Origin of the sequence: Microcoleus sp. MON2_D5 (genome assembly GCF_036701905.1) — a bacterium.
GTDB lineage: Bacteria > Cyanobacteriota > Cyanobacteriia > Cyanobacteriales > Microcoleaceae > Microcoleus.
In genome coordinates, this window is sequence record NZ_JAUBRM010000064.1 from 1 (window position 1) to 43,292 (window position 43,292).

At 44.1% G+C, this 43,292-nt stretch carries 28 protein-coding genes and 2 pseudogenes; 10 read left to right on the forward strand and 20 right to left on the reverse strand.

All coding sequences use genetic code 11. The features are described 5' to 3' along the window. Positions 1–76: 76 nt before the first annotated feature. The 3 genes from QUA47_RS21780 to QUA47_RS21790 all read right to left on the reverse strand — a co-directional run bounded on the left by QUA47_RS21780 (position 77) and on the right by QUA47_RS21790 (position 2,281). A complete protein-coding gene (locus QUA47_RS21780) occupies positions 77–754 on the reverse strand; it encodes a response regulator transcription factor (RefSeq protein WP_333432290.1) in 678 nt (225 codons plus the stop codon). Positions 755–1,025: 271 nt separating this feature from the next. After that, positions 1,026–1,721 carry a hypothetical protein gene (locus tag QUA47_RS21785; protein WP_333432291.1) on the reverse strand — a complete coding sequence of 232 codons (696 nt, stop codon included), beginning with the start codon at positions 1,719–1,721 and terminating at the stop codon, positions 1,026–1,028. Positions 1,722–1,849: 128 nt separating this feature from the next. Further along, positions 1,850–2,281, reverse strand: coding sequence for a helix-turn-helix transcriptional regulator (locus QUA47_RS21790; RefSeq protein WP_333205516.1), 432 nt, complete (start codon positions 2,279–2,281; stop codon positions 1,850–1,852). Between the two features lie 354 nt (positions 2,282–2,635). Here QUA47_RS21790 and QUA47_RS21795 point away from each other — a divergent pair, with 354 nt between their 5' ends. Continuing rightward, entirely contained in the window at positions 2,636–3,703 is a 1,068-nt protein-coding gene (locus tag QUA47_RS21795; RefSeq protein ID WP_333078168.1) for a hypothetical protein, read from the forward strand. A 12-nt stretch (positions 3,704–3,715) separates the two neighbouring features. On the opposite strand, the gene QUA47_RS21800 is transcribed toward QUA47_RS21795, so the two are convergent. Both QUA47_RS21800 and QUA47_RS21805 read right to left on the reverse strand, forming a co-directional pair. Then, complete coding sequence (locus tag QUA47_RS21800) at positions 3,716–4,897, reverse strand: hypothetical protein (RefSeq protein ID WP_333432292.1); 1,182 nt, start codon at positions 4,895–4,897, stop codon at positions 3,716–3,718. Between the two features lie 216 nt (positions 4,898–5,113). Beyond that, the gene (locus QUA47_RS21805; protein ID WP_333432293.1) at positions 5,114–7,759 is read right to left on the reverse strand and encodes a DEAD/DEAH box helicase; all 2,646 of its coding nucleotides are present in this window, start codon (positions 7,757–7,759) and stop codon (positions 5,114–5,116) included. 530 nt (positions 7,760–8,289) lie between these two features. Between QUA47_RS21805 and QUA47_RS21810 the strand changes: the two genes are divergently transcribed. Then, positions 8,290–8,892 carry a hypothetical protein gene (locus tag QUA47_RS21810; protein ID WP_333432294.1) on the forward strand — a complete coding sequence of 201 codons (603 nt, stop codon included), beginning with the start codon at positions 8,290–8,292 and terminating at the stop codon, positions 8,890–8,892. A 233-nt stretch (positions 8,893–9,125) separates the two neighbouring features. On the opposite strand, the gene holA is transcribed toward QUA47_RS21810, so the two are convergent. From holA to QUA47_RS21830, 4 genes are all read right to left on the reverse strand, one after another. After that, entirely contained in the window at positions 9,126–10,082 is a 957-nt protein-coding gene (gene holA, locus QUA47_RS21815) for a DNA polymerase III subunit delta (RefSeq protein ID WP_333432295.1), read from the reverse strand. Continuing rightward, positions 10,079–11,488 (reverse strand): DNA polymerase III subunit gamma/tau, encoded by a 1,410-nt coding sequence (gene dnaX / locus QUA47_RS21820; RefSeq protein WP_333432296.1) that lies wholly within the window; start codon positions 11,486–11,488, stop codon positions 10,079–10,081. Before dnaX ends, holA begins: the two co-directional genes overlap by 4 nt. An 880-nt stretch (positions 11,489–12,368) precedes the next feature. Further along, positions 12,369–13,871 (reverse strand): DNA polymerase III subunit beta, encoded by a 1,503-nt coding sequence (dnaN, locus tag QUA47_RS21825; protein ID WP_333432297.1) that lies wholly within the window; start codon positions 13,869–13,871, stop codon positions 12,369–12,371. Between the two features lie 279 nt (positions 13,872–14,150). Further along, positions 14,151–19,541 carry an AAA family ATPase gene (locus QUA47_RS21830; RefSeq protein WP_333432298.1) on the reverse strand — a complete coding sequence of 1,797 codons (5,391 nt, stop codon included), beginning with the start codon at positions 19,539–19,541 and terminating at the stop codon, positions 14,151–14,153. Positions 19,542–19,915: 374 nt separating this feature from the next. Here QUA47_RS21830 and QUA47_RS21835 point away from each other — a divergent pair, with 374 nt between their 5' ends. The 5 genes from QUA47_RS21835 to QUA47_RS21855 all read left to right on the forward strand — a co-directional run bounded on the left by QUA47_RS21835 (position 19,916) and on the right by QUA47_RS21855 (position 27,713). Next, positions 19,916–21,538, forward strand: coding sequence for a hypothetical protein (locus QUA47_RS21835; protein ID WP_333432299.1), 1,623 nt, complete (start codon positions 19,916–19,918; stop codon positions 21,536–21,538). Between the two features lie 32 nt (positions 21,539–21,570). Further along, on the forward strand, positions 21,571–23,340 hold the full coding sequence (locus QUA47_RS21840; RefSeq protein ID WP_333432300.1) for a ferritin-like domain-containing protein: 1,770 nt from the start codon (positions 21,571–21,573) through the stop codon (positions 23,338–23,340). Between the two features lie 36 nt (positions 23,341–23,376). Further along, entirely contained in the window at positions 23,377–24,717 is a 1,341-nt protein-coding gene (locus QUA47_RS21845) for a radical SAM/SPASM domain-containing protein (RefSeq protein ID WP_333432301.1), read from the forward strand. Between the two features lie 168 nt (positions 24,718–24,885). Continuing rightward, on the forward strand, positions 24,886–26,307 hold the full coding sequence (gene qhpG, locus QUA47_RS21850; protein WP_333432302.1) for a flavin-dependent monooxygenase QhpG: 1,422 nt from the start codon (positions 24,886–24,888) through the stop codon (positions 26,305–26,307). Between the two features lie 26 nt (positions 26,308–26,333). Continuing rightward, complete coding sequence (locus QUA47_RS21855; RefSeq protein ID WP_333432303.1) at positions 26,334–27,713, forward strand: C45 family autoproteolytic acyltransferase/hydolase; 1,380 nt, start codon at positions 26,334–26,336, stop codon at positions 27,711–27,713. Between the two features lie 440 nt (positions 27,714–28,153). Here the strand turns inward: QUA47_RS21855 and QUA47_RS21860 are convergent, their stop codons facing one another. From QUA47_RS21860 to QUA47_RS21875, 4 genes are all read right to left on the reverse strand, one after another. Continuing rightward, positions 28,154–29,581, reverse strand: coding sequence for a DEAD/DEAH box helicase (locus tag QUA47_RS21860; RefSeq protein WP_333432304.1), 1,428 nt, complete (start codon positions 29,579–29,581; stop codon positions 28,154–28,156). A gap of 198 nt (positions 29,582–29,779) precedes the next feature. Next, positions 29,780–31,072, reverse strand: a complete 1,293-nt coding sequence (locus QUA47_RS21865) for a hypothetical protein (protein WP_333432305.1) — start codon at positions 31,070–31,072, stop codon at positions 29,780–29,782. A gap of 917 nt (positions 31,073–31,989) precedes the next feature. After that, positions 31,990–32,307 (reverse strand): helix-turn-helix domain-containing protein, encoded by a 318-nt coding sequence (locus QUA47_RS21870; RefSeq protein WP_333134157.1) that lies wholly within the window; start codon positions 32,305–32,307, stop codon positions 31,990–31,992. Next, positions 32,276–32,626 carry a hypothetical protein gene (locus QUA47_RS21875; RefSeq protein WP_333432306.1) on the reverse strand — a complete coding sequence of 117 codons (351 nt, stop codon included), beginning with the start codon at positions 32,624–32,626 and terminating at the stop codon, positions 32,276–32,278. Before QUA47_RS21875 ends, QUA47_RS21870 begins: the two co-directional genes overlap by 32 nt. Before the next feature lie 425 nt (positions 32,627–33,051). Here QUA47_RS21875 and QUA47_RS21880 point away from each other — a divergent pair, with 425 nt between their 5' ends. Together QUA47_RS21880 and QUA47_RS21885 are read left to right on the forward strand one after the other, a co-directional pair. Beyond that, positions 33,052–33,234, forward strand: a complete 183-nt coding sequence (locus tag QUA47_RS21880) for a hypothetical protein (protein WP_333183564.1) — start codon at positions 33,052–33,054, stop codon at positions 33,232–33,234. A gap of 43 nt (positions 33,235–33,277) precedes the next feature. Further along, positions 33,278–33,853, forward strand: a complete 576-nt coding sequence (locus QUA47_RS21885; protein WP_333432307.1) for a site-specific integrase — start codon at positions 33,278–33,280, stop codon at positions 33,851–33,853. Positions 33,854–33,888: 35 nt separating this feature from the next. On the opposite strand, the gene dnaB is transcribed toward QUA47_RS21885, so the two are convergent. The 3 genes from dnaB to QUA47_RS21900 form a co-directional block, all read right to left on the reverse strand. Next, the gene (gene dnaB / locus QUA47_RS21890) at positions 33,889–35,244 is read right to left on the reverse strand and encodes a replicative DNA helicase (protein WP_333432308.1); all 1,356 of its coding nucleotides are present in this window, start codon (positions 35,242–35,244) and stop codon (positions 33,889–33,891) included. A 116-nt stretch (positions 35,245–35,360) separates the two neighbouring features. Then, positions 35,361–37,106, reverse strand: a complete 1,746-nt coding sequence (locus QUA47_RS21895) for a hypothetical protein (protein ID WP_333432309.1) — start codon at positions 37,104–37,106, stop codon at positions 35,361–35,363. Positions 37,107–37,815: 709 nt separating this feature from the next. Beyond that, positions 37,816–38,727: a transposase gene (locus QUA47_RS21900; RefSeq protein ID WP_333432310.1), complete on the reverse strand. Its 912-nt coding sequence runs from the start codon at positions 38,725–38,727 to the stop codon at positions 37,816–37,818. A 133-nt stretch (positions 38,728–38,860) separates the two neighbouring features. Here QUA47_RS21900 and QUA47_RS21905 point away from each other — a divergent pair. Then, positions 38,861–40,127: pseudogene (locus QUA47_RS21905) on the forward strand (IS701 family transposase). A 7-nt stretch (positions 40,128–40,134) separates the two neighbouring features. Here the strand turns inward: QUA47_RS21905 and QUA47_RS21910 are convergent. From QUA47_RS21910 to QUA47_RS21925, 4 genes and pseudogenes are all read right to left on the reverse strand, one after another. After that, the gene (locus QUA47_RS21910; protein ID WP_333432311.1) at positions 40,135–40,431 is read right to left on the reverse strand and encodes a hypothetical protein; all 297 of its coding nucleotides are present in this window, start codon (positions 40,429–40,431) and stop codon (positions 40,135–40,137) included. 202 nt (positions 40,432–40,633) lie between these two features. Continuing rightward, on the reverse strand, positions 40,634–41,989 hold the full coding sequence (locus QUA47_RS21915) for a helix-turn-helix transcriptional regulator (RefSeq protein ID WP_333432312.1): 1,356 nt from the start codon (positions 41,987–41,989) through the stop codon (positions 40,634–40,636). A gap of 63 nt (positions 41,990–42,052) precedes the next feature. Continuing rightward, positions 42,053–42,658: a Uma2 family endonuclease gene (locus tag QUA47_RS21920; protein ID WP_333432313.1), complete on the reverse strand. Its 606-nt coding sequence runs from the start codon at positions 42,656–42,658 to the stop codon at positions 42,053–42,055. 262 nt (positions 42,659–42,920) lie between these two features. Then, positions 42,921–43,193 (reverse strand): annotated as a pseudogene (locus QUA47_RS21925) (ISKra4-like element ISMiva1 family transposase); the annotation flags it as partial. Between the last annotated feature and the right edge of the window lie 99 nt (positions 43,194–43,292).

Genomic DNA, 43,292 nt, shown 5'->3' on the forward strand with positions numbered 1-43,292 from the left:
CTATCCTTTCTCTGCGCTGTGCTTATCTCAATGGTCAACTTTCCACTTGATATATGTGCAAAACTGAGATGCACCCCTAAACCAGCCCCAAACGCAGTGCTTTAACGGCAGCCTGGGTGCGATCGCTCGCTTCAAATTTAGCTATAATCATCTCTACATGACCTTTGGCGGTGTGGACGCTCATTCCTAGTTGAGCGACGATTTGTTTATTGCTTTTACCCTCAACTAGCTGCTGCAAAACCTGCATTTCCCGTTCTGTCAGCTTAATGTCGTCCTTCGCATAGCTATCGGGCAGTGGCGTTTTGAGATTTTGCAGCACGCAGTCGGCAATTTTAGGGTCTAAGTAGCTGCCACCTTCTTGCACAGCCGTAATCGCTGCTAGAAGTTGTTCTGCGTTAGTGCCTTTAACGCAGTAACCGTGAGCGCCACTGGACAAAGCCGCCATTACCTGAGTTGGATTGCTGTGGTGGGTGAGCATCAGGATGCGAGTATTGGGCAGTGCGGCTCTGATTTGCTGCGCGGCTGCAATACCGTCGATTCCGGGCAAGTCAATGTCCATCAGCACAATGTCTGGTTGGTGTTGCAGTGTGGCACTGACGGCTTCGTTACCGTTAATAGCTTGTGCGACTACTGTTAAATGGGGTTGGTGATTGAGGATATGCTGTAGACCGAGCTGCATCATCGGGTCATCTTCAACTATGAGGATGGTTTTTAGTTGGCTTGTTTTTGGTTGGGTGGGGGTAATTGCAGTCACGGCTAAGATTCCTACTACATTTTATCCATTATATATTATTTTTCCTCATATTAAAGAGTGTCATCCTCCTATGGAGAGAAGAAAAGTATTAATTCTTGGGCAATTTCGTCGGAAGGTGGATGTCTCTCGATAGGAGGATGGTAATAAAGTCGGTTCTCCTGAGTTTTAGGTGAGCATAAAAATTCTAGTGATGCGGTCCGGAAAGCCCGGGTGAAAGGCTCACAATACCGTTTCCACCACAAATCCAGGAGAGTCATAAAGTCTGAACAAATTAGATCGACACTTCGTTGACTTCATCCAAATTGATTTCATCCAAATTGATAGCTGTTGCTACTTCCTTTGGTTGAGCTGCTAGATAACCATTGAGCTTGAAAACAGTTTGTTCTGTCTCTCGTTCAATGGTAGTCAAAAGCCAATTTTGAGTTTTTCGGTGTTGTTTGCTATCCCAAGCAAACTGAACTTTTTTTGCTGGTTGAGTCGGGTGAAGTGCCAAAACAATCAGTTGTAGCTTGTGAGGCTCGATATCAAAGAATTCGGCAGCTACCCATAACTTAACTCGGTCTTGCCAAGTCAGTACAGGATGGCGAATCGCCCACTCAAATAGTCTGGGTGTTCCTTTGACTAAACCCACATTTGTACGGACTTGTATCACTTTGAATGGAGGAGAAGGGGAAGAGTTTTCTTCTGCCACTTCCCTTTTTGTTGGGTCTAGTTTTGTTTGAATTGGAATGTCAACAAACAGTTTTCGCTGCGGTAAAAATAGTGATGGGGATAGTTCTTTGAGCTGAAAAACCCACTGCTGGAACTGGGGGTGACTGTTGAGAATTGGCTCGACAGGTAATCCCATTAAAATTTGCTTGACAAGCAGTTGCAAGCGTTCTTGCAGATAGGAAGGAACAAGAGGTGGCTCTTGTAGTGGGCTAGTATGAATAGTTTGATTGAGGTCGGATAGAGTAAGGAGGTACATTGCTCAGATTATAAAAGGCTGAGCAATAGCGGCGATCGCCAGAAGTCAGGGGGGAATGGAGAATGAGACGCTGACTTTTCCGGCTTCTCAACCGAAAACCGTGAGGGTGTAGGCTGCTTGTTACCTAATTATACAAGTTTGGCTAAAAATGCTACTGAGGAAGAAATGATATCGGCAATATCATCTGGATCGAGGGAATAAATCTTTGCTAAAACTTCTTTTTTAATCTTTTCAGAGCCTACCCTCTTGCTGCCACTCACTTGACCGATCGCCACCTCATCCAAACCGCGTTGATAAACTGATAGGGATATTTCTCCATCCAAATAAAGTTGCAGAGTCTTGGTACTGCCACCGCTTAACTTTGCCAGTTGCCGAAAGTTCTTAGAATCGGATTCGGGTATCGTTTTCCCTTTTAACCACCGATATACGGTTGAAAAATCTACTCCGATAGCGGACGCTAAAGCGCTTTGAGTCCAGCCTTCTTTCAGCAGCAGCTCGATCAACTGAGTCAGCCGCTTTTGGCGATCGAGTATAAGAGAAGATACAGAGCTAACAGTCACAATTGCTTACCGAAAATTTAGGTTTAAAGTCCTGGGGCACACGGGAACTAACGCCCTTGCGAGACACCGACAAGAGTTTGGCTGAGGAGACTCCTCCGAGTGTAAGCCGAGTAGTGGAAAGAGGAAGCCCAAAGAGTGGTCTTGGGAATCCCCGCGCGCGAACGCACCCGGAGGATGTCAACTAACGCTTTTACCGTACACTATTTTACTTTCTGCTGCGTTGAAGCCGATACTTTTTCGCTATTTTACGCCCTTTCTACAAAATTTGAGCAATCACAGCCTTAATCGATTACGCAACTACCATTGCATTATGCAATACTTAATCTTGCACCGCGCAAGACGGACGGAACATCAATGTCATCCTCCAACACAGTTCGCGGTTCTGATGCACATAACTTCTCTGTTGTTCCCAGCGCTGAACTCACTGCGAGAGTTGCACAGGACTGCCACCTAAACAAAGCCGACGCTAAAGATTTGTCTGCCCACAGCAGTACGCTCACTGATGCTGAAGCATTAGAATTAAGCAGCTTGGAAGCTACAGTCGAACGGAGCTTGAAAGCTTTCTGGGAAATAGGGCAAGCTTTGCGCCAGATCCGGGATCGCCGCCTCTACCGACAAGACTTCTCGACTTTTGAAGACTATTGCACTAATCGGTGGGAAATGTCTCGTCGCTGGGCCTACCAACTGATTGAAGCGGCAACCGTCTATGAAAATGTGCGCCATGGCGCACAAATCCTTCCCGCCAATGAGCGCCAAGTTCGCCCTCTAACAGCACTACCCTCCCAAGAGCAGCCTAGGGCTTGGGCCCAAGCCGTTTCTACTGCTCCTAACGGCAAACTTACGGCTTTTCACGTTGCCCGAGTTGTTGAAGAACACCAGAAAAAAAATTCGAGGAATAAGTCTAACAACGAGAACAGTTCCAAAAACCAACGAACTCTTTGGGCCAATCATCCATCGTCAAACCGTGAGATTTCAGCAGCCACTCAAGAGAATGCTGAGGGATTGGGAGCAACATCCAGTCAGACAGAAACTCAATGCCGAAGCTGCTGGAATTGCTATCATTGCAGTTTTGAGCCTGTTCAAGACGACCCTCACAGTTTTTATTGTCAAAAGCTAGGCAAACTAAGCTTTATTGAGAAAGATGGTAACGAACGAGGATCTAAATGTAAATTGTGGCTCGATCGATGGATCGAGCCAGAGTTAGTCAAAAAGGCAAGACGAGCCCAACGAGATACTTTTACCTTAACTCTACAGCTCCCGATACACCTGCAAGCCCAGATGCAAGATGCGGCTAAAACTCAAGGGCTGGCTGTAGCAGATTGGGCGGAACAACTCCTCAAAGCAGCAGTTTCTACAATCAGTTTCGCTTCAGAAGTCCAGCCTACTCATAACATTACGCCCGCCGCCACAAGTGAGAATTAGGTACGTATTGGGCTAGAAATCATCCAAATTAAACAGCGTAAATTGGTGAGGAGATGTTGTCGTTTTTCTGGATCGGCGTTTGCCCTTAACAACTTCTTGAATTACTGGATTTGAGTGAATTGATGTCTTCTCATTCAAATCAATAACTTCTGAGCTTTCTCCTGAACTTATTTCATGTTCGACTGGACAATCAGTATGATTTTTAGCCTGAGACTCGACAGGCTCAAACCACTCATTGTACCAATAAGTGGCGTTCATTGATTGGGGTCGATCGCTACTTAAAGTATTGCCAAGGAGCAAATCAGTTTGACCCAACCACCAAATCGGAACAGCCAGCCAAGGTGAAAACAGATAAAACTGAAACAAAGCGCATTTTAACAGAGTAGGGTCTATATCTTGACCGATACCGCTCAGACAGTAATTCGACTGTGTTAACATTAAAGCACCCGTACCGCACGCAGGTTCATTGAAGCTGGAAATTCGCTCTGTTTTATCACCACTGACTAACTTAGATATGAACTGACACAAAGCTAAGGGTGTCGGATAAAACCCTGAACTTTTTTGAGCAGTCTTTCCGCAAATTTGGGGTAGCAGTCTGCCCATATAATCTTCAGGATATAGCATGAGAATTGATAGGTCAAACATCTGATAGAGACGCATTGATGCACCTTCACAGCCGGCGGGTTCTTTGGGTAACATTTTATAAGCTGGATGTCCGAATGCGAACAAAACCCAGTCCAAGAAAAACTCCAAATAGTCCCAAGCTGACCAAGTTTTCCATTCTCCATGTTGAGGAATGCAATTGAGGCTATTATCTAACATGGCTTCTGCGGCAGGAGAATGCTGCCATTCAATTTGGGGAATCGGTTCTGCTGGCAAAGTTTCCTCAATTACAAATTTGGGTAAGCTTTCGGGTTTTCTGTTTTCCAGAATGGCTAGCATTGGCTCCATCTTCCACCGCATCCAGGCATGAGCGGGGACAGCTTGACACAAAGCCCAATAATCCCACCTTCCCCATAAACATCGGTCTATTTGTGCGAGAATTGTTAAAAGCCAGCCATGCTTTAAATCTCGTGTGAGGTTGGGGATTAAAGCTTGCTTTTTCTTTTGTTTATAGGGTTGATTTCTGAAATGTAACAGCGTTGACTCTCTAATTTGGGAGTCAATGATTGGCAAGACAAGCTTGTTTTTCATGAGTACAAGTCTGAAAAATGCACCCCTAAAAACCGCAGTAGCGGTTCGCACAATTTTATGTTGATGCAAGCAGCGTCTTGTTTAATGAAAACAGTAAAAACAAATTGGGAATAGAGCGTAGCTTTTTTGTTTGAAAAAAGCTACACTCTATTCCCCACTCCCATTTTCCCTATTTCTCTCTCCCCATTCCCATTTCTCAGCCGTCTATTCCACCAATTATTTTGATATTTGAGGAGTAGAAAATGCTTCGCACAGCAGCAGCCCCACCTGCTTGAGTAAAGCTTTGTTACCATCAGGGCATCCCGACTGAATCAAACATTTAGGACAGCCAGAACTGCAAGAACAACTGCGGGCTAACTCAGCAGCCGCATGAGCTAATTGAGGGAGAGAACGAAAAATAGCTTCCGAGGTTCCCGAACCTCCTTCTGCTAAATCGTAAAAGAGTCCTGCATAGTCATTTGCACCTCTCTTCTCTACTAGAAAATTCACATCATTAGGTGAAGCCAAAATAGTCAGAGGTAAAGCTGCTAAAATTTGATGGCAGAAACTGTGAATAGCCAACAAATTCGCGGGGTACTCCCACAACTGCTGATATCCGGGCGGAATCTCCTGTTGAGATTGAAGCAATTCCTGGCGAGTAGCTGTTACTACCTGTTGCAGATAACATTCAACCGGGGAATTAAAACTAATTTGCAGTACAGGAGTCGCAAATTTTATTTCGTAAGGTTGCTCAAAGTTTACCTCATTAAGAACCGATGTTAGCTCAGCAGAGCGAGTTCTCTTGCCACAAACAGGACAGGCAGTACATTTTGGTAAATGCTCTTTGTAATTGACACACTTTCTATTGAGACAAGTTAACTCGTAATTGCGAGTTAATAATTGATAACCAGTGACGAGTTGGCTAATTTCTCCCCAGACCAGTTCCAGAATAGCTTGAGCTGGAATTGCCTTACTATCCGTTGAATTGGTTTGAACATTTCCTTCAACTTCTGGAATGATCAACGGGATTTGTTGAGGCAAACTCAAATTCTGCTTGAGGCTGGTATCAGTGTGGCTAATCGCTACAGTAAACAGTCGAGTTTCAGGGGTGTTTTGCAAAATAGCTTTGCCATTCAAGAGCGAGCGCGAAGTATAAGTCACCAAACAGCCGTCTGAGTTTTGCGTGCGGTAAATAGCACCAGGAAATACCTCTCGATAAGCAATCTCCGCACTGAGGAGTTCAATCTCTTCTTGAGTCTCCGCATCCACCAGTTGTATCGTGCTAGAACCCGTTCCCCCTCGAAAGTTTACATCTTTATGGGGAAAGCCCTTAGCCCATAATTTATCCCGGCTTCTGTGAAGAACACCTTGCTCAATTAAAGCCGTTGCAATTTGAGGAGCGCTCTTGCCAAAGTAGTGCTTGAGCTTACTGGCAGGAATGCCTGTTTCGACAGCCGCGCACATCAAATGTTTGGCAATATCTATGGGATAATTGGCATTAAAGCTCACCAATTCAGATTCGGCCGACAGCAACAATTCAGGGCGCTCGGCAAAATAGTTATCCAAAGGTGATTGTGCAATAGGAATGAAGACAATTAAACCGGAGTTGGCGCGACCAGCCCTGCCAGCCCTCTGCCTAAAAGCTTGCAAGCTTCCCGGCCATCCCCTAATAATAGCAAAGTCAAGTTGAGGCAAATCAATTCCTGCTTCGAGAGCGCTAGTGCTGAGGATACACTTAACTGTTCCTGACTGCAAAGAGTTAATAATTTCCATGCGGCGCTCGCTTGTTAAACTGCCGTAGAAAATTGCTACTTGCGACTCAATTCCCGAGTTAGTTTGAGTTACAGCTTCTTGCTTAAAAGTTGCCCACAAGTTCTTAATTGCTTGTCTGCCGTTACTGAAGCAAATTCCGCTTTGCCCTTGCTGCAACAAAAACATAATGATGCGAGCAACATCTGAATTAGCATCATGAGTCGGTTTAGTAACAATTAATTGCCGTTCTGGGACAGCAGCTCCGCTAGAGTTAATCCAAACTAACCGCTCGGGTTTATTGATATTTCGCTTTCGACTTCTACCAGATAGTAACTTCGCTAATTTAACGGGATTGCCAACGGTAGCACTCAATATCAGGAATTGCAGTTTTTGAGAAGAACCTCCGCGCTCGTCTACTGCCAATTTTAAGCGGCGAATTAAGCTAGCCATGTTAGCTCCGTAAACTCCGTTAAAAGTGTGAGCTTCATCTAGGACAATATAGCGGAGGCGACTTAAAAAATGCTGCCAAGGCTGACTCCAGTGAACGCCTTTCAGCGCATAGTGAATTAACTCTGGTGTGGCGCTGATTATGCTGGGATTTGCAGCTAATAATTGTTCTCGGGTTTTGGGAGGAGTATCTCCAGTTAGAAGGGCAAGGCGCGGGCGCGCAGGCTCAGGAATCAGTTGGAGCAAATCGGCAAGTTTTTGACTTTGGTCGGCTGTTAAAGCTTTCAAGCCATAAATAGAGAGTGCAGTAAATTGATGTTGGAGAATGCCCTCTAAAATAGGCAAGTACGCACTTAAAGATTTGCCAGAAGCTGTTGCTGTGCTGAGGATGACATCTTTGCCCTGGCGCACGGCTTTGAGTGTTTTAATTTGGTGCGAATAAAGCTGTTGAATGCCTTGGCTGTGCAAAGCAGAAATTATTGAAGGCGGCAAGTCTTGAGGAATTTTGTAGAGCTTAGGAGTTGTAGCAGTCGCGATTGTCTGATAAATAACCTCTTCGCCTAAAAACTCACACAAATCGGCTGTTGCAGTTGGCTGCAAATGGCTTGCTTCTGGAAAGTTATTTGGGTGAAAATCATGTCTGGCTATTAGTTGGGAAAGAAGGTTGATATAATTGGGAGGCATTGGTCACTCTAAGAATGAATCTTTTCTCTCTTACTACCGATAGGTAGGAAAAAGAAGGAGAGAGGAAATTCCAAACAAACCAACTGGGAGTCGGACTGAATTTGCTGGCAATTATGGGTTTGGGTTCAGGAACTAGGGAAACGGTAGGTCTCTGGCTCACTGCGCGATTACCCTGCCCCGTGAGACGCTAGCATTAACACAGTACACTTGCTATGTATATAGCGGTTCTCAAGCAAGTGAGGCGTCAACTGCCCATTAAGCTGCTACGCATTTAAAGTGTCTATTGGGAATGAGGCGGAGAGAGGGAGAGGGGAAGAGAGTGCAGTTCGGAGTTGAAGGTTGGAATGTAGCAAAGAAGAGAGGGAGAGGGGGAGAGAGGGAGAAGGGGAGAGAGGGAGAAATTTTTACGCTTTTTCTACAAGGATTGAAGTATATAATTTAAAGACGCGACAGCTTACCAATTACCAATTACCAGATGTACCTCATTTAACGCAGAAGTGTTATAGTATCCAATTAAGAATAATAAACCTATGCCTTACAGTAAATTTACTCTCAGCAAAGCTGTAGATGATTTCCATCTCACAATCATTGAAGGCTCGCGTTTCTTACCAGAAATTTCCCCTGTCACTCCTAGCCCTTTACTACAGGATACTCTTAAAGAAACGATTCCCTGGGCGATCGCGGTGAGTAGCGAAAAAGCTCGTTCGGAGGGGATTATCAATCCTGTGTTACTAGAAGTAAAACGCCAACTTCAAGGACAGATTAGCGTTTTTTCAGGCGAAGAATTCAATGTAGAACCGGAGGCTGAACTCACAGGCTATGTTGACTTTCTTCTTAGTCGTTCCCCGGAGCAACTATTTATTAAAGCCCCTGCGGTTATATTGGTGGAAGCCAAAAAAGAAGACCTTAAACCGGCTCTTGGGCAATGCCTTGCAGAAATGGTTGCAGCTCAACGCTTTAACCAACAAAAGCAACAGCCGATATCGACGATTTACGGAACGGTAACTAGCGGTACTGTCTGGCGGTTTCTTAAACTAGAAGAGCAATGCGCGTCCATTGACCTTACAGATTATCCACTACCTCCTGTTGAGCAAATCTTGGGCTTTCTGGTTTGGATGATGCAGGAAAGATGAGCTGTTATTAAACAAAAATAGCGACCTAGTGCGATAAATAAACTCAAAAACTTCTTTGATAAATTAATGAGACAAACAACTTCTTTCTCACTACAGTTAATTAAAACTTACGCATAAACTCTATCTGTAGGGTACGCCGCGCACCTTATTGCTACCAATAGTGTTGCAAAGCAGTTTTTGCCTCCAAGATTGTTAATGAAAGACTGCCGAATTAACTCGGCAGCGCTTTCCTGTTATTTAAGGTGAGTGAGTTGAGTGATGCTGAGGAAAGCAGGCAACATCGAGTCAGGCTTATCTCCTGTTTTGAGAGCAATTTCTAAATCAAACAAAATGGAGAGCGATCGACTTAAGAAGTTCGCAGATACTTCCTTAACCTCCTGCTTAAGGAAATACAGTCGTTTGGGGTTACTAATTCCGCACATACTAGCAATTTCGCTATCAGAACGTTGTTGGTCGGAATTGATAGTAGCTTTTACCCACAGCCAAGTTTTAAACTGAGTTTGTAGAGTGGCAATAATTGCTAAAGGAAACTCGGCCCGAGATAGCAATTCATCAAGCACCTTAATTGCCGCCACTGCTTGACCTTTTAAAAGAGCTTCGGCAAGTTGAAAACAGTTGGCTGTGGTAGCTGGAACGAGGATTTTAGCAGCTTCTTTCGTAATGCGAGCGCCTGCTGAATAAATGGCTAATTTCTCTAGTTCACTGACTCTTCTAGCAGAATCGTTGCCAATCGCTACCGCTAGATAACTGACAGCATCTCTGGCAATTGAGAGATTCATGTGTTTAGCAGTAGCAGCGATCGCACTTTCAATTAAATCAGTACGCCAAGGGGGAATGAGAGTAAACTCCTTAAGTTTACCAAACAGCAATAAATGCTTGACTACCTTGAGCCGTTTGTCGATAACAGCAGCAGTGAAGACTAAGTGCGTTGTAGCAGGTAATTGGGGCAAAATTTGCAGCAATTCTAGCCCCCTTTCTCCAAATTGCTTGAAATCGCAATTTTCAACGACAATAAGTTTGTTTCCACCGCCGAAAGGAACTGAAGCAGCAGCAGAGAGGGCTGCATCCAGGGAAGAAGCATCGAAGCGGTGGATGTTGAAATCTCGCCAGAGAGGATGAGTTTGAGTCTTAAAATTTTCAACTTCTCGTTCAATTGCGTAAGTATCATTCCCAATTAGGATGCTAATCATGCTGCTAACTCCTCCTGTTGTTTGACAGTTACAGTAACAGAGCGGCCTAAAGCTTTAGTAACGATCCGCTGCACGGATTTAAGGTGACTCTGAAACTTGTTTGCGTATTTTCTTTCTACTGCTAACACACATAAATCAGCCGAAAGTTCGGCAATTTGAGCGCGGTTTAAGAGGCTACGATTGCCTGGTTTCGCTGCTGCTACAACTTGCGCCCAAGTTGTCTCAAAGTCAGGAGAATCTGCCTCTATTTTTTGAGGGGTTTTATCAAAATTGTCAGGCGGATTAGATGGGAAAGTTGCCGACAATCGCGTTTCGGGGGCAGCGGGTTTGCTTGACAGCATCAAGTTCAGCAGGCAAACTTCTAACCACGTAGCTGCATTGGTGCTAGTTCTCAATTGAAATTCTGATTTCTGCAATTGTGCACAAGCCGCATCAATTGTTTCAAAATCCAGATGAAGAGCGATCGATCGCAGTTGTGAGTAGCCTACTGGCCCTGCAATTAAATTCTGGCAGTGGCGCGTTGATTTGACAATGAGCAAATCTCTCATTGCTGCTAGCAAGCTGCTGAGAATAAGTTTAGGGGTTTTGCCGCTGTCAATGAGCGTTCTCGAAGATTGCAGTACGCTTAGGGTATCGCCCGAATGAATGGCTTTGAGAAGGGCGATCGACTCTTGCTCGCTGATACTGCCAGATACTTCTGCAACTTGAGTTAGGGTAATCTCTGAGTTTAGCAGTGAAAGCTGAGAAAGTAATTGTAGGGCATCTCTTAACCCCCCGTCGCAGGTGCGAGCGATCACCCGCATGGCCTCACTTGCGATCTCAATAGATTCAGTAGAGCTAATTTTGTGCAATTGTCCGACAATAGCATCAACTGACAAGGCTCGGAAGTTAAAAGTTTGGCAGCGGGAGATAATTGTCGGCAGGACTTTATGTGCTTCAGTCGTACAGAGAATAAATACCACATGAGCCGGAGGCTCTTCAAGGCATTTGAGGAGAGCATTTTGAGCGCTGGTACTGAGTTGGTGGCACTCGTCTAAAATCCAGATGCGGTAGCGGCTCAGCGCTGGAGCAAAGTTGCTGTGTTGTATTAATTCTCTGGCATCATCCACGCCATTGTGAGAGGCAGCATCGATTTCAGTTACGTCTAAGCTTGAACAGGAGTCAATGGTTTTGCAGCTTGAACATTCCCCGCAAGGAGTAGCGGTTGGCTTTTTGCTATTCAAACAATTGAGGGATTTAGCAAGAATGCGAGCGGTTGAAGTTTTGCCTGTTCCTCTGGGGCCAGTAAATAGGTAAGCTTGAGCAATTTTGTCCGAGGTGATGGCATTAGTCAAGGTGGTTTTGATGGTGTCTTGACCCACTAATTCTTGTAGGTTTTTGGGGCGGTATTTGAGGTGCAGTGGCAATACGGTTCAGATAAGACACTCATGGAGACAAAACTCTGTGAAAAACAGATACTGCGATTGCTTCGTTATTCGCTCGCAATGACAAAAAAACATTAACTGAACCGTATTGGGTGCAGTGGTTGGTACATTTTGAGTGGTTAGAATACTTCTGGTAACTATTCCCCGATAGGGGAGCCGTGAGCCGTGCCTGAAGTTAAACTCATAGGACTTACGCATAAGCTCTATCTGTAGTATAAAAATTGTGCATTTTACCGCTACCAATAGTGTTACCGAGTATTTTTTGCGTAAGTCCTGGCTCAGTTGTTGGCACTGGCGCGCCGAACACACTACCGCAAGGAAAAATTGCTAAACCATCTGCTGCTGAGATACAGCAAAAAAGCACGGCATGAAGCAATACGCTTGGGATAAGACACTCATGGAGACAAAACACTGTGAAAAATAGATACTGCGTTGGCAAAGCCTGCCCGAATGGCTTATGCTTCGCTATTCGCTCTCTTCGGACAAAAAAAAAAATAACTGAACCGTATTACGGCATGAAGGAAAAATCGAAAGCAAAAAGTTTGAGCAAGTGGAAACTGATTCCAGAGCGCAAAACTGGGGCAATTTACACCCCGCTTACTTGCGGTATTGGGAGTTTTGAAGAGGCAAAATTGTCGGCGGTTACGAATTCATTTAAACCAAGGGATAGAAACATTAAAATTCACTAATTTACCAGCAAAAACGTTGCTTACATCAAAAAAAAGTAGTAAAACATATGTGGTCATTGTAGACAATTTAGTGTTGCAAAGAACCACTTACACCCTCCTAATTTATACAGCAATAGGCTCCGATTTTTTGCAGGAGAGGGCATCAAATTTAGATGCCACTCCCACATGCACGACTATTCTTGCGGAGCGACAATATATTCGCACTCTAAAGCCTCTGTACCCGACGCAGGCGTTCCAAACGGTGCAATCAGTAGGGGAGCGGTAGGAGTTGCCATTAACACCCGCAAATCAGAGCTGGAAATCGCTTTGGCTGTATCAATCAAATAGCGGATGTCGCACTTGAGACAAAACTCACAGCCCCATAGTTTGGCATCAACTGTCTCAGTTCCTGAACTCAGAGTATTGTTGAGTGATGCTCGCACTTGTTGGGCATCTAAATCGAATTCTAAAATAGCTGTTAGGTGAGACTTGTCGCTGTGAGAAGCTAACCTCTCTAAGGCTTTTAAAAAGCTCAGCCTCTCAACCACCACTTGATGGCTAAATTCAGGTCGATAGGGAGCGATAATTTGGTCACAAACCGGATATTGCCCTTCTAGCAACTTCGTGGTCAACCGCCAATTATTCCACTCGAATGCGACAAAATTACTAGGTTCCTCTGGCAAACCTTCATAGTAAATCGTAACTTTGTCAGCAGAATTCAAAGAACGCTCCAATAACCGGAGTACCTTAGCAGGGACAGTAAAATTAACTACTTGACCGCTCAAAAGATAGGAATTGCTGCTTTCGTTCAATCCTAAAACCATTGCTACCCGATGCCCATCTGTCGTCCAAACTCTCAGTTGATCGAGTCCTCTGTCTGCGTCGTGACTGAGTTGAAAATTCCCTCCTGTTAAAATGCGTTTGTTTTCCTCAGAACTTACAGCAAATAAGCTAGCTTTTAGGACAGAAATTAACACGCTAGCAGGAAGCGTTACAAGTTTCTGTTGAACGCTGGGGATAGCCGGAAATTCGTCCGCAGCTAGCCCGCGAATGGTGTGCTTGCTTCTTGACGCACTCAGAGTGGCACTGACTGATGGAACGCCGCTTCCTTTAATAATTTCACAAGAACTCTTTAAGGTGAGGCTGCCGTTAGGAAATTTTCCCAGAATGTCAGCAAGTATGGGTGCGGGGAGGGTAAGCTTTCCAGATTGATTGACATTCGCACCAAAGCTCACTTGCATTCCAAATTCTAAGTTGTAAGCAGTCAGGTGCAAATGTTGAGTTTCAGCATCAGCTTCAATCAAAATATTGGACAAAATGGGATGGCTACTATTGCTGGGAATGATGCCTTTCAGAGCCTGTACATAATCGTTGAATTCTCTTGAACTGCAGGCAACTTCAATAACTGAGGGAAGAGGGGAAGAAGAAGGCAATATCGCCTCATTTGACAATGTTTCTAGAGAAGGAGCATCGACAGATGGGCGTGCTGCAAAATTTGTGCAAGTTTGCGAGGCTTCTACTTGTTGTGGAGAGATTGTTGAGGGTTCGCAAACTGAGGAAATTTCAGTTGTTGGTTTGACTGATTTCTTCACTGTTTTGGTCGAATTATGTGCTGTGGCAGTCGAGCGTTTTTTCTTAACTGTTCTCTCCAATACTTCCTTTTTATGCGGTGTTCCTGTTTGTCGAAATTTTGCCATAATTAGCCTGGTGTAAGGGGTGCGATTGGCCGCTGCGGTAGCAGCACTTGTTATGACCGAGAAAAGGGAGTGAGAAGGGAAAGAAGAAAGAAAAGGGGAAAGAACCCACGCTTAAAGACATAGGATTGAAGGAGCGACATTATCCAAAGCTATGATGGGGCAAGCTATAGGCAATAAAAAATTATGTTTGGCGCAACTTGAAAAACCAATCAATTGCTACGAGTGATTTTTTCATTCCTTATTCAGCAAGCCCTAATTACTCCCAAAAAACAATCTCCCCTACTTTTGTTTCAACACCACCAAGGCAATATCATCAAAAACTTTTTGCTTGCCAATATGCCGCCGCACATCTTCAATTACGACTTGCCGAATTTCCTCTACCCCTAGGTGGTGATTTCTGGATATCACTTCGCAGAGTCTCTCCAAACCGTAAAGTTTTCGATTAATATCGAAAGCTTCAGTAATCCCATCGGTATAAAGCACCACTACATCTCCCGGATTCAGCAACACTTGAGTTTGGGCAACAAAATCAGCAATCTCCACATCCAAACCAATGGGGAAACCCAGAGATACCGTATCTATCCGCTCGACGCTGCTATCAGTACGCACCACTATTATCTCTTCATGTTGACCGCTGATATTGAGGATACTATCTTGATACTCTAATAATGCCAATGTCATATTTTTTCCAGAATTCATCCGCTGGAGATTGCCGTAAAGGGTTCGATTGAGCACATCCATAAACCTCACCGGGTCTGTTTCATTACTTTCTTGAAGCGTTCGGACAGCGGTTTGTGCCATAATCATTATCACACCACTTTCTAACCCGTGTCCCGTAACATCGCCGATGCTGAAATAGACTTTGCCATTCTTAGATAGCACGTCGTAGTAGTCGCCACCCACTTCATCAGCAGGTTCCATAAAAACAGCAATTTCCAAGTCTTCAATTGCCTCCATTTCTGAGGATTTTGGCAAGACCATTTGTTGCAGTTGTCTCGCTACATCTAATTCGGCACTTAAGCGGATATTCTCTTTTTTCAAGCGTGAGTTGAGCGCAGTAATTTCTTCATAGGCAAGAGCGAGTTGGCGGTTGGAATCAGCTAGTTGAGCCGTGCGCTGTTGCACTTTTTCTTCTAAACTTTGATAGAGGCGAGCATTTTCAATCGAAATAGCAGCTTGAGCAGATAATACTTTTAAAAGTTCCAATCTGTCGGCTGTAAATGCAGCCTCGGTTAAATTATTTTCTAAATAAAGAATGCCACGGCAAATTCCTTGATGTTGAATTGGCAGACACAGTAGCGATTTAGGATGACGCTGGATAATATAAGGCTCGCCCGCCCAATTAGCTTCCTTAGTTACATCATTAATTACTAGAGTTTCAGCCGTGCGCCAAACATAATTGACTATCGACACCGGAATCTCTTGGCTGCTGTCAACTGAGATAGATTGCAAGTGGCACTCGCTACCAAGCGATTGAGCGGTGATAAATAATTCACCCGATTGTTCTAAAATCAGAGCGCCGCCTGTTGCTCCTGCATTCTCCATCACGACGTTCATTAAAGTTGAGATTAACTGATCGAGATTAATTTCTCCAGATATGACTTGAGAGGCTTCGATGACTGTTGTTAAATCTAGAGCTGATGAAATACCTGTACCAGTGCTAGTTGTAACTTTGAGCGCGGCGATTTCATGAGTCGTCAGAGTTACTATATCGCCCAATTGCGCGCCTGGGTTTCTAGTAAAAATAGGGGCGAGTAATTGAGGATAGCGTTTTTCTAAATCTTCAATTTTTGCTTTGGCTCCCCAGCGAGAGTAAGCGTAATAAGCTGCTACAATGTAGGTTTGAGCAATGGTTTCTTTGCCCCAAGCTAAGTAAAATTTGGCTGCAAGTTCGTTGGCGATTGCTTCTTCATTTACGTACTCGTTTTCTTTGGCGATGGAAATAGCGCGATCGTAATCATCCATTGCTTCCACATTTTCACCCAGAACCCGATGCCGTTCTGCTTCCACCAGATAAGATTTATGCAAGTGATTCATCGGCGCGTGTTCAGCCCAGGTCTTGAGTTTTTGCTGATTGTGTGCTACTTTTTCTAAAATTAGCTCGCGATCGCTTGTGGATGAATCAGTCCAAATCGCTAGCTGTACCAGGGAGTCGTAGAAATGGAATAGGGGTACGCAAAGGAGAGCGATCGCGCTATCAATATATTCCTCTGCCTTGGCAGTATTTGCGATCGCTTGCGGCAATTCCTCAAATAGATAACAGAGAATCAGCTTGTTTAAATACAAATAGTGCAATCCGTTTCTGTCGTTGCCTTCTAAATGTTGCGATAGTAATTCTACTTCGTCATAAGCTTCACCCACTAAAAGGCAGGGATTTTCCGACTCACCTAATAAGTTAAGCACTGCCTGCCGAAAAATCTCATTATAATTAAACGAGGCAATTTGTTTGAGTTGTTTGAGCGCGTGACTGTAAGACGCCATTTCGCGTTCTAATTCAGTTAGTTCCGCCCCAGCAAAATATAAATGGTTACAGGCGTAACAGGCACTGTAAGCCGCAAATTCTAAATCTCCAGTTTCCAATCCAATTTGGTAACTCTCCAGCAAAGGTTTTAATGTTTTGCGGACTGGTTCTTTCCAATGGGCGACCATACCACCAAAAATAAAGAATGTTTTTGGCTTAATTTCCTTAACGTTGAACTCCGAAGCCACTGTTAAAGCTAAAAGACCAAATTGGTAACCCAATTCAATATCTCCCACGACGCCGCACATAATTAATCCATAGGTGGCATAAGCAAAAGCCGACCAAGCAGCATTGCCATATTGCAGAGATAAATTCACCCGATGGCACACCGTCAGCGGATACATTTGAGGCGCAGAAATATAGGTAGCAGAAGATAAACTTGAAAGAATTTGCATCGCTGCCAATTTTTCTGGGTCGGTCATCGCTGGCAAGTTAATCAAGTCCTCGATTGGGCGAGAACCCAAATTTTCTCTCGTTTCCACCATTGCTTGCTGAATATCTGATGGTTGGGTATTTTCTGGAAAATCTATCCCCAAAAGCTTCAGCACTTGTAGCCCCGTTCTCACGGCGTCTAAACCTCGGGTTTGCGCCATGTATGCTTGAATTTTGACTTCATAAACTTTCACTTTGTCCAGCAAAGTTTTAGCTTCGTTCAAAACAAGTGCTGACCACGCCTCCATCTGCTCGAAGTTACCCCCCAGATAGGCTGACTCAGTGGCTAATTCATACAGTGCCAGCGTTCGATCGTAATTCGTTTGCCAGCTATCTGCTGTTAACAGTTTCATGCCTACAGATAAATAACCGAGCGCGGCCGCATAAGCTGTAGAAGCTTTGGCTTTACGTGCCGCAACTAAATTTAACTGCACCAGTTCTTCTTGTTCTGTTTGACTGTCAATTAAATCGACGGCAATATTCAACTGGTTAACAAGATCAAAAATTTTCTCTTCCCGTTCTGTTTCGGGGGTATTTGCCAACAGCAGCCGTCCAATTTTCAGGTGAGTTGATTGTTTTTGGTCTTCGGGAATTAGAAAATAAGCCGCTTGCTGCACTCGATCGTGGAGAAATTTGTAAGGAACTGTCAGTTCTACATTCTCTTGACTCGTGATCGAGGAATCATCTTGGAAGAATTTGTAAACTTCGCTAATCGGAATAACTAGACCTTCTTGCAAAGCTTTCCACAAGTCAGCCGCTGTCTCGGCTTGGGATTTTTCTCGGACAATTGCTAGGGTAGCGAGGTCAAAAGTGTTGCCGATGCAAGCTGCTAATTTCAATACTGTTTGAGTATTTTCCGGCAGTTTCTGCAACTGTGTTGCCATAAACTCGACAATATCATCGCTGACGGAAATTGTCTTAACTTGTGCAATATCGCACTGCCAATAGTTGCAGCTAAAATCAAACGATATTAATCCATCTTCGTAAAGCGATTTGAGGAATTGATTCGTAAAGAAAGGATTGCCTTTGGTTTTTACGAGTACCAGTTCGGTTAAAGAAATTGCTCGCTCGGGCGGACAACTGAGAGTATCGGCAATCAGGCAGTTTAAGGAAGGTTGGTCTAAAGGTGCTAAGGTAATTTGATTGACCGTCGCATTAGTTTCCTTAATTTCATCTAACGTCAGCATCAGTGGATGTGCCGGAGAAACTTCGTTGTCTCGATAAGCTCCTATTAGCAACAGACAACGGGTATCCCCATCGCTTAAAAGCAATTGCATCAACTTCAAAGAAGCTGAATCTGCCCACTGTAAATCATCTAAGAAAATCACTAAAGGATGTTCTTGAGTCGCGAAGACTCGGATAAACTTTTGAAACAGCAAATTGAAGCGATTTTGAGCCGCACTTCCTTCTAGTTCGGGGGCGGGTGGTTGCTTGCCAATCAGCAGTTCTAGTTCGGGGATGACCTCAATAATGACTTGGCCGTTTTCTCCCAAAGCGGCTAAGATTTTTGCTTTCCATTTCTGCACAACAGCCGCAGTTTCAGTCAGCAGTTGTCGCATTAAATTTTGCAGAGCTTGTACCCAGGCCCAAAAGGGAATATTGCGATTAAATTGGTCGAATTTTCCTTTAATAAAATAACCGCGTTGGCGGACAATGGGTTTGTGAACTTCATTGACAACGGCAGTTTTACCAATGCCGGAAAATCCTGCTACTAGCATGATTTCTGAATTGCCAGAACTGATGCGTTCAAAGGCTGCTAAAAGCGTTTCTACTTCGTTTTCTCTGCCGTAAAGTTTTTCTGGGATAACGAAGCGTTGGGAAATGTCCCTTTTTCCTAGTTCAAATGGTGTAATCCTACCGCTAGCTGCGTACTGTTTCAAACACTTTTCTAAATCGTATTTAATCCCAAAAGCTGTTTGATAGCGGTCTTCAGCGGTTTTTGCGATCAATTTCATTACGATGTCATTTAAAATTTGGGGGATGGCGGGATTTACTACAATGGGGGGAATGGCTTGACGGGCAATATGACAGTGAACTAATTCCATCGAGTCTGTTGATCGAAAAGGCAACTGACCCGCTAGCATTTCGTAAAAAGTTACACCCAAAGAGTAAAAGTCTGTACGATAGTCAATCCCCCGATTCATGCGTCCTGTCTGTTCCGGGGAGATATAAGCGAGGGTTCCTTCTAACTGATTGGGGTTTTGAATTTCTTGGCTTTCTCTGGGTAAAAGCGAGGAAATGCTGAAGTCAATCAGTTTGACTTGTTTAGTTTGAGGGTTAATTAAAATATTCTGGGGTTTAATATCTTTATGAATAATTCGGCAGCGATTAAGTCCTTCTAACGTCGTGACAATTTGAAGAGCTATGTCAAAAAAGTTAGCGAGGTTATCGATAATTTTTCCTGTTTTTTCAAGAACCGGGGAAGTCAGGTAGTTAGCCAGGGAAATGCCACCATAATCCTCCATTATCAGAGCAAAACCATTTCGATAGTTTTCCAAGCTTAAATGTTTGACAATTCCCGGAAAGTCGAGATTTTTGGCAATTGTGTATTGATTGCGGAACTGTACCAGTTCGGTGAATGTTGGATATTCAGACTGAAGCAGTTTGATTGCAACTGGTTGACTGTCTAACTCTTTAACCCCTAGGTAAACTTGGGTTCTGTTACCATTGTAAATTTGTTCGGTGATGTAATAGCCAGGAATTTTTAGAGTTGTCATTTTCACTCGATATTGGTAATTTACAATTTTTAATTCTTGGCTTAGCGATCTACATCATACATCGATTTTAGGGCTGTATCAGTATTGTATATTTGGCTACTTTTGAGCCTAGATAGAAGAATGAATCTTGGAGCTTATAAAATTACATTAAATTTATCCTTTATTTAGCAAATAAACCTACAAAATCTAGATTACCAATATTAAGTGTTGTTGTGATTTATTATCATATATTAATTATTCATAAATTTCTTTGCTCGATCGAGGGGACTAACAACTTGTATGAGTAATATTGTTGGCACGCAGATAAATTAATGGGTGCGATTTAAAAATCAGTACAAGGCTCAAACTGAACGGGTATCTTCGGGGAGTTGTTGATGGATACAATTTTAGAGGTGTTCTTTCTACCACCGATGGCGATCGCGCGTTTAGGTAGCAGCGATACACCAATGGAAAGTTTCACTTGGACAGAAGATCCGAGCGTCTTTGGGGGCGATATGACCATTATAACCCCCCAAGTCAGCTTAGAAGTCAGAGAAGATGGCTCTCTGTGTCCTGACCTACCTCAGTCGATTCGCTTTCGAGATGGCAAGTCCTTGCGACCTGTTGCTCCCTTTTTTGAGTTGTGGGTAACGGTTCAGTCAGGCAAGGATGGCACGGTTAAGGAAGTGCCCCTGACCTTAAATTTACTAGCCGAGTTGGGCGCTTCCACTGAAAACATTCGGTATCGGATAACAGCAGGAAACCGGAAAGCTTCCTTCCGCACGGGCGATCCCGCTTGTTCCTACACCGCAATGGTAGAAGTGGCTGGCCAGGATTGCAAGCGTTACCCCCTGCTAGGATACAGCCGTCACACTGCGGGTCAAGCACCTCTAGTTTTGAAAGACCATCCCATTCCTCTGGGTCACTTCCAAGTCATGCGTCCGACTCCCGAAACCAAGTTGGGGGTAGACTTGAGTCAATTGCGCGTTCGCTTCACTCCTGCTAAAGGAAAAGTCTACGGCCCGCCAAGCGCGATCGCAGGTCCAGCTTCTGGGTTACCCCCCGGTGAAGCAGCAGCGCCTCTTTCAGAAGCGGGTCGCGTTTATGAAATTGTACCGCCAGAAAATCGCATCCTCAACGAAAATACAGTGTGGTCCAAGTATATTTTGGGACGAGAATACGACGATGCTTTACCCTCCGATAGTTATGACGGCGCGAATGTGGGGGATAACCGTTCCTGGGGAGTGGTGGATGATAGTTGCGATGCCGTTATTGAAGCTTACCTGGCGATCGCTTCCGAGCGCTACGTTGCTACGGCGCGGGTCTTGGTCGGCCCACCGGATTTTGCTCCGGATCGCCGTCCTTTTTACTCGATCGCTGATGACCTCGCCGACCGGGATCTGGATTCAGTACAGGTAAATAAAGACACTGAGCAAGTAACGGCAGAAGAAATTCAAGATTTATTCCACCGCATCTATGAAACCGTAAGCTTGATGAGTCTGGATTCAGCACGCACCCGTTCGATTCGGGAAAATGATTCAGACGACCAAAAGCCTAACTTTCCGGGTATGCCCCAAATCGACAAACGCAGTTTGTCGGGGGAAGATGTTCCTTATGTCGATAAAAGCCCAGATTTGCTGATTTCTTCAGCCCCTCAAGAAGAGAGCATTAGCGTTAAACGCGATCGCTTGCCCTATAAAGATGTCGCTCATTTCGTTCACACGCCCCTCACCGATATTGATACGCTAATCCATTTTTTCCGCAGTCACCAAAGGCACATCGAGCGGCTGATCCGTCCTCCCTTCGGTCATTTCCACCAACTAACAGATAATCCGCCACCGAATTCTGAACCCAACCCAGATTTCCGCGACCCTCGCATTTTACGCGACAAACTCTACGATATGCGGATGCCGCCCTATATGCGCGACTCAGATGAAAATCCTCTATCTCTGACTCGACGGCAGTATGAGGAATTGATGGCATTGGTGAAACTGTTGAACGAACCGCAAGCAAAATAGCGGTTTTAAATCGAACCAAGAAGGGAGTTGTCATGGCCCAAGAAAATAACACAGCAAAGAAAATTTTTCCTCGCAATTTAACTGCGAGGGCTGCCTATCAAGTAGCAGGCAATCCTGTCACTACCCGCTTGGAATCTGGGGTAGGTAACTGTTATCCGGGGTTGGAAATGCACGTTCCTGCCCTCGATCGCCGATTTTTCCCAGGGCTGCTTTTTACCTTTGTTGACTTGGCTGATAATTTACCCCCTTATACCGAACCCCAGCGGCGAGGGGCAAAGCTGATTTATGTCGCTCTAACCGATCCACAAATAGATCGCAGCAACCCCAAAGTTACCGAACTTTACCGAGAACTGTCTGGAGATAAGGGAGCAAATTTGGCTGCGGGAACCTGGTACCTGCACTCGATCAAGCAGGACGGGAAAGAAATTTTTATGTACGAATATAGCAAAGATGGTAGTCGCACTCCCTTGCAAGGTTTAGTCGTCTGGCGTTTAGTCAGCAGTCTGAAACCTGAACCTGCTGCTTTAAAGATTAAATTGATCCAGCGGGATACCAACTTTCCTTTATCAGAAATCGAATTGACAGGTTGGCGGCGGCGTTACGTTGATCCGAAAACGGGAGTTATCGACCTTGCCTACTCTCCCGGTGAATTGGGACAGAGTTTGTGTTCTCCTTGGACGCATGATTTTCGTGATTGTGCTTGTCATTATTGGGCTTCTAATCATCCCGATGTCGTGTATGGTGCGATCGCTCCCGATGAAGAAATCCTGCCCGATGGCGAGTCAGCTAATCCCATTAAAGCCAATACTCCCATTGACTGGTTGCGCGAAGATCGATCGCCCTCTGGTACAGTAGCGGCGATGAATACGATCGACAAAAATCGCCCTTTCCAGTTCGACCATTTCCAAATTAACCAACGCTGGGAAGAGTTAAATATTGTCTTGCAGGGTCATGAAATAGGAGAAACTTACCAACCTCAACCCCGCGAAGCTGACCCCGAACCATTTAGTTCTCCTGCAGAATTGGCAGCCGAACTGCGAGAGAAATTAGCTCCCTTAGAAATGGCTCTGGCTTTGGAATATTTGTATGCTCGTTATTCGATTAAAACACCTGAAGAAATTGAAGGCGAAGTCTGGCCTACTCTCAAGTCAGATGTCACTTTCATGCGGCATTTTCTGATGATGGTAGCAGCAGGTGAAATGACTCACCTGCGCTGGGTAAACCAATTGCTTTGGGGACTTTACCAAGCTGGATTAATTGAGTATTACCAACCAATTTTGAGCCCAGCTACCGAAATCCCGATAGGTCGTCATAACGAGCCGCGCCCCAGACAACTCCGTCCGCTCACTCTAGAAACGCTAGAGGACTTTATTAAAGTCGAAAAACCGAGCGGATATATTGAAGGAGCTTACGCGCGGGTTGTTGCCACTTTGCGCCAACCGGAATATCAACATCTGAATCATTTATACGAACTGGCGATTCGGATTGACACCGACGGCGTGCAGCATTTCAGCCACTTTCGCGATATTAAGACGGCTCTAAAATCCTACCCGAAAGATAGACCCGATCTTTACCTCCGCAAGGTTCGAGTAGGAAGGCATAATGAGGCTAATGAAGCCCTCAAATTGTATAACGACATTATCCTTCCTCAACTTTACAACGCCTACTCTAGTTTCTCTGACAAAGACTTCCACACAGGTGGCAAACAGACTCATTTTGCTAGGGAGGCGATGACTAAGCTGAATCAAATTGCCGATGAACTGGCACGTCAGGGAATTGGTATTCCCTTCTGGGAAGACTAATTTTAGGTTGGGTTTTCTACTTCTTTTAAAATCTTTATGCGCGTTAATTACTTGAGTGATGGTTCGGAAGTATTGTCAAAATTTCATTTTTTTGACACAGAATATGGCTTACATATGCTGATTGCCGATGGCTCTCAAGTTTATGGAATAGAGCCAGAATTACAACAAGAAATAGAGGCAGCAGCCAAACAAAATACCGATACCGTCGAGATCCTTCTCCAACAATACGGATTGACTGCCAAAACCTTTATAGACGGTCAACCGTTGTCACAACCGCCATTAAAAGCACTGTCCCTCGCTGTTGCCCAGAAATGTAACCTAGGATGCACTTATTGTTACGCCCAAGAAGGCAGTTTCGGGGGGTTTGCCAAAAATATGTCTTGGGAAGTGGCAAAAGCCGCTGTGGAGCGATTATTTGAGGAAGCGCAACCCGAAGAGCGCGTGAATCTCTCTTTTTTGGGAGGAGAACCTTTAGTAAATCGTCAATTAATTCAGGCTGCCACTCAGTTAGCTTTCGGTTTATCGCAGAAAAAAGGTGTGAAAATTGGCTTTTCAATTACAACGAATGGTACTTTTCTTGAACCAGAGGATGCAGACTTTTTTGAGCGGTATGGATTTGCCGTAACAGTAAGTTTGGATGGTGTGGGGGAAGTTCACGATCGCACCCGTTCGTTCAAAAGTGGCAAAGGCAGTTACGAGCGAGTCATGGCTAATATTAAACCGTTACTATCCCAGCAACGACAAATGCAAGTTTCCGCCCGCGTTACGGTAACACCTAAAAATTTGTACCTGCGAGAAACCTTGGAGCATTTTATCGGTTTGGGATTTCACAGTATCGGCTTTTCTCCCATGCTGAGTTCGCCAACAGGACGCGAGCACATGGAAACAGAAGGTCTCCAAGTGATGCTCGCACAAATGATTGACTGCGGGCAAGAGTTCGAGCGGCAAACAATTGCAGGAAACCGCTATCCCTTTGCCAATATAACTTCAGCAATACAACAAATTCATCGAGGCACTCATAGACCCTACCCTTGCGGTGCAGGTGCAGGATATATGGGGGTATCTGCGGAGGGAAATCTCTCTGCTTGTCATCGCTTTGTCGATGATGAGGCTGGTTTTATGGGCAGTCTGAAAAACGGGATCGATCGAGAAAAACAAGATCGGTGGTTGGCAGAAAGACAAGTCGATCGTCAAGAACCTTGCAATAGCTGTTGGGCGCGTTATTTGTGCAGCGGTGGATGCCATTATGAGGTGATTCATCGCGGTAGACCTGCTTGCGATTATATTCGGGGCTGGTTGCATTTTTGCTTGCAAACTTACGTCAGTCTCTTAGAAAAATCCCCGGATTATTTTACGGGCGATCGCATTCCTATTTGAGTTAACAGGACTTAGGCAAAAAAACCGGGTTTCTATGAAAAATCTTCGCTTGGGAATTAGATATTTACACAGAAACCAAGTTTCTAGGTTCCTAACGCAGAGGCAAAGAAAGCGGATTTATTGGGACAATTTTTAAGCTAAAATCCAAACTCTCAAATCTCAAATCGAATGACTGCTAATTTCCCGATTGAAACCGAAGTTTGTGTGGTGGGCGGTGGGCCTGCTGGTTCTAGTATTGCTCGCAGGCTGGCACTTTTAGATCACGATGTTTGTTTGATCGAACAAGCGGCGTTTCCTCGCCCCCACATCGGGGAGTCTTTGCCGCCGTCTATTATACAGGTGTTTGAATTGTTGGGGGCGCGAGCGCTAATCGAAGCAGCGGGTTTTTTGAGAAGCCATCGCGCGCGAGTTCGTTGGTCAAGTACCGACAATAGTTGGCAGTCGCACCCGGGAGAATCTGGGTTTCAGGTCGATCGCGGTCGATTTGACCAGTTACTATTAGAAGCAGCCAAAGAAGTCGGGGTACGTGTTTTGCAACCGGCACGTGTCTCTCGTCCCCAACGGCAAGGACAATATCAATGGTTGGTTCCCGTTCGTTCGGGCGAGCGCCACTACACCATCAAAACACGGTTTCTGGTTGATGCGACGGGAAAACACAGCCCCCTATCTGGGAAAAAACAGCGTTATTCTGCGGCGACATTGGCATTGTACGGTTATTGGAAAAACACCAGTTTTCATGGTGCAGAAAGTCGCGTGGAAGCAGGTGCAAATGAATGGTTCTGGGGCGCATATTTACCAAATGGTACTTTCAATGCAGCGGTTTTTCTGGATAAGCAGCGATATGCCCAAATAGGAGGCGATCGGCAAAAATTCTATGAAGATATACTAGCAAAAACTACTTTATTCCCAGACTGTTTGCAGGGCAAGTTAGAAACTCCGGTGCAGATTTGCGATGCCTCGTCTTATTTTACCACAAATCCGATAGGGCTAGATTTTATCCGAGTTGGTGAAGCGGCACTTTCTATCGATCCGTTGTCTTCCCAAGGCGTACAAGTGGCAATGATGTCTGCGTTTACTGGCAGCATTGCAGTACACACAATTTTAACCCAGCCAGATAGCACCGATGCCGCGATTGCTTTTTATCGCGACAGACAGAGAGAAACCGTCGTTGGCAATCAAAAAACAGCGGCCCAATTTTATGCCGAACAAGATATTTATCCTGCTACTTCTTTTTGGCAAAGTCGCGCCCATAAGCCCCCGATCCAAAACCTAACTGAATGGCAATTAAATACTTCTCTCTTTAACCTCAACACTCGCATCCAGTTGTCGCCCGCGGCAAAACTGATGCTTGCGCCTGTCATCCAAGGGAATTTAATTGAGAAAGTTAAAGCCTTGCACCATCCGGGATTAGATCGACCTGTAGCTTATTTGGGAAACGTTGTGATCGCCAGCTTCCTCGAAGAATTGGTTGCCGGACAAACTGTCTTGGAATTGATGCAAAAATGGTCAAAACAGCAAAGTTTGCCGATTTGTTGGCAATTGCTGCAATGGTTTTGGTCTCAACATATTCTCGTCCCGCTTTGCCCCTAACCTATCTATTATTAAAAGGAAAAACAATGACTTTCACTCGTGCTCATCTCAATCAAACCGAACAAAACTACTTATCAAAAGCCTATCGCTTTGAAAGAGCAGGTTGGATATTTTTACATATTGAAGGTGTTCCATTTGAACGAGGGTTTCAGCACGGATATTTACTTGCTAAAGAGCTAGACGAAGCCTTAAAAACGATTAAATTTACCAGTAACTGGGATACAGGAGATACATTTGAGTCCTTGGGGGAAGCAGCAATGGATCTATACGATCATTGGTTAAACAAGGACGAGTTAGGTGGGGAATTTAAAACTGAGCTTGAGGGAATTGTAGCTGGAGCTTTGAAGGCGGGTGTAGAAATTTCCTATCCAGAAATTTTAGCTTGGAACGCTAATATAGAACTGTTGGGTGATTGGTGGCCCCAACATAAAAATACACAACCCGGAGAATTCCTGCGAGGTCATCACTGCAATTCCTTCATCGCTACGGGTGACAAAACAACCGCAGACGGTGGAATTGTTCTAGCTCACAATACTTGGGATACATACATCAACAGTAACTCCGCCAATATCGTCATGGATATTCATCCAGATCGGGGAAATAGCATTTTAATGCAGAGTGCGCCCGGTTTTTTGCACAGCGGTACTGACTTCTTTTTAACAGGTATTGGAATTATTGGTGCCGAAACCAGCATTGCTGGATTTTCTGGATATGATGAAAAGAAAGCTCCTGAATTTTATCGAGTCAGAAAGGCAATGCAATACGCCCAAAGTCTTGATGAATGGATGGAGATAATGCAGGTTAATAATAACGGGGGGTATGCCAATAGTTGGTTAATTGGAGATATTCGCACGGGAGAAATTGCGCGGCTAGAATTGGGATTAAAATATGTCGGTATCACCCGCAAGCAAGAAGGATGCTTCTGGGGATGTAATGTTGTCGAAGATCCGAGAATTCGCAATCAAGAATGCGATAACGTAGGGTATTCCAACCTACTCCAAAGTGGTGGGCGTCGGGTGCGTTGGGAGCAACTCCTGGCTGAGTATTGCGGGAAAATTAACATTGAATCTGCAATGGCAATGATTTCCGACGATTACGATGTTTACCTCAAACAACACAATTCATCAAACCGCACCATCTGTGCTAGGTTCGATCGCGATCCTGCTGCCTTTAATCCTCTAGAATTCGGGCCTTACTATCCTTATGGAGCTAATGATGGTAAAGTAACGGATAGTACGATGGCTAAACAAATGAGTTTCTTGGGTCGCTACGGACATCCGGACGGCTCAACATTCAATGCTAAACAATTTTTAGAAGAACAGCCTCAGTATGCTTGGCAAGGTGAGTTTCTCAGAGATAAACCTCATCAGCCGTGGGTAAATTTTTCCGCTCGTAACGAGGGATAGATTTAGCAAAAAAATGGTCGCTCTGCGTTTACAGTTATAGAAAACATTGCATTAGGGAAACTTAAATCTGTTAACAGATAAAAATTAGTAGCGGTCGATAGACCGTTTTCTGTTTTGAGTAAAATTTTATTGAGTCTTTAAACAGCAGCCCATGTTTTATTTGATATTAGGACTTACGCAACTGGCAGACTCCTATCGATTTGTAGGATGCGTCAGACTTTCGTTATAAGGCGATTATCAAGGGTTTGGGATAGTAGCGCACCTTACTAATTGTGCCAGTTACATAAGTCCTGTACTTGTAGGGTGCTGATGGCACACGTTACTACTACAGATAGTGTAAAGATTGATTCATGCAGCGTAAGTCCCGATGGAGAAGGTTTTTGAAAGTTGAGTGTTACTGGCTGTTTTCTAGAAACGTATGTGCCTGTTAGTTGAGGACTTTACCTCTTGGTTGAAAAGTTTACCTCTTGGTTGAGAAGTTTATTGTTTGAGTACAAGTCATTGGGGGCAACAAATAATATCCGATATCGGCAGCGGCTTGCACCGACATAATAAAGTCGATGGTACTCTTTAAGTTTCTGTTGACGGCTCAAATCTTGACCGATTAACAATCTGCTGAAAAGGTCGCTTCCGTCAATGCCAACTTCATCAAAAGTGCTGCCTTGCGAATTGTGAATAGTCAGAGCAAAGCAATTGTTAATTTCAGCAAACAAGTCATCTTTGAACCAGTAATATTTCCTCCAAAGAAATCCATTGCGTTTAGCACTCTTGAGCTTTTCTTTAAGTTCAGCCTGGTAGCGCTTATTTTCGGACTCGTGCAGGACAAAGATTTGCCGAAATAAACCGTCATCAGTCACAATTTTTAGCAGCCAAACTCGATAGCCGGAGTGCTGGTTAATCTCAACTTCCTTGACGGTAAATTCCGTTGAAGTCGGCAAAATTACGGTTTTGCCGTCAGGTGCCATGACGGGTTTTTTGGTAATTAGCCTTTCTCCCGGTACAAATCTGGGTGCAGCTTGACCGTAGACTTGTTCTCTGATAAGCTGATTGTAGTATCTGACTCGTTTGTTAGTCCAGCACAAAATTCTGAAACGATCGGGATTTTGACTAAATTCCAGATTGATCGTTTTGACGGCATATTGTAGCAGCGTTTCTGATTTAACTTTGAATGCACCGTTTGACTTGTCTCCTTTTTTGTATTTAGAGTGTGGCAAAAATATGTCTGCTTTGCTATTAACAAAAGAGCGGCATTCTGTTATGAAATCGAGCACAGGGCTTTCCCCTGCTTGCCTGACAACTTTGGTCAGTACAGCTTTATTGGTAATGCTGAAAGCAGGCGACTTTTTTTCTCCTACAGGATTGAGCTGAGCGGGGTCGCCCATTAAAATTAGCTTGCGGTGATTAAAGAATGTGCGTTCAAAATTGCGTTCTATCCATTTCCACAATTCGCTTCCAACCATCGAACATTCGTCGAGGAAGATGATATCGTAGAGGTGAAGGCTGCTGGAACTTGTCTGTGACAAGGCTTTTTCTTGTTCTTTTCTGACCATGCCTAATCCTAAAAGTTGGTGTATTGTCATAAAATCTACTCCGAAAATGCCTTGAGACGCTGCCATTTTTCTGAGGATGCCGACTGCTTTGTTAGTAGGTGCTGTGAGGGCAATGCGTTTGCTTTGACTCAAGAGTTCTTGGATAATTTGGAAGACTATTGTGGATTTTCCAGTTCCTGCGTAGCCGCACAGCAAGAAGAATGACTCGGTAGTGGTTAGAAAGGTTCTTAATTTGTCGATGGCTTGCTGCTGTTGCGGTTTGAGCGTGAAGGGAAATTGTGTAAGTTTCTGGGGTTGTTCGAGTAAGGTTTGAATCATTAGTTAGCGTCCATTACTAATTTTATCAACCTCTGATTAAGCGTTAGCTTGAGAGGAGTGGGACTGGGGAGTGAGAATTGGGGAGTGGGGAGTCAGCCCTGTATAGCTTGGTGAAAAATGCTCTCAAACGCTTGAAATTTAGTAAGACGCCATCGCTCTAATTTTGTTGGCACAGCGAACGACAATAAACAAGATTTATTAGGGCGTATCTTCTAAATTAAGTTCCGCAACTTTTGCCAGAGCTTCTAAACGCTTGTGTAATGTTTTATGCCTGGGACATTCTACAGCGTACTCGTATTTAGCACCTGTATGTTGAAGTTCGGAAATCTGGCAGTCAATTAAGTTACTAAGATGACCGACTAGCTTTTTAACAGGTATTAGCCACGCCTTAGCTAATGCTTTAGTGCGGAATCCTATCCAAGCTCTAAAGTAAGACCCGTTTTCGCTAATTTGATATGCTACGTTGGGCGATAATTTAACAATAGGTTCAATTCGGGTCACACCCAAACATTTGAGTTCTGTTAAGGTGTAGTTTTGAATATCCCCATTGTCCCAATGAATTTTTATGGATCGTAGTACCTCAATATTCAAACTAATAATTGTCCCCATTCGTTGAGTTCCTTCTCGCTGCTGTAAAAGGCGAGTTTCCTCTCTAAATCCGTTCCATCCTTGTTTTTTAACTAAACTTTCAATGCAGTGCTTCCAGGCTTCTTCCCAAGCTATCTCAAAGTCAGAAAGATTGAGGTGTGGAGAGTAAAATTTAGGAAGCTTCCCTGCTTCCCACTCCCCACTCTCCACTCCACCCATTTCTTCGCTCAATTGTCGAGCCAGTTTTTCTTTTAACTGCTGTTTGTAGATTGGCATAGCGAATTCTAAAAAGTTGTCGGGTACTTCGAGAGCTAAATGCGTTTTAGCTCTAATTCTGAGTTCATTGACAGACAAACAGCGGGCGTCTTTTAATTGCTGGGGTGCAGGAATATCTATAGTACAACTTGTCAGGTAGCCGGGAAAAAAGTTGATGGGAAAGAGATAAGATTGGTCAAGAGTAGAGATAAGAATGTGCTGTTCAGTGAGCGATTCTACTTTGAAAGGAGTTGCATTGCTGAATTGTACCTGTTCGGAATTAGCGAGTACGATGGTTGTGCAAGTTGGAAGTTCTCCAGCAGTCTTTTTAGGGATAAACTGAGGAACGAGAGAGATTGTGAGGGCGCGGATTTCGTCGAGGTTATAAGTCCAAGAAAATGAATCTTCGCCGGGACTTGCGTCCCAAGTAATTGTCACAGGTTTTTCAGTTTTGTTGAGAGAAGTAACAATACCGTATTGGTTGCCAGTTTTTACGATATCGTTTAATTTGAAGGGATGCTCTTCAGCAGGTGCATCCGCGAGGAAAGGAAAAATTACTGCAATCACTTCTTGGATTTGAGGGGAGTGCTGGCTGGCTGATTCAGGAAAGGTTTTGTGGGGGTTGATATTAAAGTTGTTAGCGTTCATAACGGTAAGAATTGGTTATCTCTTAACTTCTCCCGCTAGGGGGTAGCTTTAAATTTGCAGGTGTCCTTAACAAAGGATTCTTGAGCCACCAATTGCAGGAAATAAATTAGCTGTTGTTAGAGGGAGGATCTGTTGTGATGGCCAGCTATACTACTATTAGCCATATGTACGATTGCACAGCTATCAATTATAGTATATTCACTCATAGAATTGTAATTATCCGTACAAATGCGATAGCTCTATATAGTCAATCAAGACTATGATAAAAAGTTGTATTTAGTACAACTTAAAAAATCGAATGCTAACAATTTATTTAGTTAACATCATTCAATTCATAAAAAGTTCTCCCAGCTATCAGTAGGTTCTGTCGCTGGGAGAAATCGCTGGAAAGTCGGTTATTCAACTAACGCAGGTATCTCGATTAATTCGATTTCAAATCTTCGCTGCAGTCGCCGTTATTCTTTAGGCACAGTAGGCTTTGGTTGCATGTCAAAAATAATCACAAATGTGCGCGTTTTCACTAATCGCTGCAAAACCCGTAGATGATCATCTGCATCGTTTCTCTTACGAAATCGTGCCACAATAACACGCTGACAATTAGGAAGCAGGCTAATGATACACCACGGGTGCAATTTTTCAGAGTAGGTCATTTTAGTACCTCAGCAGTAAAAGTAACAGATTGTGCTCTTGTTTCATTGCTTGCCAAGACAGTAATTGAATAATCTTGTCAAAGACAGGTCACGGTGACATTGATATTTGACAAGGTTTGTGCTAATACAAGCTCAAATTATCTTTTGATGCTGAAAAAGCTTGGTGTATGGCAGCCACCTAAACTGTTGGAACAAGTCAGCAGTATATGCTTGTGATAACGCATACAGTGGTTGCCCTAAACAGTCTTTCCGTTATACGCGCCACTATTAATCCAGGCTATTCTCTTCGCAAGGCGGACACAGGAAAGCCACCAATGTCTCTGGAATTTCCTCAAAATGCTCCAGCAGAAAATCCATTAAAGCCAAATGACGCAAATCGACAGCAGTAGGGAATCGGCGATTTTCCCCCTTTCTAAACCAACCCCGCACTGTAGAATCAGAACGAGAACAAATAAAAGCAATTTCCTCATAACTCACTCCCCACTTTGCATAAAACTGCCTCGGTGTCATTCGCAATTGGCATTCACTGTAAACTGCAATCAAATTGCGTTCTCTATCTGTCAAAGTCTGCTGCTTTTTTATCATCCTCAAACTTCTCCAAATCTTCCTCCCAGGCAGTATCAAACTGACACCACTTTGCACTCTTGGAATCAGGAGTAAGGCAAATGATGTAGCACCACATCCAACAACGCTGACGCTGTTCATAGTTGTAAAATTTGCCGATAACTATTCCCCAATCGGCTTCTTCGCCAACATCGGCCCAGCGCACCATCTCGCCACACTCAAAGCGCGGGGGATGAATTTTGGCAAAACTTGCAGGCAACTCAGTTGAAGGTGGTATATCCTTCAACTGTTTTAGCGGCAGGGCCGAAATCAAATCTCGCTTTCCTTTTGAGATTGACATGAGTTCTTAACTGTGCATCGACTGCAACAGATTTGTTTTGATAGGTTTTTAGGCCAATTTCTTGATAAAGAAATTGCTGCGCGATATTTCCTTAAATCAATCAATTGGAATCTATATTTGACGAACTATTCTCAAAGCCCAACTCTGGCTAGACTATCAGTTTTTTGAGATACCGCCCAATCGCGTTGATATCAAGTCCGGTTGCAGCAGACTGGTATAGTAAAGGTGTAGTTGCTTTCGTCAGCGAGGTGCGATGCTCGACAAACGTCTCCAAATCGAACCACACCGGGAAGTAGAAGAACTATTGGAGAATATTGATGACTTGTTCTTCAGAATATAATCAGCCAGCAAAGAAGGTTGCAGGTAGAATCCAACAATAGTATAATTAGATTAGTGAATAATAATTTTATTGGTGGCGCAGTGTTATGACAGCCCTTGAACCTGTTACCTTCAGAGACCTCATAGACGCGATCGCTACCTTGCCGATTATCAACTTTTCCGAGAATTCGAGTCAGTTGAATAGCAATAAGCGGGAAGTGAGTTGCAACAAGCGCCTCCGATTGCCCAGAAAGCGATTGAGCCGGATTTGGTTGGCCATCAAAGAATAGAAGCCACTTAGCCTACTTGACGTAATAACCCTTTCGTCCAATAATGAAGGAATTTACCCTAAGAGGCTGCGCCGTGAAGGTTCAAGGGAATGGGCGCGCTAAGATTTTGACGCCCGCAGAAATTGACCGACTGTTTGACCGGGGTTTTATTACAGCAAGGGACAGGCTTTTGTTTGCTGTAACTTTTTACTGCGCCTGCCGCATTTCAGAGGCGTTAGCTTTAACAACTCATGACATTGTTGGGGGGTCAGTCACGTTGCGAAAAGCAACGACAAAGGGTTCGTCAGCAACGCGAACGCTGCCGCTCCATCCTATGCTGGCTAAGTATTTAAAAGCTTACAATCCAGATGTGGGTTTTTTGTTTCCGGGTCGAGACAATACGAAGCCTTTGACTCGCGCTCAGGCGGATGTGATTTTTAAAGAAGCTTGCAAGCGGGTAAGAATTAAGGGGGCTTCAACACATTCGATGCGGCGGACGGCGCTGACTAATTTGAGCAATGCGGGGGTGCCGCTGCGGGTGATTATGGAGATTTCGGGACACAAAAATTTGTCGAGTCTCCAGCGCTATTTGGAGGTACAGCCGGAACAGCTTGTCAAGGCACTCGGGATTCTGAAGTAAGGCGACAGAGCTCAATATTTTCCTGTCCTTTAATATTACGGCAGTTTATAGATATTCCGAAACCGACAGCATTCAGCATCAAACAGCAACTTAACCGTTCCCGTTCCGCTATTCCGTCCTTTCAATCCAATAATTTCAGCGATTCCCCGATCGGGAGAATCAGGATTGTAATAATCGTCCCTGTAAACTCCAAGCACAACATCCGCATCCTGTTCAATTCCACCAGAGCCACGCAAATCCGATAAACTTGGACGTTTATTTGTGCGAGTCTCTACCCCCCGATTGAGCTGGGAAAGCAGCACAACTGGCGTGTCAACCTCGCGAGCCAAAATCTTCATCTGCCGCGTAATTTCGCTAATTTTATTGACAAAATTTTCATCCGCTGAATTCACCATCAATTGCAGGTAATCAACAATTACCAAACCCAAGGGGCCGCGCTCGCAAACAAACTCCCTAACTCTCGAACGAATCTCTAGGGGAGATGGTTCCAAACTTTCGTCTATCCAAAAATCAGCATCGCTAACTTTCCCCAAAGCCGAAGCTAGCACTTCGTACTTACCAGCTAGGTTAACTTGCCTGATATCTTTCACCGACACCCCACTCTCAAGTGCCATTAACCGCGCTGCCAAGTCCCGACCCGGCATTTCCATCGAAAACATCAAAACCCGACCGTTCCTGGGGAGGGAAGCAATGTTGTACCCAAGCGCGCAAGCCAAAGCTGTTTTGCCGCTGCCGGGGCGACCTCCTATGACAATCAATTCGCCTCGGTAAAATCCCCCTCCCAAGAGGTCGTCGAGGTCGTAAAACCCCGTGCTTATTCCAGGACAGTAGTTAGCAGTCTCCAAGCGCTGTTCCTCAATTTCATCTAGATATCGCCAAAGTTCGTGGCAGTATTCCGAAAGAGGCCGAATAGCTTTCTGTCGCTCTTCTTTGTACTTATTGAGGACAAAAATCTTTTGCTCGGCTTCATTTAGTATGGCATCCAATTCGGTGGAAGTTTCGTAGCCAAGCTGCACCAGGTCATTACCAATTTTGATGAGTTCGCGCCGGACAAACTTGTCCACGACTAGCAAGGCATATTGGTCGATGTTGACGGCTGAAACAGTTCGGTCTACCAGCATTACCAGTTTAGTTTGACCCCCTACTACTTCCAGCAGGTTGTGGTCGTCGAGGAAAGTGGTGACGTTCATCAAGTCTGTGGGCTGCTCTTTAGAGTGCAGCGCTAAAGCGGCCCGATAAATGTGTTGGTGGACTGTAATTGCTAACGCTTCGGGACGCAGAATATTTGCGACTCGGTTAATGGCGATTGGGTCGATCAAAATTCCGCCTAAAATTGCTTCCTCTGCATCAATATTAGTCGGCCTAATTTTGTCAACAAAACTGACTCCCATATCTGGTACTCTCCTTTGAGATTGTTGTTACTTGAACTGTGTTGTTAGTTGCCTACAGAATTGGAAACTGTCTACAGGAATTGAATAATCAGTGTTTTCACAGCTAGGTCTCATAGCTAAGTAGTAGACAATTTGTTCAAAATTTGTTTTAGTTGCTGAGGAAATCGATGCATCCACTGCAAGTAAATTTGCTGCTGAATACCTAGCGCTGCAAAAGCTTCTTTGCCTAGTTGCTGGAACTGTTCGCATAACGTTCGGTGAGTTTCTAATGGCATATAATGAGGGTCAACATAATCCTCAGTTATTCTTGTTGTCTGTGCAGAAGAAGAATCTTTTGGAGTTGGAGAAGAGCCTGTTGAAGCTGGAGACGAAACAACATTTGTTGGGTTCGAGTTTTGAAAACCGTTAGTTTTTTCCCACCAACGACCGCGTAAACAATCAACGACCCACCCTGAAGGGTTGGATATTTGCTTTGTTTGGCTTCGGACTTGCAGCAAGTTTATGGCGGCTTGGATTTCGTTTAAGCTGTGCTGGAGCACACAAATTTTTAATTCAGAATTCATGCCTCCTGTGGCTCGCGTAACGGATTCAACAATTTCAGTTGCATCGGGATTGGCAATTGCAACCGCTTCAATAATTTCAGTTGTCTCGGGATTGGCAATTGCAACGGCTTCGATAATCTCAGTTGTCTCGGAATTGGCAATTGGAACAGCTTCGACAATTTCAGTTGTCTCGGAATTGGCAATTGGAACAGCTTTGACAATCTCAGTCGCATCGGGGTTGGCAATTACAACCGCTTCGATAATCTCAGTCGCATCAGGATTAGTAATTGGAACGGCTTTGACAATCTGAGTTGTCTCGGAATTGGCAATTGGAACAGCTTTGACAATCTCAGTCGCATCAGGATTAGTATTTGGAACAGCCTCGACAGTTTCAGTCGCATCGGGGTTGGCAATTGCAACCGCTTCGACAATTTCAGGAACTTGGGGAGTAACGGGCGAAGATATTTCAGGACTTAACGGGACAGCTTTATTGGTAGGTATTGGTGATTTGGCGGCAGAGATTGTTGGATTGTCGAGGCTGTTGAGTTCTGTCAGCAGTTTTTGCGGGGGTTTAGAGGTCAAACCTATTTGTTCTGAAGTGCAAGGTATTGCCACATCGACTGCCTGACTGTTATCTGAATTAATTCTCAGACATTCAGCGGTTGGGACGGAACATTTATTTTCACTAGGGGTTTTTAGTTTTTGTTCTGAATTTTTATTTAATTCAGTGCTTTTAGATTTGATCCCAGTTACAAGCTGTGGTTTTTTATCTGGTGATGTTAAATTTTCTTCTTCTTTAGAAGAATTAAAAAAAACAGCAGCAACATTTTCAGTGCTTTGCTGTCCTTTTTTATCCTCTGTAAAGAGTACGGCACCATCAGGGTTTGAACCCCCTGTTTGCTCAATTTTTGGCTGGTTCAGTCGATTTTTTGACGGATTGCTCAGTTTTTGGAATTTTGAATTGGTGTGAGTGAAGGGGCGAACGTCGCCCAGGTGCTGCACTGCTATGCGGAAAATGCCACGCCCGTAGTTTTTGAGAATGTTGACCAAGCCGAGTTTTTCGAGCTGTCTGAGGGCTGCCCGCCTGGTGTTGGGGCTGTAGGGCTTGCCGTTTCGGACTCTTGTGGCTCGTTTTTCGCCCAAGGGGATGCAATGGATGTCGATTTCCTCTGGTTTGCCACCGATGCAGGTTCTGTACAGGTAGAGGGCGAGTTTGACGGCGCTGGGGGTAGCTCCTTCTAGTATGTCGGCTAGGGCTTCGTAAATTGCGGCGTGTCGGGCGAATGGCGGTTTGTGCCAGGTAGTTGTATCTGCAACCATTTTTTGTTCCGGGGTAAAAATGAGCGTAAATGTCCCTTCATGCGACTGTGACAGCCGCAAGGTTTGCCAGAGCGGTTGTTGTGAATTTGACCGCGGGCTATTGAGCGCGAATGCAGCGCTCGCTGCACTCAACAGGATTTCGGGTTGGCTTCAACAACCAGGTGTGGTAGTTGCGCCGGAACCCGATTCATAGCGCCGTCGCTTGAACTCTCGGCAAACTTTAGCGAAGCGGTTTTAAGGTCTTGTACTTTTGCGATCGCTTTTTTGTAGCGATGCAGTTGTCCTAAGTCCAGCAGTGTTGAGACTGACCGCCCCGCTAAAAGATGAGAAAGGGTGCGCGACTATTTTTTCAATCCTGCCAGACCAGCCGATACGGGATTTGGTGGCGAATCAGTCTAATAAGACTGATCAGAGTTGTTCTAAAGGCTGAAAACTTTACGTGGTAAGAGTTTCAAAAATGACTTGTCGCGGCATTCTAGAGGTTTTGTCGCGGCATTCTAGAGGTTTTGTCGCGGCATTCTAGAGGTTTTGTTCTAACGGTCAAACTTATATGGGGTATGGATTTGAGAGCTATTTTAAATACCTACTTTTTTTAGAACAAGTTTCAGAACAGTCCGAGCATCCTTTGTTGAAAAAAAAACCAGCCCGGAAAGGGGTGGTTTGTAGCGTCGCTTTGTTGACACTCTCCGGGTTAAACCCACGGAGATTCTTAAGACCACAACTTTAGTCTTAAAGGCGCTGACAAGTCGCCTCTACTGATTCCGCTTAGATCGAGTCCAAGCATTATCGCTACTTTTCTGGCAATATTTGCACCACCATTGGCATCTGCATTAATCAACCAGCCTTGAGCCGTTCGGTACAAACCACGCTTAAGCCGCTTGCCACTTGCCTTCCACCCTTCAGGTTTTTCGCCGAATGTAGGTAGAAAATCATTATCGACAAACGAAGCTTTGGAAGAATATGATTCTTCAGTTTCAACGAATTTAATTCCGTGCTGCTCACACAACTGAGCGATTCGGTCTTTTAGCCTGCCTGTGGGAATTTGTACAAACTTTTGGTTAGTTTTTTTCCCCATATTGGCCGAGTCTTTCTGTCCCTTGTTCCAACCAAAAACAACTGTACCGATTTGGTTGTTTAAGCAGTTCTGAATTACTTTTCTTGCAGCTTTGTTGACAGCATCTCGCATTTGGCGATTACGTTTTTCAGTCAAGCTTGCAAGCCGTTTAGACCAGTAGCCGTTAGCTTTCCCTGACCTTAGAGAAGCAACTCGTTTGTTATATCTCTGATTAAGGGACTTAAGGTGCTTGCCATCAATAATAAAGCTAGTACCTGCATTGCTTACGCAGGTCAGCCAATTATCTATTCCGTGATCGATCGCTAGACACTTAGCAGGGTTTACATTGGAGCGAATATTTTCTGTTTTGTAAATCAATTCCAAATAGAAACAGCCGTTACGAGGCAGAATTCTATATTCTCGAATTGCTTTGAAATCAAGATTCGAGGGCATGGGTAGAAAAAAAGCATCTAAACCAAACCACGTTTTCACCTTACTTCCTAATGGGAAGCGTAACATTCCATCTTTGAGTTTTACAGAGCGTCCCGTAAATGTCACAAGTGCCATTCCACTTTGACGATATCCTGGCAACTTGGGACGTTGTGTGACCCTTCCCTCCTTAACGGGACTTAAACAAAAAATACGGTGAAAATACGTTATAATGCTTGCATAGCAAGCATATAACGTTAAAGAATGACCAATGAAAGAGACAACCCCTGCCGCGATGCCCCCCTGCTTCGATAGATGGTGTCAAAGATTTGACGATATTTTTGGTCATCTTGCCCAAAAACGAGAGTTTAGGAACTATTTAGGGGGATTATTGGGAGAAAGTGAGCGAAAAAACTTGTCGCAGATGGCAGCAAACGCCGTCGGAGTAACTTACCACAAATTACATCATTTTTTAACAGCAGCGCCTTGGTCATTCAATGAGGTCAATCAACGTCGCCTAGACGTAATGAATCAGTGTAACCAAACCAAGATTAGTCGAGGATTTAGCCTGATAATAGATGATTCTCTTCACCGAAAAAGTGGTAACTTTACTCTTATGTGTAGGAAGACAATACATCGGACAAATCGGAAAAACTGATAATGGGGTAGTAGTAGTTACAAGTCATCTATATGATGGTAAGAAGAGCCTGCCATTAGATATTGAATTATATAGAAAAGCCGACTCATTACCAGAAGGAAAAGATGACCCAGAATTCAAGAAAAAGCCAGAAATAGCCATAAATTTAATCGACAAAACCTTAGCGAGAGGCTATAAACCAGGAATAGTCTTGATGGATGCAGGGTATGGTAATAACACCAGTTTTTTACAAGAATTAGAAAACCGAAAATTAAAATACATCGGAGGAATCGCCAAAAATCGCAAAGTAATAATTCACAAAACCGAAAATGAAACAGAGGAAATTCGAGCAGACAACTTAACAAAAGGCTTACCTGTAGAGGCTTTCACAAGATTTCAACTCAATATAGAACGACCGAGAACAGTATGGGTAGCAATTAAAGAAGTCGAATTATCAAAATGCACGGGTAAGAAAGTAATAGCCATCGTCATGAATGCAGATACTGTCGATACCGCCACTGAAATAGATTATTTGATTAGTAATGTTGACTTATCAACAGCGACAGAGGAGTGGATAGTAAAAACTTATTCACAAAGAAATTGGGTTGAAGTTTTCTATCGGGAAGCCAAGGGCTGGTTGGGGTTAAATGAATATCAAATCAGAGATGAAACCAGCCTTAAAAGACATTTTATTATGGTGTTTTGTGCCTACACTTTCATTCTCTGGCATACCTTAACAGGAGGATTAAGGCGTAGATGGGCAAACAAATCTTTAAACACTTTTACTGATGCACTCGAAGCATTTCGGACAGCCATATTTTTTAGGTTTGTGAAATGGTTGAACCAAAATTGGGACGTATTCTCCGCTTATAAAGCCAGTTTAGGCTTTGTTTGGGCTTAAAATTTGTTTAAGTCCCGTTAATGCCCTTGAGCAGTCCCATAAAAGATTTAAAAGACTCTGCCACACCCGTTAGAATTTGCTGTGCTGTATCCGAATAGAACGCCTTGTAATGCAGATTCTGATTATCGGTTCCCAAAACCTTGTGTAACTCTGCACGGTTGGGAATTCTACCAGTTTTGAAATATAACTGCCGAGAATAGTAAATGCCACAATTAGACAGCTTTGCAGACTCAGAACAAAGATATTCAAGAATTGCTTGCGTCTCTTTATCTAATTTGATTAAAACTTGTTGACATCCAAACATTTTTCATCCTCCTACAATATTATTGTACAGAAAAAGACCGGATAATTTATTAAAAAATATCTCGTTTTTGGGTTAAGTAGTCTGAGGTTGAAATTCTTGAGCAACCCTGCAAGATTGTAGGCAGGATTAAAACTGATGTGTATAGAGCATTAATTAGAAACCTAAAGAAGAAAAGAAAAAGCCGTCCTTCTAGGACGGGGCTTCAAACCCCTTTTTTTGGTGAAATGCTTAACAGATGCCAGATTTGGGATTCCATTTCTGGTGCAAGGATTCGCTCCCCACGTTCCAACATGGATACATAACGCTGCGACACCCCTAGCCAGCCAGCCAATTGTGCTTGAGTCCAACCTTTGGCTGTTCTTGCTTCTTTTATCTCATTGCTTGTCAGTTTAGGTTTGGGAGCTTCTTTCAGGCGGGGTTGAACCTGTTTGAGTTCAGCTTTGCTTGCCAGGAGTTGGGGGATAGGTGCTGGCGGATGGATGGTAATTTTGGCTGCCAATAGCGTGTCAAAGTATCCTCGTTTTTTTCGATCCTTGCTACCGGGTCTCAGCCATTCTGGGTAGGTCTCTTGGTCAAACTCGATTTGAAACGCTCGCTGGAGTTTCAACAGCACTTCCAGGGTGTGATTCCAGCTATTCATCAGCGTGTAAGCTTTTCTACGGTCAGACCGGGCTATATCGATTACCGTTTGGGATAGGAGCGCTTTTAGAAGGGTTTCCACTTTGTAACTGCCACTGGTGTGAAATCGGCTTTCCATCGTCAGATGAAGTGCTAAGCGCAAAGCCAGTTCATCATGGTAGGCATCGATTTTGAGAATCTCCTGGGCTAAATAGCCAAACTGATACAAGGCTTGTTTGGCGAAGTAACCTGCTTTGTTCAAGAAGGCATGAGTCCAGAGCCCCGGTTGGACTGTGATGTAGACTTCATCAGGCTGCTCTATTTTGCCCTCCAGATTCTGCTGACCTGTTAACTGAATTTGAATATTCCACATTCGCGAGGTGTCAACGCTGGCTCTAATTCCACCTTTTTTGTGTTTGCCTTCAACCCATGTGGCTTTGATTGCTAGGCAACCTAGAGCATACGCTGTTTTAGCTAGTTCATTCAGTTTTTTAGACGCGGGCAAGTCTGTGCGTTTGTCCCAGCCCATTTCCTTGATTAAGTCACTGCCTTCGAGAGTGAATAAGCTTTCCCACGGCTCTTCTTGTCTCATAATATGAGCGGCAAAAATCAGGTGTAACTTGGCAGCGGTCAGCCCAAACTTGTCAATAATTTGCATGGCCTCTTCTAAAGGCAGCAGCGTGATGTCGCCGGGGTTGGCGATGTAGTGCTCGATGATGTTGTTGGGGTTGCCCTTGGCTCGGTGTTGGAAGTACCCGACACCTGAAGGGTATTGCTGCCACAAGTCTGTTCTCAGTTGTGCGTGGAGACTGGATACCATAGGAGGGGGTGTCGCGACAGGGGCGATCGGTCTACTCTGGTACAGACGAGGTTCTGTAATGGGTTTGTCTGGGGTATCTCTAACTTCAGCCAGACTTTCTGAGCTGGTGCTGTCACTCATAGTTTTAGTCAATAGTTAGAACCTAGTATTTTAATCACTGTATTTTTAATAAATTCTAGAATTTTAAGTCGGCATAATGTCGTCAAGTTGCAATTGTAAATTGGGAAAGAGGTAAGAAGAAATCGGCTCTCCCAAGCGATATTGTTGCTGCTGGTAAACTCCATCAATCAACTGGCAGACCGTGAAAGTAGGTTGCTTGGGATTGCCGATAAATTGCAAACCCCCCAAGCCTCGAAAGTCCACAATCCAATATTCTGCAATCTTCAAAAAAGCGTATTCTTCCACTTTTCTTGCATAATCATCTTGCCAATTAGTGCTGACAACTTCGGCAACCAGCTTAATTGTACTATCTTTACAAATCACTGGTTCTTTTTGCCAAAGGGGTTCACTACCAAGTTCTGCTTTATCTAAAACAACTACATCAGGACGCAGTGCTGTGGCCTCAGCGTATAGGGGTTTTATTAAACAAGTTTTTGGAACCAACCAATTGAAATTACCACGAAAAATTTCTACGTAAATTCTACCAGCAATACTACCTGCCACCGCTTCGTGAGGACCAGTAGGTTCCATGTCTCTGAGTTCTCCATCAATGAGTTCATATCGTGTATTATCCCCATATAGGGCAATAAACTCCTCAAAGCTAAGTAGTTTGGATGGGGTGTATGTCATAGGTTATTTTTTAATGGGAGGTAGCTTAATTAGAAGTTTTGTGGGGTAGGAAGTAGAGTTCTGTTAAGTTTATTATACTCGCTCGATTGCATCATCGCCTTGGAGCTTGTCAAACTAATGGAGGTGGATTGCGATCTGATAAATCGCCCCGTGCCGATTCCAGAGAACCCTCCATTATATTCCAATCAATGTCATCATCGGGGAATAGCGATAATTGTCCAGGTGAGACGTTGGATGGGTGCATCTCAGTTTTGCACATATATCAAGTGGAAAGTTGACCATTGAGATAAGCACAGCGCAGAGAAAGGATAGAGGCAACACTCTCGATATTCCACTGCGCTCCCGATAATTTTACCCTGCTCCCAATTCGTTTAATCGTTGATTCAACTGTTCCAGAACCGATAGAACTCAGGGACTCTTCTTGATAGTATTGGTAGTTAACTATCCGGTTGCGATGGGTTTCTAAATAAGTGCAAAATGTTTTAAATGCTTTTTTTTTCAGGTCTTTAAATAAATTTATCACTTGATTAACTTGGGGTGCATCTCAGTTTTGCACATATATAGCGTTCCTAATTGAGTTGTGAACACTAACCATACATATAAAGTTTGGGAAATCCAAATATTTGACGATTCA

Excerpts from the sequence above, each read along its gene's own strand:
- QUA47_RS21785 (WP_333432291.1), bottom strand. The coding sequence starts at position 1,721 with ATGTACCTCCTTACTCTATCCGACCTCAATCAAACTATTCATACTAGC.
- QUA47_RS21795 (WP_333078168.1), top strand. The coding sequence starts at position 2,636 with ATGTCATCCTCCAACACAGTTCGCGGTTCTGATGCACATAACTTCTCT.
- QUA47_RS21800 (WP_333432292.1), bottom strand. The coding sequence starts at position 4,897 with ATGAAAAACAAGCTTGTCTTGCCAATCATTGACTCCCAAATTAGAGAG.
- QUA47_RS21805 (WP_333432293.1), bottom strand. The coding sequence starts at position 7,759 with ATGCCTCCCAATTATATCAACCTTCTTTCCCAACTAATAGCCAGACAT.
- QUA47_RS21810 (WP_333432294.1), top strand. The coding sequence starts at position 8,290 with ATGCCTTACAGTAAATTTACTCTCAGCAAAGCTGTAGATGATTTCCAT.
- holA (WP_333432295.1), bottom strand. The coding sequence starts at position 10,082 with ATGATTAGCATCCTAATTGGGAATGATACTTACGCAATTGAACGAGAA.
- dnaN (WP_333432297.1), bottom strand. The coding sequence starts at position 13,871 with ATGGCAAAATTTCGACAAACAGGAACACCGCATAAAAAGGAAGTATTG.
- QUA47_RS21830 (WP_333432298.1), bottom strand. The coding sequence starts at position 19,541 with ATGACAACTCTAAAAATTCCTGGCTATTACATCACCGAACAAATTTAC.
- QUA47_RS21835 (WP_333432299.1), top strand. The coding sequence starts at position 19,916 with ATGGATACAATTTTAGAGGTGTTCTTTCTACCACCGATGGCGATCGCG.
- QUA47_RS21840 (WP_333432300.1), top strand. The coding sequence starts at position 21,571 with ATGGCCCAAGAAAATAACACAGCAAAGAAAATTTTTCCTCGCAATTTA.
- QUA47_RS21845 (WP_333432301.1), top strand. The coding sequence starts at position 23,377 with ATGCGCGTTAATTACTTGAGTGATGGTTCGGAAGTATTGTCAAAATTT.
- qhpG (WP_333432302.1), top strand. The coding sequence starts at position 24,886 with ATGACTGCTAATTTCCCGATTGAAACCGAAGTTTGTGTGGTGGGCGGT.
- QUA47_RS21855 (WP_333432303.1), top strand. The coding sequence starts at position 26,334 with ATGACTTTCACTCGTGCTCATCTCAATCAAACCGAACAAAACTACTTA.
- QUA47_RS21860 (WP_333432304.1), bottom strand. The coding sequence starts at position 29,581 with ATGATTCAAACCTTACTCGAACAACCCCAGAAACTTACACAATTTCCC.
- QUA47_RS21865 (WP_333432305.1), bottom strand. The coding sequence starts at position 31,072 with ATGAACGCTAACAACTTTAATATCAACCCCCACAAAACCTTTCCTGAA.
- QUA47_RS21870 (WP_333134157.1), bottom strand. The coding sequence starts at position 32,307 with ATGATAAAAAAGCAGCAGACTTTGACAGATAGAGAACGCAATTTGATT.
- QUA47_RS21875 (WP_333432306.1), bottom strand. The coding sequence starts at position 32,626 with ATGTCAATCTCAAAAGGAAAGCGAGATTTGATTTCGGCCCTGCCGCTA.
- QUA47_RS21880 (WP_333183564.1), top strand. The coding sequence starts at position 33,052 with ATGACAGCCCTTGAACCTGTTACCTTCAGAGACCTCATAGACGCGATC.
- QUA47_RS21885 (WP_333432307.1), top strand. The coding sequence starts at position 33,278 with ATGAAGGAATTTACCCTAAGAGGCTGCGCCGTGAAGGTTCAAGGGAAT.
- dnaB (WP_333432308.1), bottom strand. The coding sequence starts at position 35,244 with ATGGGAGTCAGTTTTGTTGACAAAATTAGGCCGACTAATATTGATGCA.
- QUA47_RS21895 (WP_333432309.1), bottom strand. The coding sequence starts at position 37,106 with ATGGTTGCAGATACAACTACCTGGCACAAACCGCCATTCGCCCGACAC.
- QUA47_RS21900 (WP_333432310.1), bottom strand. The coding sequence starts at position 38,727 with ATGGCACTTGTGACATTTACGGGACGCTCTGTAAAACTCAAAGATGGA.
- QUA47_RS21910 (WP_333432311.1), bottom strand. The coding sequence starts at position 40,431 with ATGTTTGGATGTCAACAAGTTTTAATCAAATTAGATAAAGAGACGCAA.
- QUA47_RS21915 (WP_333432312.1), bottom strand. The coding sequence starts at position 41,989 with ATGAGTGACAGCACCAGCTCAGAAAGTCTGGCTGAAGTTAGAGATACC.
- QUA47_RS21920 (WP_333432313.1), bottom strand. The coding sequence starts at position 42,658 with ATGACATACACCCCATCCAAACTACTTAGCTTTGAGGAGTTTATTGCC.